The organism is Fictibacillus fluitans, from assembly GCF_030418125.1.
GTDB lineage: Bacteria > Bacillota > Bacilli > Bacillales > Fictibacillaceae > Fictibacillus_C > Fictibacillus_C fluitans.
Map to the genome: position 1 here is coordinate 1 of NZ_JAUHTR010000012.1, position 55660 is coordinate 55660.

General features: G+C 45.8%; 62 protein-coding genes, 1 tRNA gene, 2 riboswitches and 1 other annotated feature (1 of these 66 cut by a window edge). Of the genes, 37 read left to right on the forward strand and 26 right to left on the reverse strand.

Features of this window, described 5'->3' with window-relative positions:
• Positions 1-350: 350 nt before the first annotated feature.
• Positions 351-426, reverse strand: a tRNA-Ala gene (locus QYB97_RS18555).
• Positions 427-714: 288 nt separating this feature from the next.
• Here QYB97_RS18555 and QYB97_RS18560 point away from each other — a divergent pair.
• The 12 genes from QYB97_RS18560 to nagE all read left to right on the forward strand — a co-directional run bounded on the left by QYB97_RS18560 (position 715) and on the right by nagE (position 13432).
• On the forward strand, positions 715-1137 hold the full coding sequence (locus QYB97_RS18560) for a hypothetical protein (RefSeq protein WP_301167515.1): 423 nt from the start codon (positions 715-717) through the stop codon (positions 1135-1137).
• A 218-nt stretch (positions 1138-1355) separates the two neighbouring features.
• Entirely contained in the window at positions 1356-1631 is a 276-nt protein-coding gene (locus tag QYB97_RS18565) for a hypothetical protein (RefSeq protein WP_301167516.1), read from the forward strand.
• 13 nt (positions 1632-1644) lie between these two features.
• The gene (locus QYB97_RS18570; RefSeq protein WP_301167517.1) at positions 1645-1983 is read left to right on the forward strand and encodes a spore coat protein; all 339 of its coding nucleotides are present in this window, start codon (positions 1645-1647) and stop codon (positions 1981-1983) included.
• Positions 1984-2238: 255 nt separating this feature from the next.
• The gene (locus QYB97_RS18575) at positions 2239-4272 is read left to right on the forward strand and encodes a glycoside hydrolase family 3 protein (RefSeq protein ID WP_301167621.1); all 2034 of its coding nucleotides are present in this window, start codon (positions 2239-2241) and stop codon (positions 4270-4272) included.
• A 13-nt stretch (positions 4273-4285) separates the two neighbouring features.
• Complete coding sequence (locus QYB97_RS18580; RefSeq protein WP_301167518.1) at positions 4286-5545, forward strand: exo-beta-N-acetylmuramidase NamZ family protein; 1260 nt, start codon at positions 4286-4288, stop codon at positions 5543-5545.
• A gap of 108 nt (positions 5546-5653) precedes the next feature.
• The gene (nagA, locus tag QYB97_RS18585) at positions 5654-6838 is read left to right on the forward strand and encodes an N-acetylglucosamine-6-phosphate deacetylase (protein WP_301167519.1); all 1185 of its coding nucleotides are present in this window, start codon (positions 5654-5656) and stop codon (positions 6836-6838) included.
• Between the two features lies 1 nt (position 6839).
• A complete protein-coding gene (gene nagB, locus QYB97_RS18590; RefSeq protein ID WP_301167520.1) occupies positions 6840-7580 on the forward strand; it encodes a glucosamine-6-phosphate deaminase in 741 nt (246 codons plus the stop codon).
• An 8-nt stretch (positions 7581-7588) separates the two neighbouring features.
• The gene (locus QYB97_RS18595) at positions 7589-8311 is read left to right on the forward strand and encodes a GntR family transcriptional regulator (protein WP_301167521.1); all 723 of its coding nucleotides are present in this window, start codon (positions 7589-7591) and stop codon (positions 8309-8311) included.
• Positions 8312-8646: 335 nt separating this feature from the next.
• Positions 8647-10014, forward strand: coding sequence for a PTS transporter subunit EIIC (locus QYB97_RS18600; protein WP_301167522.1), 1368 nt, complete (start codon positions 8647-8649; stop codon positions 10012-10014).
• Positions 10015-10039: 25 nt separating this feature from the next.
• Entirely contained in the window at positions 10040-11083 is a 1044-nt protein-coding gene (locus QYB97_RS18605; protein ID WP_301167523.1) for a DUF871 domain-containing protein, read from the forward strand.
• 11 nt (positions 11084-11094) lie between these two features.
• Positions 11095-11997 (forward strand): N-acetylmuramic acid 6-phosphate etherase, encoded by a 903-nt coding sequence (murQ, locus tag QYB97_RS18610; RefSeq protein WP_301167524.1) that lies wholly within the window; start codon positions 11095-11097, stop codon positions 11995-11997.
• Positions 11998-12025: 28 nt separating this feature from the next.
• A complete protein-coding gene (gene nagE / locus QYB97_RS18615; protein ID WP_301167525.1) occupies positions 12026-13432 on the forward strand; it encodes an N-acetylglucosamine-specific PTS transporter subunit IIBC in 1407 nt (468 codons plus the stop codon).
• 282 nt (positions 13433-13714) lie between these two features.
• Here the strand turns inward: nagE and QYB97_RS18620 are convergent, their stop codons facing one another.
• The 5 genes from QYB97_RS18620 to QYB97_RS18640 all read right to left on the reverse strand — a co-directional run bounded on the left by QYB97_RS18620 (position 13715) and on the right by QYB97_RS18640 (position 19215).
• Positions 13715-13870 carry a YjcZ family sporulation protein gene (locus QYB97_RS18620; RefSeq protein ID WP_301167526.1) on the reverse strand — a complete coding sequence of 52 codons (156 nt, stop codon included), beginning with the start codon at positions 13868-13870 and terminating at the stop codon, positions 13715-13717.
• Positions 13871-13990: 120 nt separating this feature from the next.
• Positions 13991-15406 carry a sodium:solute symporter family protein gene (locus QYB97_RS18625; RefSeq protein ID WP_301167527.1) on the reverse strand — a complete coding sequence of 472 codons (1416 nt, stop codon included), beginning with the start codon at positions 15404-15406 and terminating at the stop codon, positions 13991-13993.
• Positions 15407-15439: 33 nt separating this feature from the next.
• On the reverse strand, positions 15440-16408 hold the full coding sequence (gene speB / locus QYB97_RS18630; protein WP_301167528.1) for an agmatinase: 969 nt from the start codon (positions 16406-16408) through the stop codon (positions 15440-15442).
• A 15-nt stretch (positions 16409-16423) separates the two neighbouring features.
• Positions 16424-17758: an aspartate aminotransferase family protein gene (locus QYB97_RS18635; protein WP_301167529.1), complete on the reverse strand. Its 1335-nt coding sequence runs from the start codon at positions 17756-17758 to the stop codon at positions 16424-16426.
• A gap of 83 nt (positions 17759-17841) precedes the next feature.
• On the reverse strand, positions 17842-19215 hold the full coding sequence (locus QYB97_RS18640; protein ID WP_301167530.1) for a sigma-54 interaction domain-containing protein: 1374 nt from the start codon (positions 19213-19215) through the stop codon (positions 17842-17844).
• Between the two features lie 256 nt (positions 19216-19471).
• Between QYB97_RS18640 and QYB97_RS18645 the strand changes: the two genes are divergently transcribed.
• Positions 19472-20125, forward strand: a complete 654-nt coding sequence (locus QYB97_RS18645; RefSeq protein ID WP_301167531.1) for a 3'-5' exonuclease — start codon at positions 19472-19474, stop codon at positions 20123-20125.
• Between the two features lie 219 nt (positions 20126-20344).
• A complete protein-coding gene (locus QYB97_RS18650) occupies positions 20345-20572 on the forward strand; it encodes a hypothetical protein (RefSeq protein WP_301167532.1) in 228 nt (75 codons plus the stop codon).
• Positions 20573-20645: 73 nt separating this feature from the next.
• Here QYB97_RS18650 and QYB97_RS18655 read toward each other — a convergent pair whose 3' ends face one another.
• Positions 20646-20801, reverse strand: coding sequence for a hypothetical protein (locus QYB97_RS18655; RefSeq protein WP_301167533.1), 156 nt, complete (start codon positions 20799-20801; stop codon positions 20646-20648).
• A gap of 244 nt (positions 20802-21045) precedes the next feature.
• On the opposite strand from QYB97_RS18655, the gene QYB97_RS18660 reads away from it, so the two are divergent.
• The 4 genes from QYB97_RS18660 to QYB97_RS18675 all read left to right on the forward strand — a co-directional run bounded on the left by QYB97_RS18660 (position 21046) and on the right by QYB97_RS18675 (position 24519).
• On the forward strand, positions 21046-22935 hold the full coding sequence (locus tag QYB97_RS18660) for an OPT family oligopeptide transporter (protein ID WP_301167622.1): 1890 nt from the start codon (positions 21046-21048) through the stop codon (positions 22933-22935).
• Positions 22935-23300, forward strand: a complete 366-nt coding sequence (locus QYB97_RS18665) for a PqqD family protein (protein ID WP_301167534.1) — start codon at positions 22935-22937, stop codon at positions 23298-23300. Before QYB97_RS18660 ends, QYB97_RS18665 begins: the two co-directional genes overlap by 1 nt.
• Positions 23301-23390: 90 nt before the next feature.
• Positions 23391-23570, forward strand: a complete 180-nt coding sequence (locus QYB97_RS18670) for a hypothetical protein (RefSeq protein WP_301167535.1) — start codon at positions 23391-23393, stop codon at positions 23568-23570.
• Positions 23571-23739: 169 nt separating this feature from the next.
• A complete protein-coding gene (locus tag QYB97_RS18675; protein WP_301167536.1) occupies positions 23740-24519 on the forward strand; it encodes a GDSL-type esterase/lipase family protein in 780 nt (259 codons plus the stop codon).
• Positions 24520-24578: 59 nt separating this feature from the next.
• Here QYB97_RS18675 and QYB97_RS18680 read toward each other — a convergent pair whose 3' ends face one another.
• On the reverse strand, positions 24579-24773 hold the full coding sequence (locus QYB97_RS18680; RefSeq protein ID WP_053357472.1) for a hypothetical protein: 195 nt from the start codon (positions 24771-24773) through the stop codon (positions 24579-24581).
• A gap of 171 nt (positions 24774-24944) precedes the next feature.
• Positions 24945-25096, forward strand: a riboswitch (cyclic di-AMP (ydaO/yuaA leader).
• Positions 25097-25236: 140 nt separating this feature from the next.
• On the opposite strand from QYB97_RS18680, the gene QYB97_RS18685 reads away from it, so the two are divergent.
• Both QYB97_RS18685 and QYB97_RS18690 read left to right on the forward strand, forming a co-directional pair.
• Positions 25237-26478: a dicarboxylate/amino acid:cation symporter gene (locus QYB97_RS18685; protein ID WP_301167537.1), complete on the forward strand. Its 1242-nt coding sequence runs from the start codon at positions 25237-25239 to the stop codon at positions 26476-26478.
• A gap of 157 nt (positions 26479-26635) precedes the next feature.
• Positions 26636-27337: a hypothetical protein gene (locus QYB97_RS18690; RefSeq protein WP_301167538.1), complete on the forward strand. Its 702-nt coding sequence runs from the start codon at positions 26636-26638 to the stop codon at positions 27335-27337.
• Between the two features lie 285 nt (positions 27338-27622).
• Here QYB97_RS18690 and QYB97_RS18695 read toward each other — a convergent pair whose 3' ends face one another.
• Complete coding sequence (locus tag QYB97_RS18695; protein ID WP_301167539.1) at positions 27623-28234, reverse strand: DNA-3-methyladenine glycosylase; 612 nt, start codon at positions 28232-28234, stop codon at positions 27623-27625.
• 137 nt (positions 28235-28371) lie between these two features.
• Here QYB97_RS18695 and QYB97_RS18700 point away from each other — a divergent pair, with 137 nt between their 5' ends.
• The 3 genes from QYB97_RS18700 (at position 28372) to abbA (ending at position 29047) form a co-directional block, all read left to right on the forward strand.
• Positions 28372-28542, forward strand: coding sequence for a hypothetical protein (locus QYB97_RS18700; protein ID WP_301167540.1), 171 nt, complete (start codon positions 28372-28374; stop codon positions 28540-28542).
• A gap of 61 nt (positions 28543-28603) precedes the next feature.
• Positions 28604-28783 (forward strand): Fur-regulated basic protein FbpA, encoded by a 180-nt coding sequence (locus QYB97_RS18705; RefSeq protein WP_301167541.1) that lies wholly within the window; start codon positions 28604-28606, stop codon positions 28781-28783.
• Positions 28784-28867: 84 nt separating this feature from the next.
• Entirely contained in the window at positions 28868-29047 is a 180-nt protein-coding gene (abbA, locus tag QYB97_RS18710; protein WP_301167542.1) for an antirepressor AbbA, read from the forward strand.
• 36 nt (positions 29048-29083) lie between these two features.
• On the opposite strand, the gene QYB97_RS18715 is transcribed toward abbA, so the two are convergent.
• Positions 29084-29296 carry a hypothetical protein gene (locus QYB97_RS18715; protein ID WP_301167543.1) on the reverse strand — a complete coding sequence of 71 codons (213 nt, stop codon included), beginning with the start codon at positions 29294-29296 and terminating at the stop codon, positions 29084-29086.
• 224 nt (positions 29297-29520) lie between these two features.
• On the opposite strand from QYB97_RS18715, the gene QYB97_RS18720 reads away from it, so the two are divergent.
• Together QYB97_RS18720 and QYB97_RS18725 are read left to right on the forward strand one after the other, a co-directional pair.
• A complete protein-coding gene (locus QYB97_RS18720) occupies positions 29521-29796 on the forward strand; it encodes a holin (RefSeq protein WP_301167544.1) in 276 nt (91 codons plus the stop codon).
• A gap of 280 nt (positions 29797-30076) precedes the next feature.
• Positions 30077-30508 carry a hypothetical protein gene (locus tag QYB97_RS18725; RefSeq protein ID WP_301167545.1) on the forward strand — a complete coding sequence of 144 codons (432 nt, stop codon included), beginning with the start codon at positions 30077-30079 and terminating at the stop codon, positions 30506-30508.
• A gap of 112 nt (positions 30509-30620) precedes the next feature.
• Here the strand turns inward: QYB97_RS18725 and QYB97_RS18730 are convergent, their stop codons facing one another.
• Both QYB97_RS18730 and cudC read right to left on the reverse strand, forming a co-directional pair.
• The gene (locus QYB97_RS18730; protein WP_425589824.1) at positions 30621-32303 is read right to left on the reverse strand and encodes a high affinity choline transporter 1; all 1683 of its coding nucleotides are present in this window, start codon (positions 32301-32303) and stop codon (positions 30621-30623) included.
• Positions 32304-32671: 368 nt separating this feature from the next.
• On the reverse strand, positions 32672-33229 hold the full coding sequence (gene cudC / locus QYB97_RS18735) for a choline uptake/conversion transcriptional regulator CudC (protein WP_301167546.1): 558 nt from the start codon (positions 33227-33229) through the stop codon (positions 32672-32674).
• Positions 33230-33641: 412 nt separating this feature from the next.
• On the opposite strand from cudC, the gene ytkD reads away from it, so the two are divergent.
• Both ytkD and hmpA read left to right on the forward strand, forming a co-directional pair.
• Complete coding sequence (gene ytkD, locus QYB97_RS18740; RefSeq protein WP_301167547.1) at positions 33642-34118, forward strand: RNA deprotection pyrophosphohydrolase; 477 nt, start codon at positions 33642-33644, stop codon at positions 34116-34118.
• Positions 34119-34301: 183 nt separating this feature from the next.
• Positions 34302-35537: an NO-inducible flavohemoprotein gene (hmpA, locus tag QYB97_RS18745; RefSeq protein WP_301167624.1), complete on the forward strand. Its 1236-nt coding sequence runs from the start codon at positions 34302-34304 to the stop codon at positions 35535-35537.
• A 66-nt stretch (positions 35538-35603) separates the two neighbouring features.
• On the opposite strand, the gene QYB97_RS18750 is transcribed toward hmpA, so the two are convergent.
• Genes QYB97_RS18750 through QYB97_RS18760 form a run of 3 tightly spaced genes read right to left on the reverse strand, consistent with a single transcriptional unit; the run spans position 35604 to position 38188 of the window.
• Positions 35604-36413 carry an ABC transporter permease gene (locus QYB97_RS18750; RefSeq protein WP_301167548.1) on the reverse strand — a complete coding sequence of 270 codons (810 nt, stop codon included), beginning with the start codon at positions 36411-36413 and terminating at the stop codon, positions 35604-35606.
• Positions 36391-37170, reverse strand: a complete 780-nt coding sequence (locus QYB97_RS18755; protein ID WP_301167549.1) for an ABC transporter ATP-binding protein — start codon at positions 37168-37170, stop codon at positions 36391-36393. Before QYB97_RS18755 ends, QYB97_RS18750 begins: the two co-directional genes overlap by 23 nt.
• A 28-nt stretch (positions 37171-37198) precedes the next feature.
• A complete protein-coding gene (locus QYB97_RS18760) occupies positions 37199-38188 on the reverse strand; it encodes an ABC transporter substrate-binding protein (protein WP_301167625.1) in 990 nt (329 codons plus the stop codon).
• A gap of 147 nt (positions 38189-38335) precedes the next feature.
• Here QYB97_RS18760 and QYB97_RS18765 point away from each other — a divergent pair, with 147 nt between their 5' ends.
• Complete coding sequence (locus tag QYB97_RS18765) at positions 38336-39139, forward strand: alpha/beta hydrolase family protein (protein ID WP_301167626.1); 804 nt, start codon at positions 38336-38338, stop codon at positions 39137-39139.
• 32 nt (positions 39140-39171) lie between these two features.
• Here the strand turns inward: QYB97_RS18765 and QYB97_RS18770 are convergent, their stop codons facing one another.
• Both QYB97_RS18770 and pckA read right to left on the reverse strand, forming a co-directional pair.
• Entirely contained in the window at positions 39172-39378 is a 207-nt protein-coding gene (locus tag QYB97_RS18770) for a hypothetical protein (RefSeq protein WP_301167550.1), read from the reverse strand.
• Between the two features lie 15 nt (positions 39379-39393).
• Positions 39394-40977: a phosphoenolpyruvate carboxykinase (ATP) gene (gene pckA / locus QYB97_RS18775; RefSeq protein ID WP_301167551.1), complete on the reverse strand. Its 1584-nt coding sequence runs from the start codon at positions 40975-40977 to the stop codon at positions 39394-39396.
• A gap of 270 nt (positions 40978-41247) precedes the next feature.
• Positions 41248-41366: riboswitch (SAM riboswitch) on the forward strand.
• A gap of 180 nt (positions 41367-41546) precedes the next feature.
• Between pckA and metK the strand changes: the two genes are divergently transcribed.
• A complete protein-coding gene (metK, locus tag QYB97_RS18780) occupies positions 41547-42746 on the forward strand; it encodes a methionine adenosyltransferase (RefSeq protein WP_301167552.1) in 1200 nt (399 codons plus the stop codon).
• A 61-nt stretch (positions 42747-42807) separates the two neighbouring features.
• Here the strand turns inward: metK and QYB97_RS18785 are convergent, their stop codons facing one another.
• From QYB97_RS18785 to QYB97_RS18805, 5 genes are all read right to left on the reverse strand, one after another.
• Positions 42808-42954: a hypothetical protein gene (locus QYB97_RS18785; RefSeq protein ID WP_301167553.1), complete on the reverse strand. Its 147-nt coding sequence runs from the start codon at positions 42952-42954 to the stop codon at positions 42808-42810.
• Between the two features lie 17 nt (positions 42955-42971).
• On the reverse strand, positions 42972-43523 hold the full coding sequence (locus QYB97_RS18790) for a phosphatase PAP2 family protein (RefSeq protein ID WP_301167554.1): 552 nt from the start codon (positions 43521-43523) through the stop codon (positions 42972-42974).
• A gap of 131 nt (positions 43524-43654) precedes the next feature.
• The gene (locus QYB97_RS18795) at positions 43655-44224 is read right to left on the reverse strand and encodes a manganese catalase family protein (protein WP_090235081.1); all 570 of its coding nucleotides are present in this window, start codon (positions 44222-44224) and stop codon (positions 43655-43657) included.
• A 24-nt stretch (positions 44225-44248) separates the two neighbouring features.
• Positions 44249-44512, reverse strand: coding sequence for a spore coat protein CotJB (locus QYB97_RS18800; RefSeq protein WP_301167555.1), 264 nt, complete (start codon positions 44510-44512; stop codon positions 44249-44251).
• 4 nt (positions 44513-44516) lie between these two features.
• Positions 44517-44732 (reverse strand): spore coat associated protein CotJA, encoded by a 216-nt coding sequence (locus QYB97_RS18805; protein WP_301167627.1) that lies wholly within the window; start codon positions 44730-44732, stop codon positions 44517-44519.
• Positions 44733-44913: 181 nt separating this feature from the next.
• Between QYB97_RS18805 and QYB97_RS18810 the strand changes: the two genes are divergently transcribed.
• Positions 44914-45315: a VOC family protein gene (locus QYB97_RS18810; RefSeq protein ID WP_301167556.1), complete on the forward strand. Its 402-nt coding sequence runs from the start codon at positions 44914-44916 to the stop codon at positions 45313-45315.
• Here the strand turns inward: QYB97_RS18810 and QYB97_RS18815 are convergent.
• The gene (locus tag QYB97_RS18815) at positions 45288-45806 is read right to left on the reverse strand and encodes a gamma carbonic anhydrase (protein WP_301167557.1); all 519 of its coding nucleotides are present in this window, start codon (positions 45804-45806) and stop codon (positions 45288-45290) included. The two genes, QYB97_RS18810 and QYB97_RS18815, sit on opposite strands and share 28 nt — an antisense overlap.
• A 90-nt stretch (positions 45807-45896) precedes the next feature.
• On the opposite strand from QYB97_RS18815, the gene QYB97_RS18820 reads away from it, so the two are divergent.
• Positions 45897-46676: an alpha/beta hydrolase gene (locus tag QYB97_RS18820; protein WP_301167558.1), complete on the forward strand. Its 780-nt coding sequence runs from the start codon at positions 45897-45899 to the stop codon at positions 46674-46676.
• Between the two features lie 31 nt (positions 46677-46707).
• Positions 46708-47772, forward strand: coding sequence for a tetraprenyl-beta-curcumene synthase family protein (locus tag QYB97_RS18825; protein ID WP_301167559.1), 1065 nt, complete (start codon positions 46708-46710; stop codon positions 47770-47772).
• A 33-nt stretch (positions 47773-47805) separates the two neighbouring features.
• On the opposite strand, the gene mnmM is transcribed toward QYB97_RS18825, so the two are convergent.
• Entirely contained in the window at positions 47806-48378 is a 573-nt protein-coding gene (mnmM, locus tag QYB97_RS18830; RefSeq protein WP_301167560.1) for a tRNA 5-(aminomethyl)-2-thiouridylate-methyltransferase MnmM, read from the reverse strand.
• Positions 48375-49337 carry a tRNA modification radical SAM protein MnmL/YtqA gene (gene mnmL, locus QYB97_RS18835; protein ID WP_301167561.1) on the reverse strand — a complete coding sequence of 321 codons (963 nt, stop codon included), beginning with the start codon at positions 49335-49337 and terminating at the stop codon, positions 48375-48377. Before mnmL ends, mnmM begins: the two co-directional genes overlap by 4 nt.
• 181 nt (positions 49338-49518) lie before the next feature.
• Here mnmL and QYB97_RS18840 point away from each other — a divergent pair, with 181 nt between their 5' ends.
• From QYB97_RS18840 to QYB97_RS18860, 5 genes are all read left to right on the forward strand, one after another.
• Positions 49519-50712 carry an MDR family MFS transporter gene (locus QYB97_RS18840; RefSeq protein ID WP_301167562.1) on the forward strand — a complete coding sequence of 398 codons (1194 nt, stop codon included), beginning with the start codon at positions 49519-49521 and terminating at the stop codon, positions 50710-50712.
• Positions 50713-50727: 15 nt separating this feature from the next.
• Positions 50728-51405, forward strand: a complete 678-nt coding sequence (locus QYB97_RS18845) for a site-2 protease family protein (protein ID WP_301167563.1) — start codon at positions 50728-50730, stop codon at positions 51403-51405.
• A 69-nt stretch (positions 51406-51474) separates the two neighbouring features.
• Positions 51475-51707: a binding site (T-box leader), on the forward strand.
• Positions 51708-51789: 82 nt separating this feature from the next.
• Complete coding sequence (gene leuS / locus QYB97_RS18850; protein ID WP_301167564.1) at positions 51790-54207, forward strand: leucine--tRNA ligase; 2418 nt, start codon at positions 51790-51792, stop codon at positions 54205-54207.
• 21 nt (positions 54208-54228) lie between these two features.
• Positions 54229-54537 (forward strand): rhodanese-like domain-containing protein, encoded by a 309-nt coding sequence (locus tag QYB97_RS18855; protein WP_301167565.1) that lies wholly within the window; start codon positions 54229-54231, stop codon positions 54535-54537.
• A 129-nt stretch (positions 54538-54666) separates the two neighbouring features.
• Positions 54667-54858: a sporulation protein Cse60 gene (locus QYB97_RS18860; protein WP_301167566.1), complete on the forward strand. Its 192-nt coding sequence runs from the start codon at positions 54667-54669 to the stop codon at positions 54856-54858.
• Positions 54859-54910: 52 nt separating this feature from the next.
• Here the strand turns inward: QYB97_RS18860 and QYB97_RS18865 are convergent, their stop codons facing one another.
• Positions 54911-55660, reverse strand: the 3' portion of a protein-coding gene (locus QYB97_RS18865) for a BaiN/RdsA family NAD(P)/FAD-dependent oxidoreductase (protein WP_301167567.1). Its footprint extends 507 nt past the window's final position; the window shows 750 of its 1257 coding nt (coding positions 508-1257); its start codon lies beyond the right edge, outside the window; the stop codon is at positions 54911-54913.

The following is a 55660-nucleotide window of genomic DNA, read 5'->3' on the forward strand; positions in this document are numbered from 1 at the left end:
TTTTTATTATGGTTTGGTATATTTCTAAGTACGAATAAAGGTAACAAATCCTGCAGAGTTATTACAAAATACATGCAGCATCCGGGCTGGAAGTATAAAGACCAGCTTGGTTCAAAAGAATAATCAGCCATCTACCGTTTCCACTGTACAATACACAAAGCGCTTTTTCGTCTGGACAATTCCTGAATAAAACCAGCTTAAACTAAACATTAATAGAGTGCTCCTAAAGATGATGTGTAATATTCCATTAGATGATGTTAAACAAGGTAAGTGTTAATTTTTTAAATAGAAGGATTTAATATAAAATAAAAAACCATCTTGCTGGGGCAAGATGGTTGAAGTTATGTATTTGGTGGAGACTAGCGGGATCGAACCGCTGACCTTTTGGCTGCCAGCCAAACGCTCTCCCAGCTGAGCTAAGCCCCCACGATTTTACTGTCATATCAACGTTTTCCGCTCATCGACAAGATTAATAATACCATTAGGAGTTGCTTACTGCAAGTATTTTTTGAAAAAACTTACGCAGTTTTTCATTTCATTGCCACTATTTTCGCAGCTAGTCTTAACCTCCGATTCTTCTTGTTTTTGACTTAAAGATTGTTCCTTTTAATACAAAAAAGCGCGATTTTACTAGGAGACATTCTTAACGTTTCTATTGAATAAGAGGCGCACCCTGCTAGTTTTTAATCATAGTACAATTCAGGGGGTGATAGAATGTCTTTACGCCGAAGAGCAGGAAAAGCTAGAAAGCCGGTTAATGTTATTAATTTTGGAGCAGCAGGTAAGAGAGATTCTAATGCAAGGAACAGAGTAGCACCGCAGAACCAAATTTCAAATGTCTCGAGAAAACTTCCTCTTAGTATTGATGTTAACTGGATTGTTGATGCCAGCGATAGTTTTATTCCAACCAGCTGGGATATAGCAGCACTAACAGGTATTACTGCTTATCGTTTAATTAGTAATCCATTCGACTCTATCTATGCATATCGCTTAGAGTTCATAAATACGAAGAATTATGATTATTATTTCCGAGACGCATCTGGAGATGTATATGAAGTAAATACTTTTCGTAATGGTACACATTATGTTGAGTATAATTCTTCTGCGCCAAATATTATTCATATCTACGGTAGTTAGTCTAAAAAAGTTATAGAAAAGACCTGGTTTGGGATTCCTTCATCCCTTGCTGGGCTTTTTTGTATTTGTTCGCAGTCATTTGGGAGACTCCTCAACATCAACGGCCCTATCTCTCATCTTTATCAATTATACCCCCTAAAATTTCCAATATCCAAGCATACTTTTTTGTAAAGTTGGAAAGCTAACATGGTAAATCAAGGAATAAAGGAGGAGTTACCATGCAACAACAGCAACCATCAAACCAGGGTCAAAACCAGCAGCAGCCCACTTATCAGCAGCCGCCAAACGTTATCACAGGAAAAGACTTTAACTATCTGACTGACATGCTTTCCTGGAATTTGCTTGGATTCAAAAAGTCTCATTTTGCCGCAAGCCAGTGCCAGGATCAAGAGGTAAGTGCAGCGCTTGAGAAGGCGTGTCACATGCACGAAAAGCATTACCAGCAGCTTCTGCAAAAACTTCAGTCCGGCGGCAGCCAGCAAATGAACCAATAGGAGGGGAGAACCCATGAACAACAACCAAAACAAAATTCAAAATCCGGAATCACAGGTTCCTAAAAACGCACAGATGAACGATCGCGATTTTCTAAATGATATCCTATCGTACGAGAAGTACATGACCGCTTCCTATTCCACTGCGATGAATGAAGCCAGTCATGATGCGCTTTATCAGGAAATCCACTCAATTTTTGATGAGACGAAAAACGTTCAGCGTGAACTGTACACGCTCATGTTCCAAAAGGGCTGGTACTCACTGTCACCGGAGCAGCCGCAAAAGATGCAGCAGGCCGCTCAGCAGTTTACAGGGTATATGTCCCAGTTTCCGCATAATCCGCCAATGCAATAAGGCCAACAAGCCATGGAGGTTTCCATGGCTTGTTTTTTTGCGGGAAGATTTTACCATGAAATTCGACATATATGAAAACTGGTATAGACAACTAGAACTATAGTGAGAAATTCTTACTGGGTCTATTGCTCCGTTTTTTTCCATTTCGAAAGGATACGACAAATTCCTCCAGAATGAGGTTAACGTTCCAATAAATTCTAAAGGAGGATTTTTGTGAAAAAGAAAAAAAGTCTAGTGCTTTATGCCCTGATCTGTATGCTCGCGGTTTCCGCGTTCTTCGGATCTCAAGCCCGTCCTGCCCAGGCAGCATCCAATGAGGTGAAATCGCTGATCATCAGCGGAAACATTCCTCAGGCCCAGCCGCTCGTGCAAGGTAACAAAATCCAGCTTCATGCCCTTCATGTGTATAAAGAGGGGTACTACATGGAAACGAAGGCACGCACTTGGTGGTCTTCCAACAAAAACGTTGCGAACGTGGACCGAAATGGTCTCGTTACGTTGAATGACCATAACGGCAAAACCTTCATCTACACAACGGACGGCAGAACCACTGACCGGATCGCCGTTAAAGTGAAGAATGGCCAAACCACCATTCAAAAGCAAAAAGGCAAGAAGTATGATGTAATTCTTCAAGCCATCAGCAAGATGACGATGGAAGAGAAAGTCGGCCAGCTGTTAATGCCGGACTTCAGAACTTTCAATGGAAAAAACGTGACCGAGCTTACGCCGGAAATCAAAGCACTCGTAAAAAAATACCATCTTGGGGGTGTAATCCTTTTCCGTGAGAATGTCGTAACAACCGATCAGACGACCAAGCTTGTCGCTGATTATCAGGCAGCTGCTGAAAAGCAGGGCTTATTGATCTCCATTGACCAGGAAGGCGGAATTGTCACCCGACTGCAAAGCGGAACCGATTTTCCTGGAAACATGGCGCTTGGTGCGACCCGCTCTGCCGATCTTTCGGAAAAAGTCGGAAAAGCAATCGGTGAGGAATTGAGCGCGCTCGGCATTAACTTTAACCTTGCTCCATCTCTTGATGTGAACATCAACCCGGACAATCCGGTCATTGGCACCCGCTCTTTCGGAGAGGATCCAAAACTTGTATCTGAACTCGGTATCGCATACATCAAAGGTCTTCAATCCACAAACACCGCCGGCTCAGCCAAACATTTCCCGGGTCATGGGGATACCGCTGTAGACTCTCACCTTGGATTACCGGAAGTACCGTACGATCTTGACCGCTTGAAGAAAGTGGAGCTTTATCCGTTCCAGCAAGCAATGAACGCAGGGATTGATGCCATAATGACGGCTCACGTCACGTTCCCGAAAATTGAGCCAGGAACCGCCATCTCTAAAAAAGACGGAAGTGTGATTTCTATTCCAGCCACTCTTTCTCATAAAGTACTGACCGAATTGATGAGAGACGACATGGGCTTTAAAGGAGTCATTACCACAGATGCGTTAAACATGCAGGCAATTGCCGATCACTTCGGTCCAGTCGATGCGGCTATCCGTGCAGTTAATGCCGGAAGTGACATTGTCCTCATGCCAGCCAATCTTGAAGCTGCAGTTAATGGACTTTACGATGCGGTAAACAAAGGGGAAATCACCCAGGAACGCTTGAAACAGTCGGTTGAGCGTTTGTTGACCTTGAAAGTGAAACGCTCCGTCTTCAAGCAGGAACGTCCTCAGGATATTGGCCAACTGATCGAAAATGCTGAAAAAGTCGTTGGCTCTGCCGAACATAAAGCGCTTGAAAAAGAAGCGGCCAACAAATCCATCACACTCGTGAAAAATGACGGAAATGCACTTCCGCTTGCAAAAGAAGATAATGGCCAAGTCGTGGTCATCGGCAATACATACGTGGAAGATCTGGCTGCCCAGGTTAAACGCGTGTATCCAAACAGTGTGATGATTAAATCTGCAGGACCGGCCCTGACCTCTGCACAGCTTCAGCTTGTGAAGAATGCAAAAGCGGTCATTGTTGGCACGTACACATCAACGGTATCAGCCCGTTCTCCGGAAAGTGCGCAAATGAAGCTTGTGAATCAAGTGATCAATGAAAGCACAGCGCCTGTTATCGGAATAGGAACCCGTAACCCGTATGACATTATGGCTTATCCGAATGTAGATGCCTACCTTGCACAATACAACTTCAAAACGGCCAGCTTTGCTGCAAGCGTGGATACCATCTTTGGATTGAACCAGCCGACAGGAAAGCTTCCGGTAACGATTTATGACAGCAACAAAGAGGTGCTCTACCCATTTGGACACGGATTATCTTATTAAGGGGTGAACTGCGATGAAAAAGTGGTTAAGTGCAGGGTTATTGTTTGTACTGGTTATTTCGTTGCTGTCGTCCGCGATGGCAAAGAATGATACACAGCAGAAAAATGCACCGCAGAATTTTAAAACTGGGGTGGATGTGCTGCTGGAAGGTAAAACCGATATTTTAAAAGGGAAGCGGGTCGGACTGATTACGAATCCGACCGGTGTGGACGGCAAGCTGAACAGCATCGTGGATGCGATGTACAAAAGCAAGGATTTTGAACTGAAAGCACTTTACGGACCCGAGCATGGGGTACGCGGAAGTGAGCAGGCCGGCTCTTATGTAGATTTTTATATCGACAAGAAGACCGGGCTTCCTGTTTACAGCCTTTACGGTAAAACAAAAAAGCCGACTCCTGAAATGCTGAAGGACATTGATGTGCTTGTGTTTGACATTCAGGATGTGGGTACCCGCTTCTATACGTACATTTATACGATGGCATATGCAATGGAAGCAGCAAAGGAAAACAACATTGAATTTGTCGTGCTTGACCGTCCGAATCCGCTTGGGGGCGAAAAGGTGGAAGGGCCGATTCTCGAGCCGAAATACGCCACCTTTGTCGGACTTTACCCGATTCCGCTTCGCCACGGGATGACAGTAGGCGAGCTTGCAAAGCTGTTTAACAAGGAATTTAAAATTAAGGCAGATTTAAAAGTGGTAAAAATGAAAGGCTGGCACCGCTGGAAGACATACAATGAAACACCGCTGCAATGGGTGCTGCCATCACCAAATATGCCGACCGTGGATACAGCATTTGTTTATCCGGGAGCCGGTTTGATTGAAGGAACAAACGTATCGGAAGGAAGAGGAACGACTCGTCCGTTTGAAACCATCGGTGCACCGTTTATTGACGGCGACGATTTGGCAAAAGCGCTGAATGATTTGGAATTGCCGGGTGTGATTTTCCGCTCCAACTCGTTTACTCCGACGTTTTCCAAGTTTGCCAATAAGCTGTGCAATGGCGTGCAGATTCATGTGACCAATTATAATTCCTATAACTCTGTGGATACAGGGCTGGCTATCGTCAAAACCATTCATGACATGTATCCGAACGACTTTCAATTCAGAGCAGAGGACAGCCAGGGCATTTCCTATTTTGACAACCTGATCGGAAACGGCTGGGTTCGTGAAGAAATTGAAAAAGGAACTCCGCTTGTAAAAATCAAGGCAAAGTGGAAGGCTGAGCTTGAGCTGTTTAAAAAGGTTAGAAAGAACTATCTTCTCTACAAATAAGGAATTTTGTACCGGTTTGGAAATTGTTAAAATAGTTCGACTGGTATAGACAACTAGTTATAAGCGTGGTACCCTGTGCATAGAGATAATAAGGATGGTGAGTGGAGAATGAAACCATTATTGATTCATGGAGGAACCATTTTTACAGAAAAAGGTCCTATGAAAAATGGGTACCTCGTCATGGAAGATCAAGAGATCAAAGAGGTTGGTGAAGGAGTGGATGCCCTTCAATTGGAAGAGTATGAGGTTCTAACACTTTCAAAGAGCGACACCATTGTTCCGGGCATGATTGACCTGCACATTCACGGCGCGGCGGGGGCCGATGTGATGGACGGGACGATGGACGCGCTGAAAACGATGGCGGAGATCCTTCCTGAGGAAGGGACGACGAGCTTTCTGGCGACCACAATGACACAAGGCGTTGCTGAGATTGAAAGCGCTTTACAAATGGTTAACACCTATATGAAAGACAGCAATCCTCCCGGTGAGGCTGAGATTCTCGGCCTTCATCTCGAAGGGCCATTCATCTCGCCAAAACGGGCAGGGGCACAGCCGGTCGACCATATCAGGAATCCGGATGTGAAGCAGTTTCAGCAATGGCAGGAGCTGTCGGGCAACCATATTAAGCTGGTTACCCTGGCACCGGAGGAACCGGGCGGCTACGAGCTTTCTTCCTATTTAAAGGAAACAGGAGTCGTGGCATCGATTGGCCATTCGGATGCCGTGTATGAAGAAGTGGTAAGAAGCATTGAATCCGGCGTTACCCACGCCACCCATCTGTACAACGGCATGCGGGGACTTCATCACCGGGAGCCGGGCGTGGCTGGAGGTGTGATGCTGCATGATGAGATCACTACAGAAATCATCGTCGATGGCATTCATTCCCGTCCTGAAATGGTGAAGTTTGCGTACCGGAATAAAGGTGCGGACCGGGTGGTGCTGATTACGGATGCAATGCGGGCAAAGTGCATGGGAAATGGTTCGTATACACTTGGCGGACAGGATGTGACCGTCAACGGAAACGAAGCGACTCTGGCGGATGGCACGCTCGCCGGTAGTATTTTAAAAATGAAAGATGCGGTGCGGAACATGCAGGAGTTTACCAACTGTTCCACTGAAGAGCTGATTCAGATGACCGCGGTCAACCAGGCAAAAGAGCTTGGGGTATATGACCGGAAAGGGAGTCTGTCAGTTGGAAAGGATGCGGATGTAGTTGTGCTGAATGAGGAAAAAGATGTTATCTTCACTTTCTGCCGTGGAAAACTTTCTTATCAGTGGAAGGAGGAGAAGTAACATGAACATAATCGAAGTAGCCAACTACGAGGAAATGAGCAAAGCATCAGCCGATTTCATTTTGAAAAAGATCAAAGAATCAGAGAAAGTGACATTGGGCCTGGCGACAGGCGGTACACCGCTTGGCACTTACCAGGAGCTGGTGAAGGATTACAAGAAAAACGAAACGAGTTACAACCATGTACACACGTACAATCTGGATGAGTATGTCGGGCTGACGCCGGATGATCCGGAAAGCTATCACGCCTATATGTGCGAGCATCTGTTTCACCCGGTGAATATGCCGCTTGAGCAGACGAATATTCCAAACGGAGCCGCACCGGAGCTGCTTCAGGAATGCCTGCGTTATGACATGCTCATTGAAAGCATTGGAGGCGTGGACCTGCAGCTGCTGGGAATCGGAGAGAATGGCCATATCGGATTCAATGAGCCGGGTACCCTGTTTTCCACATCCACACATGTGGTCGATTTAACTCCTTCAACGCTGGAGGCGAATGCAAAGTATTTTAAAGATCCGTCCAAACAGCCGTCACAGGCGATTACGATGGGAATTGCCACCATTCTGCAAAGCAAGGAAATCCTGCTGCTTGCATCCGGAGAAAGAAAGCAGGAGGCATTATTTCACCTCTTGCGGGGGGAAGTAACAGAATCGGTACCGGCATCCGCGTTAAATATGCATAATGCTGTGACAATTATTGCAGATTCGCAAGCGTTGAAATTGGTAAACTCGTTAGGGAAGTGATGAAGAACATGATCGATAAATATTCGCCTCTGCCGATCTACTATCAAATTGAGGAAGCCATCAAGGGACGAATTGAAAAAGGGGAATTGCAGGAAGGGGAAATGATTCCGTCAGAGCGGGAATACGCCGAAACCTACGGCATCAGCCGGATGACGGTCAGGCAGGCCATTACCAATCTCGTGAATGACGGATATCTGACCCGCCGAAAGGGCAAAGGCACGTTCGTAGCCAACCAGAAAATAGAACAAAAGCTTGGCCTGACGAGTTTTACAGAAGACATGAAGGCAAGAGGCCTCAAGCCCTCGACCAAGCTGATCGATTTTCAGGTCAGTGATGCACGTGGAAAGATCGCATCAGGATTGGGCATTCATCCGGGGGATGAAATCTATGAGATTCAAAGAGTGAGGCTGGCCGACAATATTCCGATGGCGCTGGAAACAACGTATCTCGCAGCTGACCTCGTCAAAGGACTGAACCAACGGATCGTACAAGGATCGCTTTATCAGTATGTGGAAGAAGAACTGGGTTTGAGTATCGATTATGCAACACAGGAGCTCGAAGCCTCGGTCGCACGGGAAACCGAGAGCGAAGTGCTACGTATTGCAAAAGGGACTCCGGTACTGCTTATCCGCCGCTACACCTATTTGAAGGACGGTAGACCGCTGGAGCTCGTTCAATCCATTTACAGGGGTGACCGTTACAAATTCATCATCGATATGCAGCGGGGATAGATGCTGACTGGTATGAAATCTCGTTTCGATACTTCATTGCAAGTTGATTGGAGTGTAAGGTGCGAGACTCCTCGAAAATGAAGATCACATTTTCTTCGTGCGATGCATCGCTGCCGAAGTGTTCCTTGTCCTAAGGGAAAAGCGGGACAGATGAGACCAGGTAGGCGCAAGCGCCGGTACGCAGGAGCTTGCGACGAGGAAGTAGGCGTTTACGCCGGTAAGGCTCAGCGCCCGCCCTAGGAAAGCGAGCAGCCTGGAACGGAAATCAACCGCTAAAATCAAAAATGTGCAACAAAGGTTAGGTAATGCTTTTCTTAAAAAGGGGGATAAGTCAAATGAAGAAAGAACAACGAATGGCGCAGGAAATTTCGGAAAAGCTTGGTGGCGCCGATAACATTCACAGCTTAACATACTGTATGACAAGGCTTCGCGTCATGCCAAAGGATGAATCAAAGGTCGACCTGGCCGGAATCAAGAACATTGAAGGGGTCATGGGGGTAGTGGGGGATGAAACCCTTCAGATCATCGTCGGACCCGGAACGGTCAACCGGGTAGCGGATGAGATGACCCGCATCACAGGGCTTACTGCTTCTTCTCTTGATGAAGATGGTGAGGATGATCTTGCCAAAACGACGAAAGATGCCATTAACAAAAAGAATGCTACACCGTTTAAGCTGTTTCTCCGTAAAATTGCCAGTATCTTTATTCCGCTTATTCCGGCCATCGTCGGTTCGGGTCTGATCGCGGGTATTTCCAACGTTCTTCTGCGCAGCGGTGTTCCAAAGGACCTTGCCATCATGCAGATGATCGATATGATCGGGTGGGGGCTCTTTGGTTACCTGGCTATCTTTGTGGGGATTAACACGGCCAAGGAATTTGGAGGCACACCGGCTCTTGGTGGTGTCGCCGGTATTATGCTGATCAACCCTGCACTTGCCAACATCACACTGTTTGGCGAAAAGCTCGTTCCCGGACGGGGCGGTCTGATTGGTGTTATGCTTGCTGCCTTTTTTATTGCTTGGAGCGAAAAACGGATCCGCCGTTTCGTGCCAGCTGCCGTTGATATTATTGTAACTCCTACTCTTGCTTTGCTGGCTACTGGAATCGCGACCATTTTCGTACTTCAGCCGGTTGGAGGATTCCTCTCCGACCTGATTACAAAAGGACTATTAAACATTCTGGATATCGGCGGTATTTTTGCCGGACTTATACTGGCCGGAACTTTCCTGCCGCTTGTTGTAACAGGGCTTCACCAGGGCTTGACCCCTGTTCACATGGAACTGTTAAATACCATCAAATCCGATCCGCTGCTTCCTATTCTTGCGATGGGTGGAGCTGGTCAGGTCGGCGCGGCATTTGCGATTTACTTTAAAACAAAAAATGCAAGACTGAAGCGTGTTATCAAAGGCGGACTGCCGGTTGGTATTCTTGGTATCGGTGAACCGCTGATCTTTGGGGTAACCCTGCCGCTCGGACGTCCGTTCCTGACGGCTTGTCTCGGTGCAGCGGTTGGCGGAGCGTTCCAGGCGTTCTTTAAGGTTGGAACCATCGCCATCGGTGTTTCCGGACTTCCTCTGGCGTTCCTGATTAAAGAAACGAACCAGATTGTGCTGTATATCGCCGGACTATTAATCGCTTATATTTTTGGATTCCTCTTCACATGGCTCTTTGGCTTTAAAGAATCCATGGCGAAGGATATTTAAACTGCTGGAATAGGGAGTGGCATACATGCTAGGCATTTCAGTGTACCTGGGCAACGACCCGGAAAAGAACTCACAGTGGATCGAAAAAGCCGGCTCCTATGGTTTTACTAAAATTTTCACCTCTCTTCATATTCCAGAAGAAGATGCCTCTCTTTTACGGGAGAGGCTCATTCTTTTGGGAAAAGCTGCTGGAAGTGCCGGTATGGAGATCATGGCGGATGCCGGTCCGCGTTCACTCAAAAACCTTGGGATCAGCATAAACAAGGTGAATGAGTTAAGAGATTGGAACATCACCGGTCTCCGTGCGGACTATGGATTTTCCGATGAAGAAATCGTGGGGTTATCGCATGTTTTGAAAGTCGGCCTGAATGCAAGCACCATTGTTGCAGAAATGGTGGACACATGGAAAACTCATGGGCTAAGAAGTGAGAATGTGGAAGCATGGCATAATTTTTATCCCCGGCAAAACACGGGTATCTCTTCTTCCTTTTTAAAGGAGAAAAACCGCTTTTTAAAGGAACAGGGATTTAAAACTGTAGCTTTTGTACCTGGTGACAAAACATTAAGGGGGCCGGTCCATGAAGGGCTTCCAACTCTTGAAAAGCATCGGGGGGAAGATCCGTTTATCTCCGCAGTTGAGCTGAACAGCCTTCTTACCGACCATATTGTCATCGGGGATGTAGAAGCAACTGATTTTGTTTTAAAGCGGTTGTCAGACTGGAAGGACGGGGTGATTGCTCTCAGAACAAGCGGGCTGGATGAAGCATTCATGGCCAAGGTGCACACGAACCGTCAGGATGCGGCAAGGGATGTGATTCGGTCAGTTGAATCACGGTCCTACGCTTCGGCAAACGGGATTAAAGCAGCACCTCAGGTACCACCAGCACCGCGGCCGGCCGGAAGCATTACCATCGATAATGAACAATACGGGCGATACACCGGTGAGCTGCAAATCACGAAGAGAGATTTACCTGCTGATGAACGAGTGAACGTACTCGGCCGTGTGAGGGAAGAGGATCTGAAGCTCCTTGCCCACATCGGCCCCGGACAAAAATTTTTAATGCAGTGAAAGGAACTATCATGAAAATCAACCATTTAGCGACAGAGAAACGCAATCCTAATACACTGGACATTGATGAAGTATCAAGTCTGGAAGTGGTAAGAAAAATTAATAATGAAGACAAGAAGGTTCCGGAGGCCATCGAACACGTGCTGCCGGAAATTGCTTCGGTTGTGGAGCACGTTGTGGCGGCCTTCCGAAAAGGTGGACGTCTTATCTATACAGGAGCAGGAACGAGTGGACGGCTTGGCATTTTGGATGCATCCGAATGTCCGCCAACGTACGGTACACCGCCTGAAATGGTCATCGGCATTATTGCCGGCGGAGATCAGGCCATCCATACCGCGGTAGAAGGTGCGGAAGATGATGCAGAAGCGGGAAAAAACGATCTCAAGCATCTTCAGCTGACAAAGGATGATGTGGTGGTTGCCATTGCCGCGAGCGGAAGGACACCATATGCCATTGGAGCACTGGAATACGCCAATGAGGTAGGCGCGGTCAGCGCTGCCCTGGTTTGCTCACAGGATTCTGAGATGAGCAAGGTGGCGCAGCATACCATCGCCGCTGTTGTCGGTCCAGAAGTGGTCACCGGATCCACCCGGATGAAAGCCGGAACTGCGCAAAAGCTCGTACTGAACATGATCAGCACGGCATCCATGATCGGTATTGGAAAAGTGTACAGCAACCTGATGGTAGATGTTCAGCCTTCCAACAAAAAGCTCATCCAGCGGGCCAGGAACATTGTTGTGGAAGCGACAGGCTGCTCACCGGAGGAGGCGGAGCAGGCTCTCTCCCATCATGACGGCTATGCGAAGGCTGCCATTTTGCAGGTGCTGACCGGTTGTTCACCACAGGAGGCAAAGGATCTTTTGGAAAAACATAAGGGAATGCTGAAACAGGCATTACAGGAAAAGAAAAGCTAAACTTACTTAAAATTAGGGGGGACCTGTTATGTTAGGGTTTTTACAACGAATTGGCCGGGCGCTCATGCTGCCGATCGCCGTACTTCCGGCCGCCGGTCTATTGCTTCGATTAGGTTCAGAGGATATATTCAACATTCCGTTTATGGCTGCTGCAGGGAACGCGGTATTTGCGAACCTGGCGATTATCTTTGCCATCGGGGTTGCGATTGGATTTTCAAAGGATGGAAACGGAGCTGCCGCTTTAGCGGGAGCAATTGGTTACTTTGTCCTGACAAGCGGAACCCAGGCCGTTGATAAAGACATTAACATGGGTGTGCTCGGTGGGATACTTTCCGGGGTTATCGCCGGGCTGCTCTACAATCGGTTTCATAATATAAAGCTCCCGGACTATCTCGGTTTCTTTGCGGGCAGGCGGTTTGTACCGATTGTCACGGCGGGTAGCATGATTATTCTCGCTGGGATATTTGGATATGTATGGCCCCCTGTTCAGGATGTCATCAATGCGGTCGGTGAATGGGTCGTTAACGCAGGTGCATTTGGCGCAGCCGTGTTCGGTTTTCTTAACCGCTTGCTTATCCCGCTTGGACTGCATCACATTCTCAATAACTTCCTTTGGTTTATTTTCGGTGATTTTAAAGGTGCACACGGTGACTTAAGCCGATTCTTTGCCGGAGACCCTTCCGCAGGATTTTATATGTCCGGTTTCTTCCCGGTCATGATGTTCGGATTGCCGGCAGCATGTCTGGCGATGATCATGGCTGCGAAAAAGGAAAAAAGGAAAGTCGTTGCCGGGATGCTCGGCGGGTTGGCGTTTACTTCCTTCCTGACAGGTATTACGGAACCGATTGAATTCTCATTCATGTTCCTTTCACCGCTGCTGTACGGTATTCATGCTTTATTAACGGCTCTCTCCATGGCCATTGCCGTTATGTTTGATATTCATCAGGGCTTTACGTTCTCCGCGGGTGCCCTTGATTTCTTCCTGAATCTGAAAATTGCCCAGAGGCCATGGCTTCTCGTTCCGATTGGGCTCGTCTACGCGGTCATCTATTATGTGGTCTTCTACCTCATGATTGTGAAGCTCAACATTAAGACCCCGGGACGAGAAGATGAGGATGAGAACATTGTAGAAGACGCAAGTGCCGGGGCAACTGATACAGAAGAGGGCAATGATAAGTATGATGGCATTGCCGCCCGTTATTTAGCTGCGCTTGGCGGCACTGACAACATTGATGTGCTGGACAACTGTGTGACACGGCTTCGCCTGAAACTCAATGATGCCGGAAAGGTCAATGAGCCGGATTTGAAAAAAGCAGGCGCCAGGGCGGTGCTCAAATTGAGCTCTACGGACGTCCAGGTTGTGGTTGGTACAGACGTCGAAGCGGTTGCCGAGGCGATGAGAAAGATTGTTTCCAAGGAAAAACGAGTTTCATAACAGCAGAATGATAGCCTCCGGCACTGCCGGGGGCTTTTTGCGTGTGCGGATATGGTGTGGTGCAATGCCGAATTGGGCGGAATTAATAAGAATTGAGCGAAAGCAGCAAGTAATTGAGCATAATTCATCTTAATTGAGCGAAAACCAGTGCTAATTGAGCAAAACTGAACATTCGCACTTCTTTCACGCCGATAGAGAACCTCTTTCCCAAGCATCAAGCCATTCCGCCACAGAAAAAAACCGGCCTTCTCCAAGAGAGAAGACCGGTTTTTTCATCGCTGATTAGTACCAGCCTTTGCCGCCGCCATATCCGTAGCCGTAGCCGTAGCCACCGCATCCGCCATATCCGCCGTAACAAGCGCATCCGATAATAATCAACAGGATGAATAAAACGACAATTAAACTAAAGTTGTTAAAAATTCCATGACCACCAGACATATTGTTCACTCCCGGATTATTGTATTTAAGAGGCTTTCCCTCTTCCTCCATACATCATATGAATTCAGGCGGGCTATGAAACCGGGGCATGTGCGGAATTTTGGCGGCCATGCCTTTGGATCAGCCTTGCTTCGTATCGCTGAGAGAGGTGACAAGCGATTCTTTGTTGCGGTAGTTAGTGATCAGTGAGATGCCGATTAGTACAACAAAACCGGTCGCAATTCCATACATGATCGGATTGGTCGACGTGATGCCTTCAATAAGCAATCCGCCGATGACAACGATTGTGCTTGCGAGGATGGAGTAAAAGCCGGCATTCGGTGTGGCTTTTTTCCAAAAGAACATCAATAGCACCGGAACGAAAATGGCGCCGGAAAGGATGGCGTAAGCCACATCGAGCGCAACCAGCACATCCTGAATCCAGACGGCAAAGCTGATCGCAAGCATACCGACACATAGCGTGGTGACACGGGACAGAACAAGCATCTTTTTATCGCTGATATCTTTCATAAAATACTGACGCATAATATCGTTTGTGATCAGGGTCGAAGAAGCCAAAAGCGTTCCCGAAGCAGTGGACATCAACGCTGATATGACGCTCGCCAGCACCAGGCCAAGAATACCGGTTGGCAGAATGTTCAATGCCAGTGTTGCAAATGTGTTTTGGGTATTCCCGAGATTGGGCAGGATCACGAATGCGCACATTCCGATGATACTTCCAGCAAGCGCATAAGCGATGGAATAAATGCCTGCATAAAGCGAACCTTTCCTGGCAATGGATGGTGATTTGGCGGTGAACACGCGCTGCCAGATATCCTGAGAGACGACCATTCCCAGCGTATACAGGAGAAAGTATTGAAAAATTTGCGTATAGCCGATGGATGTTAAGCTGAGATGAGATTCAGGCAATTTGGAGAGCAGGCTTCCGATTCCATCTGCCTTGGCAATGCTCATTGGCAGCATAATCGCGAAAATACCGACAGTCATGACGACAAATTGAATGATATCCGTCACCGTAACGCTCCACATACCGCCAAGGATGGTATAAAAAAGAACGATGCCGCCGCCGACAAACATGGACGTCGTCAAATTCCAGCCGAGCAGCACATTGATGATGGTGCCCATGCCGATGACTTGAGTTACGGCCACCATAAGTGTGTATATCGAAGCAACGATGGCGGTGATCAGCCGGGCTTCAGATTTGTACTTTTTGCCGAGCAGCTCACTGATGGTTGTCACCTTGTACTTGGCAATTTTTTTGATAAAAAAGGTCCCCAGAACGATGATTCCAAGCCCGATCATGGAGACAAACCAAATGCCGGAAAGCCCGAACTCATAGCCAAGCTTCGCTGTGCCTATGGTTGACGCTCCTCCCAAAATAACGGCGGACAGACAGCCAAGGTACATGAAAAGCCCAAGGTTTCTTCCGGCAAGGGCAAAATCCTCGGTTGTTTTTGCTTTCTTGGAACCGATAATGCCTACCCCAATCAGAACTGCAAAATAAAGAAAAATGATAACCGTGTCCAGCGTACCCATATCAAAACCCTCCCTTTATTCATTTATGAATAATTAAAGCTGTGATTGTTCAATGGCAGAATGTGTTCTTGCTTTCTTTAAAGCTACAAGGGTAATCATTTCAAACATGACCGAGCTTGCCAGCATGGCGGTAATCTCACCGCTGTCATAAGTGGGGAGAACTTCCACAAGATCAAAGCCCACAACATTAAGCCCGTCCAGGTTTCTGACCAGCTCCAGAGCTTCATGGCTCGTTGGTCCTGCGGCTTCAGGTGTACCGGTGCCGGGTGCATAGGCGGGGTCCACAAAATCAATATCAAAGGAAACGAAGACAGGCTTGTCCCCAGCGCGCTCATGGATTTTTTGTACGACTTTTTCATAGCCAAGCTTCCGAACGTCACGCATGGTAAGTACCTCAAAACCGAGGTCACGGGCATCCTGGATGTCCTCTTTGCCGTAAAGCGGTCCGCGCATACCGATCTGGATGGAATGCTCCGTGTCAATCAGCCCCTCTTCAACTGCCCGGCGAAACGGCGTGCCATGCGTATATTTTTCACCAAAGTAGTGGTCCCACGTATCGCTGTGTGAATCAAAGTGAACGAGGGAAACCGGTCCGTATTCCTTGGCAAACGCTCTAAGGTTTCCGAGTGAAATGGAGTGGTCGCCTCCCATGATCACAGGAATGATCCCGGATGACAGAAGAGGCTGCAGAAACTCTTCCATATGACTGTAAGTACGATGAATGTTGCCGGGCACGACATCCACATCCCCATAATCGATGCCGCTGCAGTAATCAAAAATGTTGATTTCCTGATCGGGATTATAGGGGCGGAGGAGGGAAGAGAAGTTCCGGATGTGCTGCGGACCGAGCCGCTGGCCGGTCCGATTGGAGGCGCCCGTATCAAACGGCACCCCTGCTACAGCGAAATCTACGTTTTCTGTCGTTTGGATGTGTTCCAGCCTCATGAACGTTTTCACACCGCAAAAGCGGGGAGAAGCGGATGAATCTTTTGGTTTGTACATTATATTTACTCCTTTCTATACATTTTGCAGTTTAACGGTTGGCAGAATCTCTGCTTCATACTCTGTGATGGAAGCCTCAAGCAATGCAAGCCCTTCATCGATCTGTTCTTTGCTTACGGTGAGAGGAGGAATCATACGGATTACTTCGCCTTCGTTTCCGCACAGATAGAAAAGCACTCCTTTTTCGAGGCTCTTATTCAGGATGTTAATGACGCCTTCTCCGTTAGGCTCGCCTGTTGCCGGGTCCACAACTTCAATTCCGATCATCAGCCCGATCGAACGGATACTGCCAATTGTGGCGTGCCGCTCCTTCATTTCCAGCAGGCGGCTTGCCGCATAGGTGCCCATCGCTTTGGCGTTTTCCACGAGCTTTTCTTCCTTTAACACTTCAAGGGTCGCAAGTCCTGCAGCACAGGCAATCGGGTTGCCGCCAAACGTTGTGCCATGGCTGCCGAGCGGCCACTGCTTCATCAGCTCTTTTGATGCTACTGTTGCGCTCAGCGGAAGACCCGAGGCAATTCCTTTGGCAATCGCCATGATATCAGGAGTGACGCCGAAGGCCTGGGCAGCAAACCATTCTCCTGTCCGTCCAAAGCCGGTCTGCACTTCGTCGAAAATGAGCAGAATGCCATGTTCATTGCACATTTCACGCATTTTCTTCAGCCACTGTGCAGGAGGAACAATATAACCTCCCTCACCAAGCACCGGTTCAACAATCATGCATGCCACTTCTTCAGGGGTTACCTGATGCTTAAACAGGGAATTCAGATCTTTTTCAAGCTTGCTTGCGGCATATTCACCAGGATCAGCGCCTTCAGGGCACCCTTCAACCGAGGCATACGGCACCTGGTAGGTCAAACCATTCGGCTGCAAAAATTTTCTGTATTTCGCCTTAGAAGTGGTGACACTCAGCGCGCCGAGGCTGCGCCCGTGAAAACAGCCGGTAAAAGAAACAACATATGGCCGGCGGGTCACATGCTTGGCAAGCTTGATCGCTCCTTCAATCGCTTCCGTTCCGCTGTTGGCGAAAAAGAAGCAGTCGAGCCCTTTCGGTAAAATGGTTGTGAGCTCCTTGGCGAGCTTCAGGATCGATTCATACATAATGACACCGGAAGGGCCGTGCATGAGTTCGTCGGCCCCTTTTTTAATGGCATCCACCACTTTGGGGTGCCGGTGCCCTGTGTTCGCTGTGGCAATGCCCGATGTGAAATCCAAATACGTTTTACCGTCCAATCCATAATAGTAGCAGCCTTCTTCTTTTACGACAGGAAGGTTTGGATGGTCCTTCGCCATCGTCGGCGCCAGCAGATCGGACAATTCGTTCATCAATTCATTGAGTTGGTTTGGCACAAAACGTACCTCCTTATGAGATTGTTCTTAAGAGGATTCTTGCAATCTTGTTTTTTTATCTTGCAAGTTTTGTGCCAACTTCCTCAGGAAATGCCATATTTCTGCATTTTTCGGACAACCGATGGCTGGCTGATGCCGAGTGCATGGGCCATTTGGGTGGTCGTTTTGTGCTCATTTCTGGCTTCCTGAAGCATCTGTATTTCCACATTCTCTAAAACTTCTTTTAACGGTCTCGAAAGGGGAGCGGGGGAAACAGGGGAGGGATAGGTCTTTTTGAGGTAGTCAGGGAGATGTTCAGTTGTGATGAGTGAAGAGGGAGAGATAACCACAAGGCGTTCCATCAGGTTAAGAAGTTCGCGTACGTTGCCTTTCCAGTCGTATTGAAGCAGGTGATGAATTACGGCTTCATCCAGCCGCTTTTCTCGTTTGTATTTCTCCTGCAGCATCTCCAGGATGTAGTGAATCAAGGGGATAATATCCTCCGTTCTTTTGCGTAATGGCGGAATGATTAACGGAACGACATTGAGCCGGAAATATAGATCCTCCCGGAAGGTTTTTTCCACAATGGCTTTTTCCAGATCCTTATTGGTTGCAGAAATCAGCCGGAAATCGACAGTGATCGGCTTTGTCCCTCCGACTCTATAAAACTTCTTTTCCTGAATGCATTTCAACACCTTTACCTGGTGGGCAAGGGGCAGTTCCCCGATCTCATCGAGAAAAAGGGTGCCGCCATCCGCCAATTCAGCAAGACCGAGCTTTCCTTTGCGGCTGGCACCGGTAAACGCTCCGGCTTCATAGCCGAAAAACTCTGCTTCAAACAGAGACTCCGGAATCGCTCCGCAATTGACTTCTATAAAAGGACCTTTGCTTCTTGGGCTTTTGTTATGAATGAATCGAGCAATGAGTGATTTGCCGACGCCCGATTCACCGAGAAGGAGAACATTCACGTCCACGTCTGCCACCTGCAGCGAAGTGGTCAAGACATTTTTCATTCCCGCACTGTTGGCAATGATTCCGCTGTCATAAGGCTGGCGGCTGCGCAGTAGGTCAAGTTCGCTTTTGACACGCTCCATTTCGCCCTCCATGGTTTGCAGGAACTTCCGAAGCTCCAACAGCTCTGTCACGTCATGCGAGTAACTTACTACCCGGAAGATCTCCCCGTTCTCATTCAAGACAGGTATTCCAGTAACAAGCAGCTTTTTACCTTTATGGGTCGTTTGAACAAACGTAATCTTTTTCTTCTCTTTTAAAACCATGGGCGTGGCGATCGGCGCAAACATTCCTTCTGCCGCAAGCTGATAAACAGATTTACCGAGCAGGCTTTCGGAGGTAACGCCATAAATTCTGCCTGTAGCCTCACTGACCTTCAATATGGTGCCATCCACATTGGTGACCAAAATATCATCCTGCAGGGAATGGAGTATTGCTTCGTTTTCATTCCATGAGTTAAGACTCATGATAACCAACTCCTGTTATTCATTTTTGAATAATTATTCATTTCTGAATATTATATACGAAGGAAAATAGCTTGCCAACCACTGATTTTCTAAGGTGTATAGGCAATAATCTCCTTTTGGCACATAGAATAAAAAATATCAAGCAAAGAAACGGTCGTAAATGAGAGGATATCATTCCAATACATTCAAAAATTTACTAAAATTAAAGGTAAAGGACAGGCAGAGCAGGCAAGAAGAATGAGATGGAGTGAAGAAGATGGACTATATTGTGTATGATCTGGAAATGACAAACCGGCTGTCGGAAATCATAGAAATAGGTGCCGTGCGTTTGGGGAGGGTGAACAATGAATTGGTGATTTTGGACCATTTCCAGTCTTTTGTTCAGCCCAAAATGGACAGTTTAAATACGCGTATTACCAACCTGACGGGGATTACTAAGAAGGATTTGATCAATGCGCAGCCGTTTACCTCGGTCATCAAAGACTTCAGGGAGTGGATCGGAAAAAGGGAGTATTATTTGTGTTCCTGGGGACCGGAAGACAAATGGGCACTGATTACAGATTCTACTTACCATAAAACTCCAGTTGATTGGATTATCAATCACAACGACCTTCAGTTTTTGTTCAGTCTTCTTCATGAAAGTGATAAAGGCTTCCGTTACGGTCTCTCACGTGCGCTGAACAAGCTGCAGATCTCACTCGAAGGTTCCCAGCATAGAGCGCTTGATGATGCGCTGAATACCGCAAAAGTTTTTATGGCCATCCATAAGGAGATAAAGCTTGAAAAAAACCCCAATTCTTATCTGGAATCCAAAATTTTCGAACCGGAAAAGCTGGTCTATCAGTCGAAGGATGAAGAAGAAGACAAGGCATCCTCTCCATTTGCATCATTGTCCAAATTATTTGGATAACTTGCAGAACTTTCGGGCATTATATTTATAAAACTTTATATATCCAAACATTCTTCTGGTATAGGAAAATACGTTGATAAAAACGACATAAAATGACAGATGGAATAGGGATAAAGTTGTGTAAAACCAGAAAAAGTAAGATATGTCGGCATTTGACGAATTGTTTTTATAGGAAAATGACCTCATATCTCAGATAATAAAGTGGAGGGGGTGATCTAGTTGGAATCCACGTATTTTATTACGAACAAGAATAACCAGCTTCTTGAATTAATTAATACTATTGATTATATGGCTACTGAAGCAACAGTAGAGGAATTGGATTGCATTGTGAAGCTAAAGGAAGAACTGATCGCTAAGGATGGTATTCATGTTTCACCGGAGCAGTATAACAGTATCATCTCTATTCTGTTGAAATTCGTCCCAACATACATAAAAGATGTATCATGACCTGCAGCGCGCCTGCAGGTTTTGTTTTCACCGCAAAAAGAAGGGGCAGCTCCATGGCTGCCCCTTCTTTTTGTTATTCTTTATTTTTTTTCTTCTGGTCTTTTTCCTTTTGGGATTCGGTATCGAGCGTTTCCCGCTGTTCGATTGCTCCCTGTTCAAAAACGTTCTCTACGTCCTCTTTTGTCTTTTCGTTGCCTTTTTCATTCTGATTCTTTTGTTCATCTGTCATGGTTTATCCCTCCTACATTTACACATATATTACGTTCCCTTTCAGGCTGTTAATAAACATAAATCCTTTTTGCTGCCGAACGATTTGCTTCATTTTTTTCGAAAAATGGATAAGTTCACAAGAGAATAGGGAACCTTTAAATAGTTGAGCGGAAATAGCAGAAACATTTGGAAAACTCGGGTTTTGTCGAATTGTGCTATAATGGTTTCTGTTCAAAATTTCTGATGATTAGGCGGTGTTAATGATGGACAACAAACAAGAAAAGTCCTCATCCTTTGTTCCTTACATTCCCTCATCACGTTCATTGCCGGAGTTAACTGCAGTTGCAATTATTTTTGGTATCATTCTGGCGATTGTATTTGGTGCGGCGAATGCGTATTTGGGACTTAAAGTAGGTTTGACTGTTTCCGCTTCCATTCCTGCGGCAGTCATTTCCATGGGTGTCTTGAGAGGAATCTTCCGGAGAGATTCAATCCTCGAAAACAATATCGTGCAAACGATGACAACAGCGGGTGAAGCGATTGGGGCCGGAGCCGTATTCACGCTTCCTGCATTTTTCCTGCTTGATATTGATTTGTCACAGACTGTTATTATTTTTATCGTGCTTACCGGTGGGCTGCTCGGCGTCTTTATGATGGTTCCTTTGCGCCAGATGCTGATTGTAAAAGAGCACGGAGTATTGCCTTATCCGGAAGGAACGGCATGTGCGGAAGTACTGAAATCCGGTGAAAAGGGCGGAGCCAATGCCAAAACAGTGGCCATCGGATTCTTGTTCGGCGGTCTTGTCAAAGTTTTGGGAGACGGCTTCATGCTGTTTAAAACAGAAATTGAAACGCAAGTAGGCAAATTGAAAAATACAGTGGTCGGTATGGATATTTTCCCTGCCCTGCTTGGTGTGGGCTATATTATTGGGCCGCGGATTGCCGGACAGATGCTTGCCGGCGGTTTGCTGGCATGGATCGTATTGATTCCTGCCATCGCATTTTTCGGGGCAGACAGCACAACTGCTATTTTTCCTGCAGAAGACCCGATCGGCAAACTTGATGCCTGGGGAATCTGGGATAGCTATATCAAATATATCGGCGCAGGCGCGGTGGCAGTAGCCGGTTTGATTACGCTGCTTAAAACAATGCCAACATTGATTTCAACAGCTGCCAAAACCATGAAGGGATTGTCTGATGGTTCAGTTGCCGGAGGAATTGAGCGTACTGATAAAGATATGCCGTTCCGCTATGTTATTTTGGGCATCGTGGCACTGGTCATTATTATTGGTGCAGCACCGGTGACAAACGTTGGCTTCATTGGCGCGATTGCGATTGCCATCTTCGGCTTCCTGTTTGTTGCGGTAGCTTCACGAATCGTGGGTATTGTCGGAAGTTCGTCATCTCCTGTTTCAGGAATGACGATCGCTACATTGCTGATCGTAACCCTGGTATATAAAGTAACCGGATTGACCGGCATTGAAGGCATGAAAGCCGCATTAACAGTGGCAGCCATTGTTTGTACAGCACTTGCCGTGGCCGGTGATATTTCACAGGATTTAAAAACCGGTCACCTTGTAGGCGGTACACCCTGGAAGCAGCAGGTTGCCATGATGATCGGTGTGGTTGCTTCAGGACTTGTCATTGGTATTATCCTGATCGTTCTGGATAAATCCTATGGCATGGGCTCACAGCAGCTTCCTGCTCCGAAAGCAGCGATTATGAAGGTGCTTGTTCAAGGGATTTTTGGCGGCGATTTGCCTTGGAACCTCATATTTATTGGTGCAGCCATCGCGATTGTTATTGAGTTCCTTGGATTGAATTCGCTCGTTGTGGCCGTTGGCTTGTATCTGCCGGTTCATATTTCAGCACCGGTTATGTTTGGCGGCGCCGTTCGCTGGCTCGTTGATGTTACTGCGAAAACAAAAGAAGAGCGCCAGGCACGCACGGATAAAGGTGTGTTGTTCGCCTCAGGACTTATTGCAGGTGAATCGTTGCTTGGTGTGCTCATCGCCGTGCTAATCTTCTTTAACGTGAGTATTCCGGAAACACCGCTGACAGATAACCGGTTGATTCCATTCCTGATCTTCCTGTTTGTCTGCTGGCTGCTATACTGGTTCTCTGTCCGGACGAAAGCGGACAAGTTAAAATAATGAACCTTTTTAAATCCAGAAAAAAGAGTAAACAAAACCTTTTAAAAATGGTGCCTATGTTTAAACCGGGCATTCATACGGAAAAACGCAACGACGGGTTTAGTTACTTGATGATTCCAAGAACAAATCCGATTGAGCGGCTGTCTATCCGTTTTCTGAAACAGCCTTCCTTTTTCCCGGTCAAACTGGATGAGCTTGGCGCATATGTTTCCAAGCATATTGATGGGGTGCAAACCATTGAGGCGATCAGCTCCCATCTTGAAACTGAATTTGGAGAAAAAGCCTCACCTGTTATTCCAAGACTGGCGAAATTTATAGAAATGCTTGAAGTGAACGATTGGATCACATGGAGAAGAGAGGAGTAATTCCTCTCTTCTCTTTTTTTAGGGTTTCACTGCCACATAACTCCTTTTTGTTATTCATATACATGTAAAAAAAGAAAAGGGAGAGTGGATATGGGAACACTGGTCATTGTACTCCTGCCCGTGGCTCTGGTACTGGTGGGTACTGCAGGACTGATAGGTTCATTTGTCAGACGGGATACGGGTGATTATGATTTGGAAAATTTGTGGGAAGAACGCCATTATACGGCCGAAGACTATCTCTTAATTGACGAAGAAGACTCCTTAAAATAGGGGTTTTTTCTTTTTGATGGATACGATGTGCTAACATTTTCTATTTGCGTTATAATAGTAAAACTTGATAATTTCCCGGGATGCTGTTTTAATGGATACGCAAAAGGGAACTCAGAGAGACAATTAGTCAATATGACGTCTGGGGATGTACAGAAAGAGGAGGATTTTTTTGGGAAACCGAAAAAAGGTCATTTACGTACTTGGTGCTGTTGTATTGGTGACAGCATTGTTTTTTATATTTTATTTTGTAAAAGAATACAGCGGGGACCAGGGGGATTCACAGCGGAAATCTCCTCATGTCCAGGGGAAGGAACCCCGTCCTAAACAGATCCGGATTGTGGCTTTGGGAGATTCACTGACATACGGACGTGGAGACCCCAAACGAAAAGGCTACATCGGTTTAGTAAGACAGGGGATGCAGAAAGAACTAAAGCGTCCGGTGGTCCTCAACAATTACGGAATCAGCGGGCAAAGGTCGGATCAGCTGTATAAGCAGCTCAGCAATGGAATGGTATCGAGGTCCGTCCGCCAGGCCAATTATATCTTCTTATTTATCGGCACAAATGATTATAGAAAAACTGCAGGCTGGAACTTCAGAAACATCAATCAGCAGGAAATGGCCATCGGCCAGAAGATGCTGTACAGCAACCTGGATAAAATCACGAAAAAACTGCGCCAGCAAAACAAAAGAGCTCATATATACATTTTAGGGCTTTATAATCCATATACTGAAAACTTTTATGATGCTGTTTCCGCACAGGTGATTAAGAAATGGAATATATCCATTCAGGAAATCACCGAAAAAACACCGAATTCAACATATATCTCAACATATGAGCTATTTAACGGCATTTCAAAGCGGGAATATTTCTCGGATGCCATTCATCCTAACCCACGGGGATATTATTTGATAGCCCAGCGGGTAATTGGAGAACTGAAGATCAGATGACCAAAAGAAAACCGGGCAGCGGGGGCTGTCCGGTTTTCTTGCAGTTTTCTTATATGGACCTAGCGTTTAATATCATTTTCAAGCTTTCCGTTCATATCGATCATGAAACCGATCTCGCGGCCAAGCAGCTGGCTGAGCTCTTTTGCTTTCTTTTCGCTCTCATTCTTGATTTGCTCTATCGTCAACTCACCTTTTAAGCGTGAAGATCCAACGATAATACTGAGGTCTCCTTTTTCAAAAAAAACAATTCTCATTTCTTATTTGCCTCCTATTTAGGAATTTCTGTCTATTCTTTATATATTTCGCCCTAAGGCAAAAAGCTGGTGGGGTTACACATTGAATTAATTTACATTGGAAAATATTATTGATTTTTCGAGGGAACTTGACAAAATTTTTGTAACATTGATACTATGGTAGTAACCGAATAAAGTGAATCGCTGAGTTTCTGGGCACAGAAACCGGGGGAACCAATCGACGGCTTTTTTAAGCCTAGGGGTGAATCTAAATGTAATTTAGAAGGCATAAATCTCGTTGCCTAATCCGACAGCTAACCTCGGAAGCGTTTTGGAGAGTGATACGTATGTGCAAATTAAGCCACAAGTCTGCCCACGAGAAGTCTCGCTCTTTTCGTGGGTTTTTATTTGGAATAAATTTCTTAAAAGAGGGTATTTTTATACCAGTCTTTTAGATTGATATTAGAGATATGGGGGAGATGAGATGAAATTATCGGTTAAAATTATTATTGGTCTTGTGCTGGGGGTCATTGTTGGTTTAATTCTGAACCTTGCCTTTCCAAGTGCGTTCGATGGCATCGATAAATACTTTTTAACACCTGTTGGACAAATCTTTTTAAAGCTCATTAAGATGCTGGTTGTACCAATTGTATTCTTTTCTATTGTTTTGGGGACAGCTGGATTGGGAGATCCAAAGAAACTGGGGAGAATCGGTGCGAAGACCATAATCTATTTTCTCGCTACCACGACCATCGCGATTATCATCGCCATGTCGGTATCATTGATTGTTAAGCCAGGAGCCGGTGGAGGCTTTCAGACACAAGGTCTTGAATTTAAAGCAGAAAAAGCACCTCCGGTTACTGAGACTTTGATGGGGATTATTCCTGAAAACCCGGTTGCAGCCATGACGGATGGTAACATGCTGCAAATCATTGCATTTTCTGTATTTGTAGGATTTGCGCTTACCATGCTTGGCAGTAAAACAAAAGGGATTTTGAACCTGATTGAACAAGGAAACGAGATTATGATGTATCTCGTTAATCTCGTAATGAAAGTTGCTCCTTATGGTGCCTTTGCATTGATTGCTTCCGCAGTCGGCAACTATGGCCTTGGCGCACTGAAAGCGATGGCGCTCTACATGATTGTGGTTGTTGCCGTATTGTTGATTCACTCCATCATAACGTACGGAGGAACCGTTGCCCTGGTTGCAAAGAAAAGCCCAATTTGGTTCTTTAAAGGTTTTGCGCCAGCGATGGCTCTTGGCTTTAGTACTTCGAGCTCCAATGCGACACTTCCGATTTCGATGAAAACCGCTCAGGAAAACCTGGATGTTCCGGAACCGATCAGCGGCTTTGTACAGCCGCTTGGCGCCACCATTAACATGGATGGAACAGCGATCATGCAGGGTGTTGCCACCATTTTCATCGCGCAGGTGTTCAACCACAGCCTGACGATCGGTGAAATGCTGACGGTCATTTTGACAGCTGTTCTTGCTTCAGTCGGAACGGCCGGTGTTCCTGGAGTAGGTTTGATCATGCTGGCGATGGTGCTGCAATCGGTTGGTCTTCCGGTAGAAGGAATTGCCCTTATTCTCGGAGTTGACCGGTTGCTTGATATGCTTCGAACTTCTGTTAACATCACAGGCGATGCAGCATGTGCGGTGATGGTTGCGAAGACAGAGGAAAAACATATGGACCGCCCGTCATCAGTCAGTGCAAGTGTATAATTAAACAGTAAACAAGAGGACGGCACCTTAACCAGTCATGGTTTGGGGGCCGTCTTTTTTCTTGTTAATTTTCCGTGAAATCGTAAAATATTGCCTTTTTCACCAAAAAAGGTGGTATCATGATAAATAGAAATGCTTCTGTCAGGAGGAAGGCAGCATGGATCAATTTTGGCAATTAATCGTATTAGTGAGCAAACTGCTTTGGGCAAAAGCAGCGGCCGGATATTTTGCATTGGGCGTGCTGGCGGAAGCTGTGTTTCAAAACTTTTGGGTGCAATTTGTCACTGCGGTTGTGGTGGGCATGATTGTGGTAAAACTTATAGAGTTCAGTATTCGATATTATTATTATCACAACTTCGTGCACCGAAAGTTAAAAAATAGCCTGGGCGCACCTGCTGATCTTGATTTGTTTTTTCAAACGACGATGAAACGGGATATTTCCAGAGGACTGCTTCCCAATTTGCGTTTTTTGCGAAGCTTCTTTTTACAAATGAGAAGAACCGAATTGAGATTATTGCATACCTATCTCCGGACGAATATCAGGACGCTAAAGAGCGGCAAACCGATCGGTTATTCAGTGGGGGTTCTTATTGGCCTGTTTACCAGCTTTGCCATGGATATCCTCACCATTAATAACCTTTCCTTTTCTCAGGAAACCACAATGAAAACCGTGTTGCTGGTGGTTGTATGGTTCATTATCGTACATTTGTGGATGAACAAGCGCATCCGCTCATTTTCTCAGTTGGATGGCATTGTCCTTGCCTGTTTGAATGAAAAGTTAACGGATCCGTTTGACCCTGAAGAAGACCACGATGTGGACCTGTTGTTTGAAGAGAAAATGATGAAAGAGCACTCCTGAGGGAGTGCTCTTATTTTCTTCCAAAATTTAATTAACACGGGTAGTTAATTTTTAATTAATCAAGAGACGCTTAATGTCACACAAAAGGGCCGTAGCCTTCCTTGTCCTGCAAGGGAAGCGTGACAGGTGAGGCAAGGTAGGCGTTTACGCCGGTACACAGGCGCTGGCGCCGGTGGGGCTCAGCGTACGCCCTGCGAAGGTAGGCGCTCGCGCCGGTAAAAGCGAGCATCTTGGAACGGAAAGTAACGCTTTCAAGAGCTTCAAAGACACTTATTGGACAGGACCTTATTTTGATACAAACAGATTATCCCTAACCCAAAATCTGTAGGGGTAACGTGCTGCTTCGCCGGCATAATCAACACCAACACGCGGTCCTGATACAATGTCCTGTTCAGGAATGTTTTTATATTCTCTTAAATAAAGGTGCTCAGAATTGAGTTTGATTCCATAGTCTTCAAGTGTAATGCCCATCGCTTTGCACAATTTACCTGGTCCATTGGCCAGTTTTTTTAACTCTTTAAGGTTCCAGGCGCCATTTTCAAGTAATGAAACTTCCATGTTCCGGCGCTTCATCATCAGCGGAACACCTTCTTTTGGCTCGAGCGCGCGGATTAATATGGCTTCCGGCTTATGAAGCGGACCAGATACGATGTTAAAGCATGTATGCATGCCATAAATGAAGTATACATATACATGGCCGGCATCTGCATACATGATTTCTGTCCGTGGTGTCCGCCTTTCCCCATACGAGTGGGCGGCCCGGTCTTCAGGTCCCATATAGGCTTCGGCTTCAACAATAATTCCAGAAGTCAGCCCTTCCTCTGTTTCATGGACGAGCTCCATGCCCAACAGCTTACGGGCGAGCTGAAGGGTTGGGTATTCAAATAATTCGTTCATTGCTTTCCTCCAATACCATTCTTCTTTTCTATACCCGAGTTCCTGATTGTTTATATCTGTAAAATTTTTAGCAAGCAAGGAAGGAAGTCAGCGGGCAAAGTAGAATTGTTTAGTGTAAAGACGGGAGGCGAATAACGATGGATGGAAAAGTTAAAAAAACGGGCATCTATGAAAACCTTTCGAAACGGCGCTATGAATATTGGTATGTAAGCAAATCGGGGCTGAAAACCATGGTTTCCTGGCTAAGCTGGGGTGCTCCGCCTGCAGTTCTGGAGGAGTGGAGCAATTCTGTTGCCAAATCAGTTTAGGAATGAAAACTGCGAAAACTGGAGAGAACTGTAGATAAAAAAGAAAGGATCACTCTAAACAATGAATGTTCCACAAGGACAATTGCGCAGGGCGGTTGAAAATAGAAAACAGTTTCTTATCCAGAAGTTGCTTCACCAGGGTTTTATGATGCAGGAGCAGCGGCTGCTGCAGGAATTTACATTATCCGAATTGGAAAGAGAATGGAACTCAATGCAAGGTGAGGATAATGTGAGCGTGTAACGCTGCTTTAGGAAATTACCATAATTTTGGACGTTCTTCTGTGAACTTTCTCCCTTTATAATAATAAAAGGGAGGGATTTTCTTATGAGTCTTAGCGTTGCTGACAAATTGCTGCTGGCGGATCTTACGTTAACGCAAAACTATGCGAAAGAGCTGGTCCAGTCTGAACTGATGGAAATTGAACTGGGTTTAAAAGAAGCGGAAGATGACCGGGTGAAAAAATTGAATGATTTGCTTATGGTTTTACATAAAACAGGCTATTAACTAAAATAACCCCTTTAAAAAAGAGGGGTTATTTTTTTATGAATCCAGTAATCCTTTACGGCGAGCTTCCATCCTCCATTCAGCTTCTTTCACGAGCCGTTTCGGAAGCTTGCCTTTATTTTTCAGAAAGGACCAATAGGTTTTGTATTGTTTGGGCCTGACGTTTGGTGACACCTTTCTTGCGTATTCCCACCAGGTCAGTTCATTCGATTCCAGCATAATTAAATACAAATCATCTTCTCTTTTCATGCGTTTCACTCCTGTTATGCATTGTGTATCTCTTTTTCTAGCTTTAGTATGCACAATCTGCTGGAAAGTAAATCTGTCCCAGCAAATTTAGTTTATGCAGCTGGCCATAGATGGTACGGGTTATTTCGTTTTTAATTGAAATAGAAGGTATTTGTAATTGGAAGTTGAACTATAACCTATAAGCTTTACTTAACAGAAGATGGAAAAGCAAAGGAGGATGAGGAATGGAACCTATTGTGACGTTTGCCTCACTTTTAACGCCTTTGGTAACGAGTCTCGTACAGCTGTTAAAACGTACTTTCCCTATTCGGAAAAGATTCATTCCATTAATCAGCTTTTTCATTGGAATTTTCATTGGGCTTTGTGCCTATCCTTTCACCGATATGACGGCAGATCTTCGAGTTTGGTCAGGCGGGCTCGCAGGACTTGCAGCCACGGGTTTATATGAAGTAGGAAAAAGGGGGACCGGCCGTTTGGGACGAAGCCGGAAAGCCGGATAATACGCACTTAACTAGACGACTATAACTATAGTCGTATTTTTTATGAATCTGATTCTTTAGGCAGGGAATCGTGAAGATATGAAGTATCTTAGGACTAAAGAAAGAAACAAAAGAAAAAAAGAGGTTTTCTTCTTCTTTATTAAAGGAATAGTTCATTTAACAAAACATTTATATTAAAAATTTAGGGCGGTGAACAGATTTGCGATATTATGCAACCAGTTTTTTAATCATAATGTTGGCGGTATTTGGTACTCCTGGCTCATTAAAGGATTCTTCAGTAATGAAAGAAAGTTCGTTTGCGGAGCAAAGCGCTCAGGCAGAGGAAATGCCTATGACGAAAGCGAAGGCTATGCAATTATCCCAGGAATTTATTAATAAACTCCAAACCAAAACAGATGATCACTATAGAGTACAAGATTTTTCAAGCAAATCGGAAATGATCAAGGACGTTAGGCATGTTGCTTCTAAACAGATGGCGAGTGACTATGTAAATGGATTATTTGAAGAAAAAAATGGAAAGTTATACGTGATTCCTACCGACCTTCCTCCATGGGTGGAAAAAAACCAGCCCTTTGAGTTAAAGAAGCTAAGTGAATCATCATATCACCTTGTTCAGCATAACAAGAGCGATTTATATGGGGAGTATAGTATAACACTCGGATTTGAAAAAGTTAATAGCCATTGGGTCATTACTTTCGCATCGATTGTATAATGCCAAAAGCCGCATGGTAAGCATACCATGCGGCTTTTTATGTGATTAAAAATGGTAGTAAAATCATGGTTCTAAGATCAAAAGACCGGGGAGATCCCCTGTCATTAATATCCTATTTGACAGTTTCGTGTTTGTTTCTTCTTACATTGGTAAGAGGAAGAGGCGGACATTTATGGCGAGTCAGATACGACACGACAAGAATGGTGATGAGCCCGGCAAGCATGGAAGTCGTACGGAACGGAAAGTAAATCGTCCCATCTTCGACCATCGGATAAGGAATGAATGATGGGATGTTCAGCACAGGCTCTCCTCCGCCAAACCTTAAAATAACGGCGACCATGAATCCTGCTATGGATCCATATTTATTGGCCCATTTATAATAAAGGGCACAGGTCAATTGCGGGAAGAGGATGCAATAAACCATGTCGCTTGATAAATACCATAGTGAATAAACACTTTTCGTATTGAGAGCGATCAATGTGGCTCCCACACCGATGATGATGACACAGCGCCGGATCACCTTTTGCAAGTCCTGTGGTGTAGCTTTCTTTTTGACCAATGGACGGTAAACATTCCATGAAGCCATTCCCGAAGCAGACAGGAAGGAAGCCGCGACAGCTGCCAAAACTGCTGCTGCGAGACCGCCGAGTGCGATGGCTCCGACGAATTCAGGCGTCATGTATTTAAATACATAGGTCAGGATCAGTGACGCATTCTCCGGTTTGGATGTCCCCAGTGATGCCCAGTCTGCGTTGAATCCTGCAATTCCAATCAAGGTCGGAGGAATGGCTGCCAGCGCACAAAGTAATCCGGCAGAGATAGAGAGCCACATTGCAACGTTTTCGTTCTTGGCAGAAAGAACCCGCTGGAAATAAATCTGCCAGGGAATTCCTCCGAAAATCAGAAGCAGTGCATAGTCCCACCAATACCAATATTTGTTGCCCCACTCAGGGTCATCCCAGCCGGTGAGCGGCGGGAACATGCTTGTAGCACCTTTCATATTTCCCGAATAGTTACTGAAGGCTTCCTGGAAACCTCCAACGTGTGAAAATGCAAAAGGCAACACAAGTAGAAGACCTGCAAACATTATGGTAATTTGCAGCACATCTGTATGAGCAATGGCCCATAGTCCTCCTACAACGGTATATGCGATGGCAACTATGGCCGAGAAAATGATGGAAACGGTAAAGCTTAAACCTAAAATAACGCCAAATGTTGTACCAAGCGCTGTTAAAATGGCTGCGCTCCAGAATAATTCACCCAGAAGGGCAGGGATATAAAGCAATCCAGCCATCTTTTTCCCAAACCGTGATTCCAAAGGATCCAGCATGGTCATGAATTCCATTCTTCTCATTTTACGGGCGAAAAAGATGCCACCCAAAATCAGGCTGATCGCATAAGCCCATGGCGCTTGCGTCCATACAATACCATCGGAATAAACAGTTTCTGCGGTACCGGCAATATAGCCTCCGCCCACCCAGGTTGCAGTCATGGTGAACATTGACAGCCAGAGCGGCATTGAACGGCCGGCGACCAGCATGTCATCCGTTTTTCCTTTTCGTTTTTCCACGGCTTTTGCGCCAATGTAATAAAACAGGCAATACAATCCAAGCATGATGAACAGTCCTGGCCAATAAATGGTTTTCTTAGCAAACAAAGAATAAGCAAGCGTGATTAATGAAAAGACAATAAATCCGGTAACGGCGACCGTCATGGGGTTCCAAAATGGCGGTTTGCTGCTTTTGCGGCTTACCTGCTGTCCGTCACCCGAATTTGGTTGTTTTGGTGCATTCATACTCATGGTTTGTACCAACCTCCTAAAGTCTAGTGTTTCGTGGTTTGTCTCGGATAGAATTGAAAACGCTTGAATTCGTAGTGGGGCATAGACATAAAAATCATGCAATGCTCCGCACTGGATGTTGGCTTCATTCAATTGTAGTAGTAAGAAAAATTCGGGAATGGGAAAAAATCAGAAAACAACTTGCAGACGAGGGTTCCCTATGGAAGAAACCATCTCTATCCACATGCATACGAGGGTAAAGGGACAGGGGTGCAGTACCCGCTTTTCCAGTGAATGTTTGTTCTAAGAACAAAATTCCCCGCTCCCCAATGATGTGATGGGGATTAAGCGATCTTACTGTTGTGTGGAATGACCAGGCTGATTTACTTTTTGTCGTCATCCGGTATGGGAAGATAGCGGAATATGTCTCCGGTCTCAAAACTTTCAACAAGTGTTTCAAGCCAATAATAATACTTCTTTGACTCGTGGATCAGCTCATAATGGCGTTCTGCTTCAGCCCGGATGGCTTTATCCACCTTTGAATCCTGAATGACGGCCTGTAAGTCCTTCTCCGACATTTCAATGGCTTCCAGATTAAGTCTCACTTCACGCATCCATTTAATGCAGAAAAAATGAATCAGTGATTTGAAAAAGTTTTTTTCCGCAACAAAAACATCCTTGCGTGAACCTTTTTGCCACGTTTTATGAACCACATTAATCTCCTGAAGTGTCCGGACAGCCGTACTCATACTCGGCTTGCTCATCTTCAGCTCTTCCTTCATTTCATCAAGCGTCATGGCATTTTCAAAATACATGGTGCCATAGAGCCTGCCTGCAGAAGGAGTAACCCCATAAAGATCCATCGTTTCTGCAATGGAGTGGACGACGTTTCCCTTTGCTCGTTCAATAGCTTCCCGAGCCATCTCATTATGATCTTGCATTCCAACCATCCTTATTAGAAAAATTTAATTCGTTAAAAATTTTCCTTACATTCACCTATGTTACATGAATAAATTCTTATGTCAAATGCTCACCGGAAAATCAGGCGAAAGTCCCTTGAATATATCTGTTTTTAATCTTTTACACCTTTATTTGACTTTAGGATGAATCGGGAAAGAGTGAGGTTTACAAATGCAAATAAGGGTGTTAACTTATAACTTGTTCAAAACATTCAATTAAAATTTAACGAACTCTAATTCCTGTTTACTTGAACAAATTTTTTATTTTTATATAAATATGGAATAATAGATAGGGAACTAATAAAAAGGGTACCAAAGCATTTTAAGGGATTGGACAAATGTATGCCTCCTTCTTTACAATAGAATTAACCTAGTGATTTGGAGTAACTAAACAATGGAACCCATTACTTTTAAAGATTATTATGATAATACAGTTAAACTTTCCTTTGATGATCATCCTTTTTCCACTGAACCAAAGCATGTCTGGGTCTTGTGCCGGTTCCGCGGACAATGGCTGCTGACAGAGCATCCGCGGCGGGGAATCGAATTTCCCGGCGGAAAGGTTGAACCTGGAGAAAATGCTGAGCAGGCTGCTGTCCGTGAAGTTTTTGAAGAAACGGGGGGACATGTTTCCTCTCTTCATTATTTGGGTCAGTATAAGGTTGACGGTAAAGGCGGCATCATCATTAAAAACATCTATTATGCCACAGTGGATAAAATTTTGTTGAAGGATCGTTATTATGAAACAAACGGACCTGTCTTTTTTGAGGAACTTCCAGAATCATTTGAGGGACAACAGAAGTTCAGCTTCATGATGAAAGATCAGGTGCTCATCCAAAGCCTCCAGCATACAAAGGAAAGGTTTTTGTAGGGCATTCATTTGTACAGCTGCATCCCCGTGATGTCAGCTGTTTTTTATTTTCTATGACTACATAGCTGTATAAAAATAACATGCGTCGCTAAAGATGAAATAGGGTACGTGTCTTATAGTGAAAAAAAGGAGGCTTTGACAGTGGATAGAAACAAACAGGAACAGCGTGAAGAAGTGAGCCAAATGGTAAAACAGCTGGACCCTCATAAACTAGAAGTGATCAAACAGACACTTCCGGTTGTAAAAGAACATGGTGAGGCGATTACCAAGAAATTCTATCAGCGGTTATTCGAAAGTCATCCCGAATTGAAAAACATGTTTAATATGACCCACCAGATTACAGGCCATCAGCCAAAAGCATTGGCGGATGCCGTGTATGGAGCTGCAGCAAACATAGAGGATCTCAGCCAGATCATGCCCATTCTTGAAAGGATTGGCCAAAAACACCGAAGTCTTCAGGTAAAGCCGGAGCATTATCCCATTGTAGGTGAACATTTGCTTGGCGCAATCAAGGAAATTCTCGGGGATGCGGCGACTGACGAGATACTTGATGCATGGGCTGACGCTTATCAAATTATTTCCAGCGCATTTATTAAGATGGAAGAAGGATTTTATAAAAGTGCGGAGACTCAGGCAGGTGGCTGGGGAGGCTTCAAAAATTTCATCATTGACAAGAAGGTTAAGGAAAGCGAGGTTATTACCTCTTTTTATTTAAAGCCTGAAGATGGAGAAGAATTGCCATCCTTCCTGCCGGGACAATATATTACAGTAAAAGTTGAAATTCCGCAGGAGGAATATACACACTTGAGGCAGTACAGCCTGTCTGACCGTCCGGGACTGGAATATTTCCGAATCAGTGTAAAACGTGAAGGTTCAAAAGGGGAAGACATAGGTCCAGGTGTGGTTTCCACGGATTTGCATCAGTTATACAATGAAGGAGATGTTCTTCCGATTTCTGCTCCTGCGGGTGATTTTTACTTGGATGTTAACAGTAATCGGCCGGTTGTGCTGATTAGCGGAGGAGTTGGTCTCACTCCGGTTACAAGTATGCTGCATACCATCAATGCCAATCAGCCCGATCGCAGGGTTGTCTTTATTGAAGCGGTGCAAAATGGAAGCGTTCATGCTTTCAGGGAAGAAGTCCGTAAGGTGAGTGAACAGAATCCAAACATCGCTTCTTATTTTATTTATACACAGCCCTCTAACGAGGACCGTGAAAAAGAGTATTTTGACCGGGAAGGATACGTTACGCTCGAATGGCTGCAGGAGGTTCTTCCATCAAAAGATGCCCAATTCTACTTCTGCGGACCATTGCCGTTCATGCAGGTGGTGAACTCTGCTCTGAAACAATGGGAAGTGCCAAAAGAGGATGTTCACTATGAATTTTTTGGTTCATTCGGTAACCTCGAAGACGCTTAAATAATTGAACCCCTCCTTTAAAGGAGGGGTTTTTTGAATGGTTTATGTCCATAGCACCCGTCAGTACTACAGTGTCCGGTTTTTGATCAGTTTCTTTTCGAGCGCTTCAACGAGCTGGTACATCAGGGTCGCCAGCAGGGCGATGATCAGAAGGCTCATCAATACGAGGGTAAAATTGAATACTTGAAAACCGTATATAATGAGATAGCCCAGCCCTTGTTTTGAAACGAGAAATTCACCTACAATAACCCCTACCCATGACAGTCCGACATTTACTTTGAGCGCTGAAATGATCGCCGGGAAACAGGCAGGGAGTATCACCTCTTTGAAACATTGATACTTTGAACCGCCAAAGGACCGGATGACTTTTACATAGTTCGGCTCTACATTTCTAAATGACGTATAGATGACGATGGTTGTTATAATGACAGAGATCAATATTCCCATCGCCACAATTGAAGTAAGGTTTGGGCCAAGTGCCACAATCAGGATAGGACCGATGGCAACCTTTGGCATAGCATTGAGGATGACAAGGTACGGATCCAGGACTCTTGACAGGAAAGGGAACCACCAGATCAGGGCGGCAAGCAAAGTGCCGAATAATGTACCCAGCAAAAAACCAATAACCGTTTCTGTCAGGGTCATGCCTATATGAAGAAAAATACTTCCATCCGCTATTTTATGGATAAGCAGCGCAACAATTTTCTTTGGGGAACTGAAGAGAAGTGGATCGATCCATTTTTGGTCGGAACTGTACTGCCAAAGGCTGAAGAAAAGAACGAAAATCAAAAGCTGCGATATCCTGACTTTTATCGTTTGTCTGCGCAGGCTCAGCAAGTAGTCGGAGTGAGTTTTACTCGGTGTCGTTTTGTTCAATTTGTTCCAACTCCTCCCAAATTTGCTGAAACATCACAGAATAATCGGGATGTTGGCGCGCTTCAAACGGCAGGCGTTTTCTCAAATGGCTGGTTACCGGAAAGGTCCTGAAAATTCTCCCCGGTTTTGTGGAAAACAAAACGATCCGGTCGCTCATGGCAATGGCTTCCCCAATATCGTGGGTGACCAGGATCGCTGTTTTGCCATGTTCGCGCAGCGTGTTGGAGACCAAATCTTCAAGTTTTAGTTTAGTTTGATAGTCAAGCGCGGAAAAAGGTTCATCCAACAGGAGAATTTGCGGGTTGGTTGCCAGTGTGCGGACGAGTGCCACACGCTGTCTCATGCCGCCTGACAATTCATTGGGGTACTTATCCAGGGTGTCGTATAACCCGATTTCGCTCATTAGTGAAAGGGTATATGCCGTCCGTTCATCATTCAGGCAGCCCTGCAGTTTTAGCCCTACCAAAATATTGTCTTTGATGGTCTTCCAGGGAAACAGGTAGTCTTGCTGAAGCATGTATCCAATTTTCGGATGGGGCTTTGTGATGGACTGATTCTTCAAGGAAACTGAGCCATTTGTTGGCTGTATTAGACCCGAGATGATGGAAAGCAGCGTTGATTTTCCGCATCCGCTCGGTCCTAGAAAGGAAACAAATTCTCCCTCTGAAACAGAGAGTGTGATGTCTTCTAATGCAGTCGTGGCCGTTTGCTTGGAAAAGTACGTCTGCCCGACCGATTTTAATTGTAAGAAGGCCACTGTCATCCCTCCATAGTAATTTTATGATTTACTTTGTGGCATCACGGGAAAAGGTGGTGTTAACCAGTTTCTTGTAATCCGCCTTTTTCGGAAGCTCCCCGGCCGATTTCATAACCGACTGCAGATTATTCCAGGCATCTTGTTCAAGGATCGGATTTACCGCATAGCTGTGCTGTCCTTTATAACGGTCCACAACTTTTTCAATTAAGCCGACGGGTGTGTCTTCAAAATAAGGAGCGATCAGTTCCGCTGTCTCCTTAGCGGTATGGGTTTCTACATAAAGCTGAGCCTTATAGATGGCTTTGGTAAATCGTTTGAGCACGTCACCGTTCTTTTTCATATAGCTTTGTTTGGACATGTAGGATGTATAGGGCAGCTTTCCGGACGCTTCACCGAAGGAGGCCACCACATGGCCGATGCCTTTTTGTTCAAACAGGCTTGCCTGTGGTTCAAACAACTGCACGTAATCCCCGGTGCCGGAAGCGAAGGCGTTTGGAATGTTGGCATAGTCGATGTTCTGGATCAGCTTCATGTCTTTATGAGGATTAATTCCGTGCTTTTTAATGCTGAACTCACCAGCCATCTGCGGCATTCCGCCTTTGCGCTGTCCTAGAAAGGTACTGCCTTTGAGCTGATCCCAGGAAAAGTAATCGGGCTTTTTCCGGGCCACCAGAAAGGTTCCGTCCGTTTGGGTGAGCTGGGCAAAGTTAATGACAGGGTCGCTCGTGCCCTGGGCATCCACATATATGGATGTTTCCGAACCGACAAGGGCAATATCTGCACCGTTGGACAGCAGAGTGGTCATGGTTTTATCTCCACCCCATGTGGTCTTCAACTCCACATCAATGCCCTCGTCTTTAAAGAATCCTTTTTCAATCGCAACATATTGGGGTGCATAGAAAATAGACCGGGTTACTTCTGCCACCCGAACCTTATCTTGTTTTTGTTTTTCTGCTGTATCAGTTGAACATGCCGATAACAGCAAGCATGCGGTCAGGGCCAGTGAAAAGAAAAGCATAAACCGGGTTTTTATCCGTTTCAAATGGGTTAGCCTCCTTTATATTCGAATGAAGGATAAAGTTTCATGTAATACTTTATATGTGAATGAAAAAATTGTGTGTTGGCCTAAATAAAAAAAGGGGGAATTCATGTGCTGGACTCAAGCCTGATCACTCATGCCCAACGGTATCCTTCTCCTCATCCACAGATTACGTTATTCAGAATTTCTTATAAAAGTGAAGGGTTGACCGTAAAAGGGCTTCTGGCTATTCCAAAAAACAGCGGGAACCGGTTGCTGCCGGGATTTTTGTATTTGCGGGGCGGCATAAAAAAAGTGGGAATGGTGCGGGTCCCCCGAATCATTCAGCTTGCTTCCCAGGGGTTTGTTGTCATGGCCCCTTTTTATCGCGGAAACGAAGGGGGAGAGGGGAGAGAGGACTTTTGCGGTGAAGACCGGCAGGATGCCTTTCATGCCTTTGAAGTTCTTCGGTCTTTATCCGTCGTGGACCCCGGGGAACTTCATATTTTTGGATTCTCCCGCGGCGGGCCGATGGCGTTCTTTACGGCATTGGAGTATCCGGAAGCTCGTTCTGTGGTCATTTGGGGAGGGGTTTCAGATATGGCTCTTACGTATGAAGAACGGGTGGATCTGAGAAAAATGATGAAGCGGGTCATCGGGGGTACACCGGCGAAAGTTCCGGAAGGCTACAGGACAAGATCGCCTGTCCATTATTGTGAAGGACTTACGGTTCCGCTTCTATTGATTCATGGGTGCAAAGATCAAAATGTCAGCATTACCCATTCGACAGTGCTGAAAGAATGCCTGGAGTCAAAGGGGATCGCGGAAACCTGGTTTTATCCTCAGTACACACACCACTTCCCGCCGCAGGAAAACCGGAAAATCACCTTTGCCTTTTGTGAATGGATGAAAACCCGAAATAAAGAAAAGCCGGAGCTGTCACCCTTGTGACGGATCCGGCTCTTTTACGTTCAGGAGGGATTTCATGCTCTTTTCAAAAAGATCCATCTGCAAGTCTGTTTGCATAAAGCCATAATCAGGGTAATCGCAGAAATCGCAATTCCATCCAGAAAGCTAATCATGAACCGGCTGATGTCACCGACGGATGCAACAGGATCAAATTCATCATTTTCGATACCTTTATGAATCACGGAAATAAAAAAACCGCTCCCACAATGGAAGCGGTGCATTATACTATTTTCTTATTATACAAGCGGACCTGCGTCTTTAATTTCGGCAGGAACATTATTGAACTTTGAAAAGTTATCATTAAACTGAGCAGCAAGCTCTTTGGCTTTCAAGACATATTCTTCTGGGTTGTTCCACGTTTTCTTCGGCTGGAGAACCTGATCAGGAACACCGGGGCAGTGAATCGGGATGTTCAATCCAAAGATCGGGTCGGTTACCGTTTCAACAGATTTCAGCTCACCCTGAAGCGCTGCCTGTACCATGGATCTTGTATAGGATAGGTTCATACGCTTACCTGTGCCATATGCCCCTCCGGACCAGCCGGTATTCACAAGGTAAACTTCCACTTCATGGTGATCGATTTTCTCGCCGAGCATTTCTGCATATACGGTTGCCTCGAGCGGCAGGAATGGAGCACCAAAGCAAGTGGAGAACGTAGCCTGAGGGGAAGTAATTCCACGCTCTGTTCCTGCAAGCTTGCTTGTATAACCGGACAGGAAGTGGTACATTGCCTGTTCCTTCGTCAATTTGCTGATTGGAGGCAGCACTCCAAATGCATCAGCTGTCAAAAATATGATAGTGTTCGGGTGTCCCGCAACACTTGGCTGAATGATGTTTGGAATCGCCTGAATCGGATAGGCAGCTCTTGTATTTTCGGTCAATGAACCATCATCATAGTTTCCTTCACGGGTTACATCATCAAGCACCACGTTTTCGAGAACGCTTCCAAACCGGATAGCATCCCAGATTTGCGGCTCTTTTTCCTGAGAGAGGTTGATGGTTTTCGCGTAGCAGCCACCTTCGATATTAAAGACGCCTGTATTGGCCCAGCCGTGCTCGTCGTCTCCGATCAGCGAGCGGTGAGGATCAGCAGAAAGCGTCGTTTTGCCTGTTCCGGATAAGCCGAAGAAAAGGGCAACATCGCCTTCCTGTCCGACATTAGCCGAGCAGTGCATGGAAAGGATTCCTTTTTCGGGAAGGATATAGTTCATAACTGAAAAGATTGATTTTTTGATTTCTCCCGCATATTCCGTGCCGCCAATCAAAACAATCCTTTTCTCAAATGATATAATAATGAATGTTTCTGAGTTTGTGCCGTCAACCTCGGGATCAGCCTGGAACCCGGGAGCGGAGACCACTGTAAATTCCGCGTCCAGTCCTTTTAGCTCTTCAGCTGTGGGGCGGATAAACATTTGCCGTGCGAACAGGTTGTGCCAGGCGAATTCATTCACGACCTGAATGGGAAGGCGGTATGCATGATCAGCGCCAGCAAAGCCCTTAAATACGAAGAGTTCTTCCTGCTGGCCTAAGTAATGAAGCACTTTTTTGTAAAGCTTATCAAATTTTTCTTCATTAAAAGGCTTATTGATTTTGCCCCAGTCTATTTTTCCGCGTGAACTGGCTTCGTCCACGATGAACTTGTCTTCTGGAGAGCGTCCAGTATATTTTCCAGTTGTAGCCCTGAGAGCACCTGTGGAAGATAAAATGGCTTCGTTGCGGAGCAGTGCTTTTTCAACAAGCGTGGGTACTGGCAGATTTTCATGAGTAGCAGCGTTGTTTAAAAGATTATCTAAAGTCGTAGTGGAATCAACCGTATTCATGTTCGCAAAACCGTCCTTTTAAAGAAGTATGTTAATCACCGTTATCATGACTAAATTCGAAATTAGTATAGCACATTGGAATAAATAATGTATACTATTTTATTTAACATTTTACGATTTGGTTCTAAAATCAGGCACTCTGATTTAATCAACTGCGGCAAACATTATTATCAGACAAACCGATTGTAAAAATTCCTTCTAATGCGGAAGGGATGCCTTTACAAGTTGACAGGTTTGTCGAACTGCGCTATTATATTTCGGGAACGGCTACTCTTATTCCGAGTAGGTGGAGGGACAGGCCCTATGAAACCCAGCAACCGACACTTCGAGCCAGAAATTGAAGTGAAAAGGTGCTAACCTGCAAGGTGAACAAACCTTGAAAATAAGAGGTGAAGGCGTAGACATAAGACCTTTTCCCTCGTGTATGATGATTTAGGGAAAGGCTTTTTTTATGTCTCAAAATGGTTTGAACCTGAATATTTTACAAAAACAAAGTATCCATATAGGAATGAGTACCGTATCTTATAAAAAAATTGCTCTATGCGTTATATAGAGAAGGAGGATCTCAATTGTCTAAAAGTCGTCGTCTTTTTACATCTGAATCTGTTACAGAAGGGCATCCGGACAAAATTTGTGACCAAATTTCCGATGCGATCCTGGATGAAATCCTGGCTAACGATCCAAATGCCCGTGTAGCTTGTGAAACATCCGTCACTACCGGCCTTGTACTGGTTGCAGGTGAAATTACTACATCCACATATGTTGATATTCCGAAAGTGGTTCGTGAAACAATCAAAGAAATCGGATATGACCGTGCAAAGTATGGTTTCGACTCTGAAACGTGTGCGGTTTTGACTTCCATTGATGAGCAGTCTGCCGACATCGCAATGGGGGTTGACCAGGCGCTTGAAGCTCGTGAAGGTTCAATGACGGATGAAGAAATTGAAGCCATTGGTGCTGGTGACCAGGGTCTTATGTTTGGCTATGCGAACAACGAAACACCTGAACTTATGCCTCTTCCGATTTCACTCGCACACCGCCTGTCCCGCAGACTGGCAGAAGTGCGCAAAACAGAAGAAGTTCCTTACCTTCGTCCGGATGGAAAAACTCAAGTAACGGTTGAATACGATGAAAATGACAAACCCGTTCGTATTGATACGATTGTTATTTCTACTCAGCATCATCCTGAAATTACCCTTGAGCAAATCCAGGCAGATATTAAAGAACAAGTGATCAAGCCTGTCGTACCGGCAGAATTGATTGACGAAGATACAAAGTACTTCATTAATCCGACTGGCCGTTTTGTAATTGGCGGACCACAAGGAGATGCCGGTTTGACTGGCCGTAAGATCATTGTTGACACATATGGCGGATATGCCCGTCATGGCGGAGGAGCATTCTCCGGAAAAGATGCGACCAAAGTAGACCGTTCTGCTGCCTATGCCGCACGTTACGTTGCGAAAAACATTGTTGCATCAGGTCTCGCTGATAAAGTTGAAGTTCAGCTCGCTTATGCCATCGGTGTGGCACAGCCTGTGTCCATTGCGGTAAACACCTTTGAAACAGGAAAAGTATCAGAAGAGGTACTGGTTGATCTAGTGCGCAAGAACTTTGACCTTCGTCCTGCAGGAATCATTAAAATGCTCGATCTTCGCCGTCCGATTTACAAACAGACAGCGGCGTATGGACATTTTGGCCGTACAGACGTTGAACTTCCTTGGGAAAAAACAGATAAAGCAGAAACACTAAAAGAACAAGCAAACGCGTAAACAGACAAAAAGCCGGTCTTCCATGGGAATCCCCACTGGAATGACCGGCTTTTTTTTATTTTTACAGCGGCAAATCAGGAGGTTTATGCTCCATGGATTTCATGAATACAGGAAGCTTGAGGATTGGTGGCGGATTGAATCCTGAGTGGAAAGCGGGATTTATTTCTTTCACAATCATCAAACGGTTTTCCTGAAGCATATTTTTCATGTAACCCCTCCTGGAAATTATAAATGGTTAGAAACGAGATAAGCATTAACCAAGAAAACAGTGAAGATTCCTGAACTGATTCCGAGCACCATACCTGCAAGGACATCGGTAGGATAATGCAGTCCAAGGTACATCCTGGAGATTCCGACAGAGAAGCCGAGCGGAAGCAGGAGCCAGAGCAGACCCGGGTGGATCAGAGACAGCGGGATAATACAAGAGAAAACCGCTGTTGTATGCCCGGAAGGAAAGGAATGGTCTTTCAGCGGATGGCTGAAGGTTTTTGTACCCGGTATCATGAGGTAAGGGCGCTTGCGGGGATAGCATTTTTTGGAGATGGCCACAGGAATATGGCTGAGAAGGAGAGACAGGAATCCTGCAGCGGCTAACATTCTTTCATTATCAGGTGCGAGGAGCAATACAAGTAAAGTAGTAATGATTGTGGCCGTTGCCCCGCCCAAGTGGGTAATCACATTAAAGTACTTGTCCAGCAAACGATGCTGCAGTCTGCTGTTTACCCATTTGAACACTAAGCATTCTTTTTCATAAATCCAGCCGGTGACTCTCGCCATAAACATCCTCCTGTCTTAAAGCTGATTTCACCTTAAGCATACATATAGAGGATTGTCACAGTTTTAAGGGGATGTGAAGAGTTTGTAAAAATAAAAAACCACTGATTAAACAGCGGTTTTGAACATGACGGTTAGAAAACGGTCTTCCGGTCTCGTTCTTCTTTCAAAATTTCGACAGCCTCCCGGAACCTCATGGAATGGATAATTTCCCGTTCCCTCAAGAAGCGCAGGCCGTCATTGAGATCGGGATCGTCCGACATGTCAATCAGCCATTGATAGGTGGCGCGCGCCTTTTCCTCAGCTGCTATATCTTCATAAAGATCTGCAATCGGATCGCCTTTGGCCTGAATGTAAGAGGCGGTCCATGGAACACCGGCTGCATTATGATAAAACAGGGCACTGTCATGGTTCGCGTAATGTGCATCCAGTCCTGCGTCCCGCATTTGCTGCGGTGTGGCGTCTTTAGTCAGTTTTACAACCATTGTGGCTATCATTTCAAGGTGTGCAAATTCCTCCGTTCCAATATCGGTCAAAAGCCCGATGACCTTGTCGGGAATACTGTACCGCTGATTTAAGTACCGGAGAGCTGCCGCAAGTTCCCCATCCGCCCCGCCGTATTGTTCAATCAAAAATTTGGCGAGCCTGGGGTTACAGGTGCTGACTCTAACCGGGTATTGAAGTTTTTTCTCATAAATCCACATGGTCACCCTCCAATAAGATTACATTTACACTTGCCAGGGCCAAGGACCCTTGTTCCAGTCCCATGGTTTGCCAGAATAGCTGTTTCCGTACTGCTGCATGGGACCGTATTTAGATTCAATGGCTTTTTTCAGTTTTTTCCGCTCATGCGCATAATGATTAAACTGATCAATACTTGCGGTGTCATTTGGATGGGTATCAAGATACAGCGTTAATTCCACCAGCACAAAATCCACAGCCTGCAAATCTTCCAGGAGTCTGTAATAGTCGGCAGGAAGGCTATTTTCCATATGGTTAACTCCTCCGGTCATAAGGGTTTTCATAATAATCGTAGAACGCCGGCCACAGGGTTCCTTTCTGCAATGCCTCCTTAGGAGAAAACTGAGGCAGGTTAGGCGGCTGGAACGTCATGTACAGATGCGGGGGAGTGCGGTAATATTTTTTGCCGATGGGAGGACAAGGATCAAAGGGACTGTGATAAGGGGTATAGGATTTTATCGGTTTCAACAGGTTCACCTCCAAAAAAGGGCTCTTACTACTTTATTGAACGAGAGGCGGGAATATGACTTTCAGGTTTAAGAGCCTTCCGGAGTTTATCCATTTAAATAGGAAATCATCTTGTGGTATGATTTATCCAGAACAAGCATTAACTTAGGTACGGAAAAATTTAAGGGTAATGAAAGGGGAAGCCATGTACGAAGGAATCCATCACGTTTCACTTGCGGTAACTGATTTGAAGAAAGCGTTGTATTTTTATGAAGGAATCTTGGGGTTTAAAGCAGACAAGGAGCGCCCGCAGTTTGGTTTTCCGGGCGTATGGTACAGTTTTGGCACCACACAGCTTCATTTAATCGTAAACCCGCAGGGAAAAGCATTAAGAGGAACTGATGACCTGGACAGCCGGGACGGACATTTTGCTATACGGGTGACTGACATTCCGGGTCTGTTGAAAAGGCTGGATCACTTCAAGGTGCCATATCATGATAAACCGGAGAATAAGACGCCATGGCACCAGGTATATGTATGTGATCCGGACGGTAATTTAATTGAGTTTAACGGAGATCGTCAATCAGATTCAGAAAGCGACTTGTAATACTGTCCTTTTTCTTGATATTCACGGCGGATACGATCCATATCAGCAATATCTTCTTCGTTCAATTCCCGGATTACTTTAGCGGGACGGCCAAATGCCAGCGAACGAGGAGGAATCTTTTTCCCGGGCGGTACCAGGCTGCCGGCGCCGACAAATGCACCTTCACCTATTTCAGCACCATCAAGTACCAAAGAGCCCATTCCGATCAGCGCATTTTTCCGTATGAGGCTGCTATGTAAGATAACACTGTGTCCAACCGTTACCCCGTCTTCAAGGATCAGGGGGCGGTTCGGGCTCTGGTGAAGCACCGAGTTATCCTGAACATTAACACCATTGCCGATAATCGTGGGAGAAACATCTCCGCGTATGGCTGTGTTAAACCAGATGGAACTGTTTTCTCCGATGGTGACATCGCCTGTAATGGTTACATAATCTGCAATAAAGGCGCTTTTTGCAATGACTGGATTTTTTCCATTGTAGGGGTAAATCATACGATCACATCCTGTTTTCATATAAAGTAGGTTTCTAGCTTTTCATTTTATTCTAACAAAGGTTAATTATTTCGAGAAGGGGATGCTGTTATGTGGAAGTGGGAAACTAAGGATGAAGTGAAGGGTGCCGTCATCATGGTCCATGGTGCGGGTGAATACCACGGCCGTTATGAGTGGCTCATTCAGCAGTTTAATGCAGCAGGCTTTCACGTAATAATGGGAGACCTCCCCGGACAGGGAACAACCACCCGCCGCCGCGGGCACATTGATTCTTTCGATGAATACATTGACAAGATTGAAGAATGGATGACTGCGGCGGAACAGTATGGCATGCCTATATTCCTGTTTGGCCACAGCATGGGAGGGCTTGCGTCTATTCGTGCCGCAACGGAAAGGAACTTCAATATAAAAGGCATTATTCTTTCGTCTCCATGCCTGGGGCTCGCTAGCCCGCCAAAAAAGGGAATTGAAACACTTTCCAAGGTGCTCAACAGAGTAGCTCCTTCCATAAAATTTTCGTCCAATCTGGATCCTGTCAACAAAACAAGAAATGAACAGGTTCTTCTGCAGGATGCTTCGGATCCGCTGCTGGTGGAAAAGGTCTCGGTAAGATGGTACAGGGAACTTTTAAATGCCATGAAACAGGCACATCAGGAGACTGGCCGCTTTCCGAACGTGCCGCTTTTGGTCATACAGGGAGGAGACGACAGAATTGTGGATAAATATGCTGTGCGCAATTGGTTTAACCGTCTTGAACTCCATGATAAAATGTATAAAGAATACCCGGGCTTGTACCATGAAGTAATGAATGAGCCGGAACGGGATGATGTTTTTAAATTTGTGAGATCGTATTTAAATCTTCATTTTTGATTTTGGATGATCGCAAGGGGTGGAAATTGGAATGAGTGTACCGAATCAACCTTGGGCATTAATGTATCGCATCTATCGCAATGTTCTGCCCGATGTAGCACTTTTTTTAGAAAAATGGCGGGAAAAAGCAGAGGCCATTCCCAATGAAGAACTCAGGAAACAGGCTCTGATGAGCATTGATACAAAGGAATTCCATTGCCAGGGAGGAGCCATACTTGCGCTTCTGGCTGGTGATCAGCGGCAAAAGGTGATTGAGTTTGTGGTAGCCTATCAGACAATCAGCGACTATTTGGATAATCTCTGCGACCGCAGCACTTCTCTCGACCCAAAAGACTTTGAAGCGCTCCATGAATCTATGATTCACGCGCTGACCCCGGGGGCCGAACGGGAAAATTATTATCGCATGAGAGACGATCAAAATGATGGGGATTACCTTTGGAGCCTGGTTCAGACATGTCAGCGCGTATTAACGGAAATTCCGCATTATTCTTCCATTGCGGATTCACTGCTGGATCTCGCACATTATTATTGTGATTTGCAAATACATAAGCATGTGATGATTGAGGAACGGGTACCAAGGCTGCAGGAGTGGTACCACAGCCACAAGGATTCGCTGCCCGCCATGAGCTGGTATGAATTTTCCGCCTGTACAGGATCGACTCTCGGTATTTTTTGCCTGGTTTCCTATGCATCGCAGAAAAGTTTAACCGCCGACCAGGTTCAGATCATTAAAAACGGCTATTTCCCATGGGTTCAAGGTTTACATATTCTGCTTGATTATTTTGTGGACCAGCAGGAGGATGAAGAGGGGGGCGACCTCAACTTTTGCTCCTATTATGAAAACGGGAACCAGCTTCTGGAGCGGTTTGGCCATTTTGTAGAACAGGCTGATGACAGCATTAAGCGGCTGCCGGACAGCAAATTTCATAAGCTCATCAACAGAGGGCTGCTTGGCATTTACCTTGCTGACCAGAAGGTCGACCGCCATCCCGGCATAAAACAGGCGGCCGGCAAAATCATGAAAATGGGCGGGGGAATAACCTATTTCTTTTACATGAACCGAAGATTGATGCAACGACTAAAGCCTTCTATATAAAAAGAACGGAAGCTGCCCGGCAGTTTCCGTTCTTTATCTTTTTTCAATCGCCACAATAAACGGGGGATTGTTTTTTTGATTAATAAATCCGTATTGCAGCACATGGGCTTTTTGCTGATCGAGCTGCCTTGTATACTCCAAAACGGCATCCCGTTCCTTTTTTCCTTGTTCATGGCCATGGTAGATTACCAGTACGGCGATTCCCCCGGTAGCCAGCAGATCAAAAAGCTGTTCCAGCGCTTCGATTGTTGAGTCGCTCTGGGTGACAATCTCCTTATTTCCACCGGGCAAATAGCCCAGATTAAAGATGGCGGCGGCAACCGTTCCGTGGTAGTGTACCGGAATGGCAGATTTCATTGTATGGTGGCCGGCCTGAAAAAGGGTCACATTGTCAAAAGCATGTTCCTCCAGCAGACGTCGGGTGGTGTTTTGAATGGCTAATTCCTGAATGTCGAATCCAAATACCCGGCCGCTTACACCGACCAGCCGGGAGAGGAAAAGCGTATCATTTCCGTTTCCGCATGTGGCATCAATTACTGCACTTCCTTCCGATGCGGCCGTATTGAGCAATGTCCTGGCAAATGGCAGTATTCCTTCCAGATTCATAGGCGCCTCACCGCTTCCACAGAATAATATTTTCCCTGATAACTGTTTCTTCGCTCAAGTTCTCTTTCAATCGCGTTCAGGACTTTCCACTTATTCATGCTCCACATCGGGCCAATCATTAACTCAGGAGGCCCGTCTCCTGTAAGCCGGTGAATCATCATTTCAGGCGGCAGAATCTCAAGCTGGTCACATACGAGGTTAACATACGTCTCGAAGTCAAGAAACTGAAGCATTCCCTTGTCGTATTGCTTGACCATGGGTGTTTTTTTCAACAAGTGAAGCAAATGGATCTTGATGCCTTGTACATCGAGCCTGGCTACTTCTTTTGCTGTTTCCATCATCATTTCCGGAGTTTCCAAGGGAAGCCCGTTAATAATATGGGAGCATACCCGAATATTATGTTGACGGAGCTTTTGCACACCCTCTACATAGGCCGGATAGTCATGAGCGCGATTAATGAGAAGGGCGGTCCGCTCATGGACGGTCTGCAGTCCCAGTTCGACCCACAGGTAGGTCCGTTCATTGAGCTCGGCAAGGTATTCAACCACGTCATCAGGCAGACAGTCAGGGCGGGTGGCTATCGCCAGACCGACCACGTCCTTCTGCTCCAGGATGGACTCAAACATTTCCCGCAGCTTGTCTACGGGAGCATAGGTGTTGGAGAAAGCCTGAAAATAGCCAAGGTACTTGCCTTTTTTCCACTTCCGGTGCATCCGGTCTTTCACGGTATGAAACTGGGTGATTAAATCATCACGGCGGTCTCCGGCAAAATCCCCGGATCCGCTCTGCGAGCAAAAGGTGCAGCCGCCGTATGTTGCCTTTCCATCACGGTTGGGGCAATCAAAGCCGCCATCAAGAGGCACTTTGATAATTTTGTCACCAAAATGGTTTCGTAGATGGGTATTCCATGTATAAAAACGTTTGTCGCCAAAGTGGGCGGGAACGCTATAGTCTGGCAAAATTATTCACTCCTTAACTACAAAAATGCAAAACGTGCACTATATGCCATTTTAGCATGGGAAAGTCCATTCTCCAACATCGGGAGAAACGGGTAGGGGAGACAGCGTTTACAATTGTCAGCAGGCAGAAAAAGCACTACAATACTTAGGGGTATTCTTTTGCTGAAATGGGGGGCTTGAATTGCCAAAGTCACTTTGGCTGCTGGTTATCGGCATGGTTCTGAATGTAACAGGATCAAGTTTTTTGTGGCCGGTGAATACGATTTACATACATGAGCATCTCGGAAAGTCACTGACTGTGGCGGGAATTGTACTCATGATCAATTCGGGAGCCGGGGTGCTGGGCAATTTGTCTGGCGGCCTGCTGTTTGACAGGCTTGGAGGCTACAGGGCCATTCTTGCCGGAGTCTCGATCACCCTTCTGGCTCTAATATTGTTAGTGTTTTATCATACATTTTTGTTTTACGCCCTTCTTCTTGCAGTGATAGGATTTGGAATGGGAATGACTTTTCCTGGTATGTATGCCATGGCGGGAACGGTCTGGAAAGAAGGCGGGCGAAAGGCATTTAACGCCATTTATGTGGCTCAGAATGTGGGAGTGGCGCTGGGAGCAGCCGCTGGCGGACTAGCAGCTTCCATTTCGTTTCAGTGGTCGTTCATTGGAAACGCCGGCCTTTGTGCTGTATTTTTCCTGCTCGTTTTGTTTGGTTTCAAAGAAATGAGCAGCAAAGCGTCAGACGTTGCTCCGGAAACGATCTTGACGCAAAATACGAGAATACAGAACAAGCCTATGTTTACCGGATTGCTCATTTTATGCGCAGGTTATTTGCTGGCATGGGTCTGTTATGTCCAATGGCAGTCCACTATTGCCGTCTTTACTCAGGAAACAGGTATCAGTCTTAGGCTGTACAGTCTGCTCTGGACCGTGAACGGTGCACTGATTGTCCTTTTGCAGCCGGTCCTCACCTATGTACTGAAAAAATGGACCGCTGCCGCGAAATCTCAATTGCTTGCAGGCTATGTCATTTTTATTCTTTCATTTATTATAGTGAGCCAGGCTGCCTCGTTTGCCGGTTTTCTTGGAGCAATGGTGGTTTTAACGATAGGGGAGATGCTGGTTTGGCCTGGGGTTCCATCCATAGCCAACGATCTTGCCCCTGCGGGCAGGGCAGGCTTTTATCAGGGAATCGTGAACAGCACAGCAACAGCAGGACGTATGATCGGTCCATCATTTGGAGGCATTCTTGCTGACACCTGGGGGATGAATGCTGTCTTTATTGCCATTTTTGGCCTGTATTTGGTGAGCATGGCACTGACACAAGTGTACGACAGAAAGATCGCCGTTCATGATCTTTCACAGAAAAAGACCGTTTGAAATAAGGAGAGTTGAATGGAAAATTTCATGGCTTTTAATTTTCAGGAACTGCCGTTTGTCATCATATCATTGGTTTTCGCTTTTACCATTCACGAATTTGCCCACGCGTTTACCGCTTATTTATGCGGTGATCCGACAGCTAAGAATCAGGGCCGGCTGACCCTTTCGCCCATTGCTCATCTTGACCCTGTCGGCACCATTCTCTTGCTGATTGCCGGGTTTGGCTGGGCAAGGCCGGTTCCGGTTGACCGCCGCAATTTCAAGCGTCCTCACTTATATGGCATTCTTGTTTCGATTGCCGGGCCGCTGAGCAATATACTCCTTGCGGTTGTTGGCATCATTGTTTTTTATTCGCTTTTTACAACCGGCGTCGTCGACGGTGTATCGGAAAAAGGGATTGATTTTATCGACAAGCTGATAAACATGCTTGTGTATTTAAACGTCTTGCTGTTTGTCTTTAACCTGCTTCCTGTCCCGCCGCTTGACGGATACAGGGTTCTCGAAGACCTGGCACCGGACAGAATCCGGGCCAAGATGATGAAATACGAGCATTTTGGTGTCATTCTTTTTCTGGTCCTGGTTTTAACCCCGCTCGACCGTTACACGATCTACCCGATTTTCAATACCATCGTGCCTGCAGTTGCCAATGCGGTGGATAACTGGATCCGTCCTTTCTTTGAATCTGGTATATAACTAGGAAAATAGGGCTAAGCTACACTTGACAATTTGCCTTGGTATTCATACAATACAAGTTAAATATGGTAAATTACGATGATAAGGACTAGTAAAAAAGCAGAAGGAAGCAGAGAGTTGACGGATGGTGCAAGTCAACGCCCTAACCTTTTTGAACTCGCCTTGTAGTTGCGGAAGTGACAAGTAGCTTTTGCCGTGCAGCCCGCGTTAAGGGTCCAATGAGAGAGCGTGGCAAGTGTGCACGTTAATGTGGGTGGTACCGCGGCAGGTTAATTAAGTATGCACAACCTTTCGTCCCTGAATGAGTTTTAGGGGCGGAAGGTTTTTTATTTTTCCTTTATTACTTTAAAGGATGAATGTAAGTGACAGGGAGGAAGAGACAGTATGCATTACGATCATCGAAAGATCGAGCCAAAATGGCAGCACTATTGGGAAAACAATAAAACATTTAAAACCGAAGAGGATTATTCCAAACAGAAATTTTACGCTTTGGATATGTTTCCTTATCCATCGGGTGCAGGACTTCATGTTGGTCACCCGGAAGGCTATACAGCGACCGATATTCTTTCACGCATGAAGCGGATGCAGGATTACAATGTACTCCATCCGATGGGATGGGACGCGTTCGGATTGCCCGCCGAGCAGTATGCACTCGATACGGGGAATGATCCGGCGGAGTTCACCGAAAAGAACATTAATACCTTCCGCAGGCAGATTAAAGAACTTGGCTTCTCTTATGACTGGGACCGTGAAGTCAACACAACAGATCCTGAGTATTACAAGTGGACGCAATGGATTTTTATCCAGCTGTATAAAAAAGGACTCGCTTACGTAGATGAAGTACCTGTGAACTGGTGTGAAGCACTGGGCACAGTCCTTGCGAATGAAGAAGTCATCGATGGAAAAAGCGAACGCGGAGGCCATCCGGTTGTAAGGAAGCCGATGAGACAGTGGATGCTTAAAATTACTGCCTATGCCGACCGCCTTCTTGAAGATTTGGAAGAGCTGGATTGGCCGGAAAGCCTGAAGGAAATGCAGCGCAACTGGATCGGCCGTTCGGAAGGTGCTGAAGTTCACTTTGACATCGACGGACATGACAAGCAAGTTAAGGTGTTCACCACCCGTCCGGATACTTTGTTCGGAGCGACCTATCTTGTGCTTGCTCCAGAGCATTCCTATGTGAACGAGATTACTGCAGAAGCTCAAAAGCAGGCTGTTGAACAATACAAAAATGATGTGGCTACAAAGTCCGACCTTGAGCGCACCGAGCTTTCCAAAGAAAAAACAGGTGTCTTCACCGGTGCTTATGCTGTTAACCCGGTGAATGGCAAAAAGGTGCCAATCTGGATCGCAGACTATGTGCTGGCAACCTATGGTACGGGTGCTATTATGGCTGTCCCGGGGCATGACGAGCGAGACCATGAATTTGCCATGAAATTTGAATTGCCAATCATTGAAGTTGTAGAAGGCGGAGATGTAAGCAAAGAAGCATACGCAGGTGACGGGAAGCATGTAAATTCTGATTTCCTGGATGGTCTTGATAAGATAGAAGCCATTGAAAAGATCAACAGCTGGCTTGAAGAAAATAAAAAGGGTGAAAAGAAAATCACCTACCGTTTGCGTGACTGGCTGTTCTCCCGCCAGCGTTACTGGGGTGAACCGATCCCGATTATCCTTTGGGAAGACGGTACAATGACGCATGTTGCGGAAGAAGAACTTCCTTTACGACTTCCGGTGGTGGAAGAAATCAAACCATCAGGAACAGGAGAATCCCCGCTTGCCAACGTTGCAGACTGGGTGAATGTCGTGGATCCTGAAACCGGCAAAAAGGGACGCCGGGAAACCAATACAATGCCGCAATGGGCAGGAAGCTGCTGGTACTATTTGCGTTACATCGATCCGAAAAACAGCGAGGCAATTGCTGATCCGAAGAAAATTCAGCACTGGCTGCCGGTTGATATTTATATCGGCGGTGCAGAGCATGCGGTACTTCACTTGCTGTATGCGCGTTTCTGGCACAAAGTTCTTTATGATTTGGGCATAGTTTCGACAAAAGAACCGTTTCAGAAGTTGTTCAACCAGGGAATGATTCTTGGGGAGAACAATGAAAAAATGAGCAAATCCAAAGGCAATGTGGTAAATCCGGATGAAATCGTAGTTTCTCACGGTGCGGATACACTCCGTATGTACGAAATGTTTATGGGGCCGCTTGATGCTTCCATCGCATGGAGCACAACAGGCCTTGATGGATCCCGCCGTTTCCTTGACCGTGTCTGGCGCCTGTTTGTCGCAGACAATGGAGAGCTTAACCCTGCGATCACCGATGAGCAGGGAACAGATGCTTTTGAACGTGTATATCATCAGACTGTGAAAAAGATTACGGAGGATTTTGAAGGACTTCGGTTTAACACCGGCATTTCCCAATTGATGGTGTTCGTCAATGAAGCCAACAAGCAAAAAATTCTTCCGAAATATGCGATGGAAGGCTTTGTGAAGCTTCTCTCCCCGATTGCTCCGCACATTACAGAGGAGCTGTGGGAAAAGCTCGGACACACCGGGACCATTTCTTATGAAGCCTGGCCTGTCTGGGATGAAGCCAAATTGGTGGATAAAGAGGTCGAGATTGTGGTACAAATCAACGGTAAAGTAAAAGCTAAACTAAGCGTACCGGCTGATATTACACGGGAAGACATGGAGCAGGTAGCGATGGAAAGTGATGCGGTCCAAAGCAGCATTGAAGGAAAAACGGTCCGCAAGGTGATTGCGGTGCCTGGCAAGCTCGTGAATATCGTTGCCAATTAATCCATAAAGAGGTGAAATGAAATGGAAGAGCATATTGAAACGGTTACTCCGGAAGAGGTTAAAGCCAAGCTGAAAAACGGTGAGACCATTTCCCTTATCGATGTCCGTGAGGATGAAGAAGTAGCTGCGGGTAAGATTCCTGAAGCGAAGCACATCAAAATGATGGAGATCCCTGACCGTTTAGACGAAATTAACAAGGACGAAGAACATATCATTATCTGCCGTTCAGGTAAGCGAAGCGAGAATGTATCTTACTTTCTCCAGGACCATGGATATAAAGTGAAAAACATGGCCGGCGGCATGATGGCTTATGAAAGAGACTCCGAGTAAAATAAGAACCGGCTGTGTGAAAATGCGCAGCCGGTTTTTCTTTGTCTTGCTTTAAACTGCAAAACTAGAGGGATTTTTACAAAGGATTCGACGAAACCGTGGTGGAATTAGTAAGACAGGAGGTGGGGTATGCTAAAGATAAGATTATTTGATGAAGAACATGAAGAAGACCTGGAAGGTGCGGTTAATGCTTTTCTGGAGAATATTCCTGAATCCCATATCAAAGATGTTAAGTACCAGGTTTCCATCAGTGACAGTCTGAGGTCAGAAGAGGAACCGACCATATACTCCTATTCCATAATGGTAGTTTACAGCGAATAAACAAAAAAGGCTGAGAGGCAAGTGTTTTTCACTTCCTCTCAGCCTATTTATGTTACAGCAGAGCAGCGTTCGTACCGGCCAGATGCCCGGTGACAAATGCAACGGTGATGTTGAATCCTCCGGTATATCCGTGGAGGTCCAGTACTTCACCGCAGAAATACAAACCCTTCATCTTTTTGGAAGCCATGCTTTTCGGCTCGATTTCCTTAATCGATACGCCTCCGCCGGTAACAAAAGCTTTTTCAATAGAAAGCGTTCCGTTCACCTCTAATGGGAACCGTTTAAACAGTGAAGTGAGCTTCCGCAGACTTTGCTTGTTCACATGCTCGCCGGTGACCTCAGGCGGTATTTCCGCTTCTTCCAGCAAAAACAGGAGATACCGTTCGGCAAGAAACCCTTTTAAAACATTTTTTATTGCCTTTTTTGGATCATTTTTCAAAAGGTTGTTTACTTGCTGAAACAGTTCCTCTTCATTTTGATCGGGAAAGGCATCGATGCTCATAGAAATGGTCTTCGCATTAAACTTTTTGAGAGCTTTTACTACATATTGGCTCGACCTGAGAACAGCGGGCCCCGAAATGCCGAAGTGGGTAAAAATCATGTCGCCTTTATGAGCTTTGATCAGCTTGCCCTTTGGATTCCAGACAGACAGCTCTGCCTGGCGGAGTGACAGTCCCTGAAGGGTTTTTGATTTAATAAAGGGCTCGGAAGAGGTGATGGGAACCTCTGTCGGATAAAGCTCAGTGATGGTATGGCCGGCTTTTTTTGCCCATGCATATCCATCCCCGGTTGATCCGGTATG

Coding starts and splice junctions, on each gene's coding strand:
- QYB97_RS18600 (WP_301167522.1), top strand. CDS start 8,647: ATGAAGAAAGAACAACGAATGGCGCAGGAAATTTCGGAAAAGCTTGGT.
- QYB97_RS18730 (WP_425589824.1), bottom strand. CDS start 32,303: ATGAATGCACCAAAACAACCAAATTCGGGTGACGGACAGCAGGTAAGC.
- QYB97_RS18800 (WP_301167555.1), bottom strand. CDS start 44,512: ATGGAAAATAGCCTTCCTGCCGACTATTACAGACTCCTGGAAGATTTG.
- QYB97_RS18655 (WP_301167533.1), bottom strand. CDS start 20,801: ATGACAGATGAACAAAAGAATCAGAATGAAAAAGGCAACGAAAAGACA.
- abbA (WP_301167542.1), top strand. CDS start 28,868: ATGAGTCTTAGCGTTGCTGACAAATTGCTGCTGGCGGATCTTACGTTA.
- QYB97_RS18695 (WP_301167539.1), bottom strand. CDS start 28,234: ATGAACGAATTATTTGAATACCCAACCCTTCAGCTCGCCCGTAAGCTG.
- QYB97_RS18825 (WP_301167559.1), top strand. CDS start 46,708: ATGAGTGTACCGAATCAACCTTGGGCATTAATGTATCGCATCTATCGC.
- QYB97_RS18760 (WP_301167625.1), bottom strand. CDS start 38,188: ATGCTTTTCTTTTCACTGGCCCTGACCGCATGCTTGCTGTTATCGGCA.
- QYB97_RS18685 (WP_301167537.1), top strand. CDS start 25,237: ATGAAATTATCGGTTAAAATTATTATTGGTCTTGTGCTGGGGGTCATT.
- mnmM (WP_301167560.1), bottom strand. CDS start 48,378: ATGAATCTGGAAGGAATACTGCCATTTGCCAGGACATTGCTCAATACG.
- QYB97_RS18620 (WP_301167526.1), bottom strand. CDS start 13,870: ATGTCTGGTGGTCATGGAATTTTTAACAACTTTAGTTTAATTGTCGTT.
- QYB97_RS18560 (WP_301167515.1), top strand. CDS start 715: ATGTCTTTACGCCGAAGAGCAGGAAAAGCTAGAAAGCCGGTTAATGTT.
- leuS (WP_301167564.1), top strand. CDS start 51,790: ATGCATTACGATCATCGAAAGATCGAGCCAAAATGGCAGCACTATTGG.
- murQ (WP_301167524.1), top strand. CDS start 11,095: ATGAAAATCAACCATTTAGCGACAGAGAAACGCAATCCTAATACACTG.
- QYB97_RS18640 (WP_301167530.1), bottom strand. CDS start 19,215: ATGAGTCTTAACTCATGGAATGAAAACGAAGCAATACTCCATTCCCTG.
- QYB97_RS18575 (WP_301167621.1), top strand. CDS start 2,239: ATGCTCGCGGTTTCCGCGTTCTTCGGATCTCAAGCCCGTCCTGCCCAG.
- nagA (WP_301167519.1), top strand. CDS start 5,654: ATGAAACCATTATTGATTCATGGAGGAACCATTTTTACAGAAAAAGGT.
- QYB97_RS18810 (WP_301167556.1), top strand. CDS start 44,914: ATGTACGAAGGAATCCATCACGTTTCACTTGCGGTAACTGATTTGAAG.
- QYB97_RS18785 (WP_301167553.1), bottom strand. CDS start 42,954: ATGAAAAATATGCTTCAGGAAAACCGTTTGATGATTGTGAAAGAAATA.
- QYB97_RS18580 (WP_301167518.1), top strand. CDS start 4,286: ATGAAAAAGTGGTTAAGTGCAGGGTTATTGTTTGTACTGGTTATTTCG.
- QYB97_RS18715 (WP_301167543.1), bottom strand. CDS start 29,296: ATGAAAAGAGAAGATGATTTGTATTTAATTATGCTGGAATCGAATGAA.
- QYB97_RS18665 (WP_301167534.1), top strand. CDS start 22,935: ATGAACCTTTTTAAATCCAGAAAAAAGAGTAAACAAAACCTTTTAAAA.
- QYB97_RS18795 (WP_090235081.1), bottom strand. CDS start 44,224: ATGTGGATTTATGAGAAAAAACTTCAATACCCGGTTAGAGTCAGCACC.
- nagB (WP_301167520.1), top strand. CDS start 6,840: ATGAACATAATCGAAGTAGCCAACTACGAGGAAATGAGCAAAGCATCA.
- QYB97_RS18645 (WP_301167531.1), top strand. CDS start 19,472: ATGGACTATATTGTGTATGATCTGGAAATGACAAACCGGCTGTCGGAA.
- QYB97_RS18720 (WP_301167544.1), top strand. CDS start 29,521: ATGGAACCTATTGTGACGTTTGCCTCACTTTTAACGCCTTTGGTAACG.
- QYB97_RS18670 (WP_301167535.1), top strand. CDS start 23,391: ATGGGAACACTGGTCATTGTACTCCTGCCCGTGGCTCTGGTACTGGTG.
- QYB97_RS18565 (WP_301167516.1), top strand. CDS start 1,356: ATGCAACAACAGCAACCATCAAACCAGGGTCAAAACCAGCAGCAGCCC.
- hmpA (WP_301167624.1), top strand. CDS start 34,302: ATGGTAAAACAGCTGGACCCTCATAAACTAGAAGTGATCAAACAGACA.
- QYB97_RS18725 (WP_301167545.1), top strand. CDS start 30,077: ATGAAAGAAAGTTCGTTTGCGGAGCAAAGCGCTCAGGCAGAGGAAATG.
- cudC (WP_301167546.1), bottom strand. CDS start 33,229: ATGCAAGATCATAATGAGATGGCTCGGGAAGCTATTGAACGAGCAAAG.
- QYB97_RS18705 (WP_301167541.1), top strand. CDS start 28,604: ATGAATGTTCCACAAGGACAATTGCGCAGGGCGGTTGAAAATAGAAAA.
- QYB97_RS18570 (WP_301167517.1), top strand. CDS start 1,645: ATGAACAACAACCAAAACAAAATTCAAAATCCGGAATCACAGGTTCCT.
- pckA (WP_301167551.1), bottom strand. CDS start 40,977: ATGAATACGGTTGATTCCACTACGACTTTAGATAATCTTTTAAACAAC.
- QYB97_RS18595 (WP_301167521.1), top strand. CDS start 7,589: ATGATCGATAAATATTCGCCTCTGCCGATCTACTATCAAATTGAGGAA.
- QYB97_RS18770 (WP_301167550.1), bottom strand. CDS start 39,378: ATGCACCGCTTCCATTGTGGGAGCGGTTTTTTTATTTCCGTGATTCAT.
- ytkD (WP_301167547.1), top strand. CDS start 33,642: ATGGAACCCATTACTTTTAAAGATTATTATGATAATACAGTTAAACTT.
- QYB97_RS18790 (WP_301167554.1), bottom strand. CDS start 43,523: ATGGCGAGAGTCACCGGCTGGATTTATGAAAAAGAATGCTTAGTGTTC.
- speB (WP_301167528.1), bottom strand. CDS start 16,408: ATGTACAAACCAAAAGATTCATCCGCTTCTCCCCGCTTTTGCGGTGTG.
- QYB97_RS18690 (WP_301167538.1), top strand. CDS start 26,636: ATGGATCAATTTTGGCAATTAATCGTATTAGTGAGCAAACTGCTTTGG.
- QYB97_RS18855 (WP_301167565.1), top strand. CDS start 54,229: ATGGAAGAGCATATTGAAACGGTTACTCCGGAAGAGGTTAAAGCCAAG.
- QYB97_RS18860 (WP_301167566.1), top strand. CDS start 54,667: ATGCTAAAGATAAGATTATTTGATGAAGAACATGAAGAAGACCTGGAA.
- QYB97_RS18845 (WP_301167563.1), top strand. CDS start 50,728: ATGGAAAATTTCATGGCTTTTAATTTTCAGGAACTGCCGTTTGTCATC.
- nagE (WP_301167525.1), top strand. CDS start 12,026: ATGTTAGGGTTTTTACAACGAATTGGCCGGGCGCTCATGCTGCCGATC.
- QYB97_RS18820 (WP_301167558.1), top strand. CDS start 45,897: ATGTGGAAGTGGGAAACTAAGGATGAAGTGAAGGGTGCCGTCATCATG.
- QYB97_RS18680 (WP_053357472.1), bottom strand. CDS start 24,773: ATGAGAATTGTTTTTTTTGAAAAAGGAGACCTCAGTATTATCGTTGGA.
- QYB97_RS18605 (WP_301167523.1), top strand. CDS start 10,040: ATGCTAGGCATTTCAGTGTACCTGGGCAACGACCCGGAAAAGAACTCA.
- QYB97_RS18660 (WP_301167622.1), top strand. CDS start 21,046: ATGGACAACAAACAAGAAAAGTCCTCATCCTTTGTTCCTTACATTCCC.
- QYB97_RS18700 (WP_301167540.1), top strand. CDS start 28,372: ATGGATGGAAAAGTTAAAAAAACGGGCATCTATGAAAACCTTTCGAAA.
- QYB97_RS18625 (WP_301167527.1), bottom strand. CDS start 15,406: ATGGGTACGCTGGACACGGTTATCATTTTTCTTTATTTTGCAGTTCTG.
- QYB97_RS18815 (WP_301167557.1), bottom strand. CDS start 45,806: ATGATTTACCCCTACAATGGAAAAAATCCAGTCATTGCAAAAAGCGCC.